This is a genomic window from Methylobacterium mesophilicum SR1.6/6, from assembly GCF_000364445.2.
GTDB classification, from domain to species: domain Bacteria; phylum Pseudomonadota; class Alphaproteobacteria; order Rhizobiales; family Beijerinckiaceae; genus Methylobacterium; species Methylobacterium mesophilicum_A.
Genome location: NZ_CP043538.1, coordinates 3102035 through 3155964, shown reverse-complemented (window position 1 = coordinate 3155964; position 53930 = coordinate 3102035). Strand labels below are relative to the sequence as shown.

The 53930-nt window shown below is 68.7% G+C and carries 54 protein-coding genes, 1 tRNA gene, 1 other RNA gene, 1 pseudogene and 1 riboswitch (1 of these 58 cut by a window edge); of the genes and pseudogenes, 31 read left to right on the top strand and 26 right to left on the bottom strand.

The features are described 5' to 3' along the window. Positions 1-9 precede the first annotated feature (9 nt). The 3 genes and pseudogenes from ffs (at position 10) to MMSR116_RS14985 (ending at position 2409) form a co-directional block, all read left to right on the top strand. Positions 10-108, top strand: an RNA gene (gene ffs, locus MMSR116_RS14995) — signal recognition particle sRNA small type. A gap of 35 nt (positions 109-143) precedes the next feature. Further along, a pseudogene (locus MMSR116_RS14990) lies at positions 144-2004 on the top strand (DNA polymerase III subunit gamma/tau). 81 nt (positions 2005-2085) lie between these two features. Then, complete coding sequence (locus tag MMSR116_RS14985; protein ID WP_010682305.1) at positions 2086-2409, top strand: YbaB/EbfC family nucleoid-associated protein; 324 nt, start codon at positions 2086-2088, stop codon at positions 2407-2409. Between the two features lie 157 nt (positions 2410-2566). Here the strand turns inward: MMSR116_RS14985 and MMSR116_RS14980 are convergent, their stop codons facing one another. Further along, positions 2567-4186, bottom strand: coding sequence for a phosphoenolpyruvate carboxykinase (locus MMSR116_RS14980; protein ID WP_010682306.1), 1620 nt, complete (start codon positions 4184-4186; stop codon positions 2567-2569). Between the two features lie 414 nt (positions 4187-4600). Here MMSR116_RS14980 and recR point away from each other — a divergent pair, with 414 nt between their 5' ends. From recR to MMSR116_RS14955, 5 genes are all read left to right on the top strand, one after another. Beyond that, entirely contained in the window at positions 4601-5206 is a 606-nt protein-coding gene (gene recR, locus MMSR116_RS14975) for a recombination mediator RecR (RefSeq protein ID WP_039892250.1), read from the top strand. A 106-nt stretch (positions 5207-5312) separates the two neighbouring features. Further along, positions 5313-5828 (top strand): peptide deformylase, encoded by a 516-nt coding sequence (locus tag MMSR116_RS14970; protein WP_039892252.1) that lies wholly within the window; start codon positions 5313-5315, stop codon positions 5826-5828. Positions 5829-5835: 7 nt separating this feature from the next. Next, on the top strand, positions 5836-6765 hold the full coding sequence (fmt, locus tag MMSR116_RS14965) for a methionyl-tRNA formyltransferase (protein ID WP_039892254.1): 930 nt from the start codon (positions 5836-5838) through the stop codon (positions 6763-6765). Further along, a complete protein-coding gene (gene truA, locus MMSR116_RS14960) occupies positions 6765-7523 on the top strand; it encodes a tRNA pseudouridine(38-40) synthase TruA (protein WP_010682310.1) in 759 nt (252 codons plus the stop codon). The genes fmt and truA overlap by 1 nt, the downstream gene beginning before the upstream one ends. A gap of 95 nt (positions 7524-7618) precedes the next feature. Then, positions 7619-8998: a hypothetical protein gene (locus MMSR116_RS14955; protein WP_010682311.1), complete on the top strand. Its 1380-nt coding sequence runs from the start codon at positions 7619-7621 to the stop codon at positions 8996-8998. Here the strand turns inward: MMSR116_RS14955 and dapE are convergent. The 3 genes from dapE to MMSR116_RS14940 all read right to left on the bottom strand — a co-directional run bounded on the left by dapE (position 8976) and on the right by MMSR116_RS14940 (position 13871). Continuing rightward, positions 8976-10163, bottom strand: coding sequence for a succinyl-diaminopimelate desuccinylase (gene dapE / locus MMSR116_RS14950; RefSeq protein ID WP_010682312.1), 1188 nt, complete (start codon positions 10161-10163; stop codon positions 8976-8978). The genes MMSR116_RS14955 and dapE overlap by 23 nt on opposite strands. Before the next feature lie 85 nt (positions 10164-10248). Beyond that, a complete protein-coding gene (locus MMSR116_RS14945) occupies positions 10249-12594 on the bottom strand; it encodes an amylo-alpha-1,6-glucosidase (RefSeq protein WP_010682313.1) in 2346 nt (781 codons plus the stop codon). Between the two features lie 146 nt (positions 12595-12740). Beyond that, on the bottom strand, positions 12741-13871 hold the full coding sequence (locus MMSR116_RS14940) for a glycosyltransferase family 4 protein (protein ID WP_010682314.1): 1131 nt from the start codon (positions 13869-13871) through the stop codon (positions 12741-12743). A 427-nt stretch (positions 13872-14298) separates the two neighbouring features. Here MMSR116_RS14940 and rpmI point away from each other — a divergent pair, with 427 nt between their 5' ends. The 5 genes from rpmI (at position 14299) to MMSR116_RS14915 (ending at position 19581) form a co-directional block, all read left to right on the top strand. Then, the gene (rpmI, locus tag MMSR116_RS14935; RefSeq protein ID WP_007561407.1) at positions 14299-14502 is read left to right on the top strand and encodes a 50S ribosomal protein L35; all 204 of its coding nucleotides are present in this window, start codon (positions 14299-14301) and stop codon (positions 14500-14502) included. Positions 14503-14552: 50 nt separating this feature from the next. Continuing rightward, complete coding sequence (gene rplT, locus MMSR116_RS14930) at positions 14553-14930, top strand: 50S ribosomal protein L20 (protein WP_010682315.1); 378 nt, start codon at positions 14553-14555, stop codon at positions 14928-14930. 156 nt (positions 14931-15086) lie between these two features. Beyond that, complete coding sequence (pheS, locus tag MMSR116_RS14925) at positions 15087-16169, top strand: phenylalanine--tRNA ligase subunit alpha (RefSeq protein WP_010682316.1); 1083 nt, start codon at positions 15087-15089, stop codon at positions 16167-16169. A 99-nt stretch (positions 16170-16268) separates the two neighbouring features. Beyond that, positions 16269-18689, top strand: coding sequence for a phenylalanine--tRNA ligase subunit beta (gene pheT, locus MMSR116_RS14920; RefSeq protein WP_010682317.1), 2421 nt, complete (start codon positions 16269-16271; stop codon positions 18687-18689). A gap of 10 nt (positions 18690-18699) precedes the next feature. Further along, positions 18700-19581, top strand: coding sequence for a DUF1186 domain-containing protein (locus tag MMSR116_RS14915; protein ID WP_010682318.1), 882 nt, complete (start codon positions 18700-18702; stop codon positions 19579-19581). On the opposite strand, the gene MMSR116_RS14910 is transcribed toward MMSR116_RS14915, so the two are convergent. Both MMSR116_RS14910 and infC read right to left on the bottom strand, forming a co-directional pair. After that, positions 19570-20355, bottom strand: coding sequence for a HesA/MoeB/ThiF family protein (locus MMSR116_RS14910; RefSeq protein WP_010682319.1), 786 nt, complete (start codon positions 20353-20355; stop codon positions 19570-19572). The two genes, MMSR116_RS14915 and MMSR116_RS14910, sit on opposite strands and share 12 nt — an antisense overlap. 98 nt (positions 20356-20453) lie before the next feature. Further along, entirely contained in the window at positions 20454-20975 is a 522-nt protein-coding gene (infC, locus tag MMSR116_RS14905) for a translation initiation factor IF-3 (RefSeq protein WP_010682320.1), read from the bottom strand. A 291-nt stretch (positions 20976-21266) separates the two neighbouring features. On the opposite strand from infC, the gene MMSR116_RS32395 reads away from it, so the two are divergent. Next, positions 21267-21350, top strand: coding sequence for a MerR family DNA-binding transcriptional regulator (locus tag MMSR116_RS32395; RefSeq protein ID WP_348529366.1), 84 nt, complete (start codon positions 21267-21269; stop codon positions 21348-21350). Between the two features lie 84 nt (positions 21351-21434). Beyond that, positions 21435-22034, top strand: coding sequence for a carboxymuconolactone decarboxylase family protein (locus tag MMSR116_RS32390; RefSeq protein ID WP_348529362.1), 600 nt, complete (start codon positions 21435-21437; stop codon positions 22032-22034). A gap of 11 nt (positions 22035-22045) precedes the next feature. Here MMSR116_RS32390 and MMSR116_RS14895 read toward each other — a convergent pair whose 3' ends face one another. Then, positions 22046-23344: a glycosyltransferase gene (locus MMSR116_RS14895; RefSeq protein WP_244625669.1), complete on the bottom strand. Its 1299-nt coding sequence runs from the start codon at positions 23342-23344 to the stop codon at positions 22046-22048. A 107-nt stretch (positions 23345-23451) separates the two neighbouring features. Here MMSR116_RS14895 and MMSR116_RS14890 point away from each other — a divergent pair, with 107 nt between their 5' ends. Then, the gene (locus MMSR116_RS14890; RefSeq protein ID WP_010682323.1) at positions 23452-24219 is read left to right on the top strand and encodes an alpha/beta hydrolase; all 768 of its coding nucleotides are present in this window, start codon (positions 23452-23454) and stop codon (positions 24217-24219) included. Positions 24220-24240: 21 nt separating this feature from the next. On the opposite strand, the gene MMSR116_RS14885 is transcribed toward MMSR116_RS14890, so the two are convergent. Next, entirely contained in the window at positions 24241-24525 is a 285-nt protein-coding gene (locus MMSR116_RS14885; RefSeq protein WP_010682324.1) for a DUF1150 family protein, read from the bottom strand. A 99-nt stretch (positions 24526-24624) separates the two neighbouring features. Continuing rightward, positions 24625-25053 (bottom strand): Hsp20 family protein, encoded by a 429-nt coding sequence (locus MMSR116_RS14880; protein WP_039892541.1) that lies wholly within the window; start codon positions 25051-25053, stop codon positions 24625-24627. Positions 25054-25455: 402 nt separating this feature from the next. Between MMSR116_RS14880 and MMSR116_RS14875 the strand changes: the two genes are divergently transcribed. From MMSR116_RS14875 to MMSR116_RS14845, 7 genes are all read left to right on the top strand, one after another. Continuing rightward, complete coding sequence (locus tag MMSR116_RS14875) at positions 25456-25947, top strand: hypothetical protein (protein WP_010682326.1); 492 nt, start codon at positions 25456-25458, stop codon at positions 25945-25947. A 76-nt stretch (positions 25948-26023) separates the two neighbouring features. Continuing rightward, on the top strand, positions 26024-26497 hold the full coding sequence (locus MMSR116_RS14870) for a hypothetical protein (protein ID WP_010682327.1): 474 nt from the start codon (positions 26024-26026) through the stop codon (positions 26495-26497). 126 nt (positions 26498-26623) lie between these two features. Beyond that, positions 26624-27316, top strand: a complete 693-nt coding sequence (locus tag MMSR116_RS14865; RefSeq protein WP_010682328.1) for a MotA/TolQ/ExbB proton channel family protein — start codon at positions 26624-26626, stop codon at positions 27314-27316. 39 nt (positions 27317-27355) lie between these two features. Beyond that, the gene (locus MMSR116_RS14860) at positions 27356-27847 is read left to right on the top strand and encodes an ExbD/TolR family protein (protein ID WP_010682329.1); all 492 of its coding nucleotides are present in this window, start codon (positions 27356-27358) and stop codon (positions 27845-27847) included. A gap of 4 nt (positions 27848-27851) precedes the next feature. Next, a complete protein-coding gene (gene tolA, locus MMSR116_RS14855; RefSeq protein WP_010682330.1) occupies positions 27852-28859 on the top strand; it encodes a cell envelope integrity protein TolA in 1008 nt (335 codons plus the stop codon). A 294-nt stretch (positions 28860-29153) separates the two neighbouring features. Continuing rightward, complete coding sequence (locus tag MMSR116_RS14850; RefSeq protein WP_010682331.1) at positions 29154-29492, top strand: hypothetical protein; 339 nt, start codon at positions 29154-29156, stop codon at positions 29490-29492. A gap of 6 nt (positions 29493-29498) precedes the next feature. After that, complete coding sequence (locus MMSR116_RS14845; RefSeq protein ID WP_010682332.1) at positions 29499-29762, top strand: BrnA antitoxin family protein; 264 nt, start codon at positions 29499-29501, stop codon at positions 29760-29762. Between the two features lie 12 nt (positions 29763-29774). Here the strand turns inward: MMSR116_RS14845 and MMSR116_RS14840 are convergent, their stop codons facing one another. Genes MMSR116_RS14840 through MMSR116_RS14830 form a run of 3 tightly spaced genes read right to left on the bottom strand, consistent with a single transcriptional unit; the run spans position 29775 to position 31530 of the window. Next, positions 29775-30257, bottom strand: a complete 483-nt coding sequence (locus MMSR116_RS14840) for a YaiI/YqxD family protein (RefSeq protein WP_010682333.1) — start codon at positions 30255-30257, stop codon at positions 29775-29777. Further along, on the bottom strand, positions 30254-30457 hold the full coding sequence (locus MMSR116_RS14835; protein ID WP_010682334.1) for a hypothetical protein: 204 nt from the start codon (positions 30455-30457) through the stop codon (positions 30254-30256). The genes MMSR116_RS14840 and MMSR116_RS14835 overlap by 4 nt, the downstream gene beginning before the upstream one ends. After that, complete coding sequence (locus tag MMSR116_RS14830) at positions 30457-31530, bottom strand: adenylate/guanylate cyclase domain-containing protein (RefSeq protein WP_010682335.1); 1074 nt, start codon at positions 31528-31530, stop codon at positions 30457-30459. Before MMSR116_RS14830 ends, MMSR116_RS14835 begins: the two co-directional genes overlap by 1 nt. A 300-nt stretch (positions 31531-31830) precedes the next feature. Between MMSR116_RS14830 and MMSR116_RS14825 the strand changes: the two genes are divergently transcribed. Next, positions 31831-32670, top strand: a complete 840-nt coding sequence (locus MMSR116_RS14825; protein WP_010682337.1) for an aldo/keto reductase — start codon at positions 31831-31833, stop codon at positions 32668-32670. Between the two features lie 12 nt (positions 32671-32682). Here MMSR116_RS14825 and MMSR116_RS14820 read toward each other — a convergent pair whose 3' ends face one another. The 3 genes from MMSR116_RS14820 to MMSR116_RS14810 form a co-directional block, all read right to left on the bottom strand. Continuing rightward, positions 32683-34137: a sensor domain-containing diguanylate cyclase gene (locus MMSR116_RS14820; RefSeq protein ID WP_010682338.1), complete on the bottom strand. Its 1455-nt coding sequence runs from the start codon at positions 34135-34137 to the stop codon at positions 32683-32685. Positions 34138-34646: 509 nt separating this feature from the next. Beyond that, positions 34647-36833, bottom strand: coding sequence for a transglycosylase domain-containing protein (locus tag MMSR116_RS14815; protein WP_010682339.1), 2187 nt, complete (start codon positions 36831-36833; stop codon positions 34647-34649). Between the two features lie 168 nt (positions 36834-37001). Next, positions 37002-37361, bottom strand: a complete 360-nt coding sequence (locus MMSR116_RS14810) for a hypothetical protein (RefSeq protein WP_010682340.1) — start codon at positions 37359-37361, stop codon at positions 37002-37004. Between the two features lie 182 nt (positions 37362-37543). Between MMSR116_RS14810 and MMSR116_RS14805 the strand changes: the two genes are divergently transcribed. Both MMSR116_RS14805 and MMSR116_RS14800 read left to right on the top strand, forming a co-directional pair. After that, positions 37544-38044, top strand: a complete 501-nt coding sequence (locus MMSR116_RS14805; RefSeq protein ID WP_010682341.1) for a hypothetical protein — start codon at positions 37544-37546, stop codon at positions 38042-38044. 119 nt (positions 38045-38163) lie between these two features. Next, positions 38164-38409: a hypothetical protein gene (locus tag MMSR116_RS14800; protein ID WP_010682342.1), complete on the top strand. Its 246-nt coding sequence runs from the start codon at positions 38164-38166 to the stop codon at positions 38407-38409. Positions 38410-38418: 9 nt separating this feature from the next. Here the strand turns inward: MMSR116_RS14800 and MMSR116_RS14795 are convergent, their stop codons facing one another. From MMSR116_RS14795 to MMSR116_RS14780, 4 genes are all read right to left on the bottom strand, one after another. After that, positions 38419-39489, bottom strand: a complete 1071-nt coding sequence (locus MMSR116_RS14795; RefSeq protein ID WP_010682343.1) for an acyltransferase family protein — start codon at positions 39487-39489, stop codon at positions 38419-38421. Between the two features lie 107 nt (positions 39490-39596). Next, positions 39597-40556, bottom strand: a complete 960-nt coding sequence (locus tag MMSR116_RS14790; protein ID WP_010682344.1) for a helix-turn-helix domain-containing protein — start codon at positions 40554-40556, stop codon at positions 39597-39599. Between the two features lie 124 nt (positions 40557-40680). Further along, positions 40681-41055: a hypothetical protein gene (locus MMSR116_RS14785; RefSeq protein WP_010682345.1), complete on the bottom strand. Its 375-nt coding sequence runs from the start codon at positions 41053-41055 to the stop codon at positions 40681-40683. Between the two features lie 22 nt (positions 41056-41077). Further along, complete coding sequence (locus MMSR116_RS14780) at positions 41078-41908, bottom strand: alpha/beta hydrolase (RefSeq protein ID WP_010682346.1); 831 nt, start codon at positions 41906-41908, stop codon at positions 41078-41080. Positions 41909-42006: 98 nt separating this feature from the next. After that, a riboswitch (TPP riboswitch) is annotated at positions 42007-42112 on the top strand. Between the two features lie 70 nt (positions 42113-42182). On the opposite strand from MMSR116_RS14780, the gene thiC reads away from it, so the two are divergent. Both thiC and MMSR116_RS14770 read left to right on the top strand, forming a co-directional pair. Then, complete coding sequence (thiC, locus tag MMSR116_RS14775) at positions 42183-44069, top strand: phosphomethylpyrimidine synthase ThiC (RefSeq protein WP_010682347.1); 1887 nt, start codon at positions 42183-42185, stop codon at positions 44067-44069. 417 nt (positions 44070-44486) lie between these two features. Further along, on the top strand, positions 44487-44819 hold the full coding sequence (locus MMSR116_RS14770) for a hypothetical protein (RefSeq protein WP_010682348.1): 333 nt from the start codon (positions 44487-44489) through the stop codon (positions 44817-44819). A gap of 7 nt (positions 44820-44826) precedes the next feature. Here MMSR116_RS14770 and MMSR116_RS14765 read toward each other — a convergent pair whose 3' ends face one another. Beyond that, positions 44827-45651 carry a class II glutamine amidotransferase gene (locus tag MMSR116_RS14765; RefSeq protein WP_010682349.1) on the bottom strand — a complete coding sequence of 275 codons (825 nt, stop codon included), beginning with the start codon at positions 45649-45651 and terminating at the stop codon, positions 44827-44829. A gap of 120 nt (positions 45652-45771) precedes the next feature. Further along, positions 45772-47541 (bottom strand): N-acetylglutaminylglutamine amidotransferase, encoded by a 1770-nt coding sequence (locus MMSR116_RS14760; protein ID WP_010682350.1) that lies wholly within the window; start codon positions 47539-47541, stop codon positions 45772-45774. A gap of 316 nt (positions 47542-47857) precedes the next feature. Here MMSR116_RS14760 and MMSR116_RS14755 point away from each other — a divergent pair, with 316 nt between their 5' ends. Continuing rightward, positions 47858-48478 carry a glutathione S-transferase N-terminal domain-containing protein gene (locus tag MMSR116_RS14755; protein WP_010682351.1) on the top strand — a complete coding sequence of 207 codons (621 nt, stop codon included), beginning with the start codon at positions 47858-47860 and terminating at the stop codon, positions 48476-48478. Between the two features lie 154 nt (positions 48479-48632). Further along, a tRNA-Gly gene (locus MMSR116_RS14750) sits at positions 48633-48707 on the top strand. Positions 48708-49006: 299 nt separating this feature from the next. Here the strand turns inward: MMSR116_RS14750 and MMSR116_RS14745 are convergent. The 5 genes from MMSR116_RS14745 to MMSR116_RS14725 are packed head-to-tail and all read right to left on the bottom strand — an operon-like array spanning position 49007 to position 53555. Continuing rightward, positions 49007-49717, bottom strand: a complete 711-nt coding sequence (locus MMSR116_RS14745) for a glycosyltransferase family 2 protein (protein WP_039892260.1) — start codon at positions 49715-49717, stop codon at positions 49007-49009. Positions 49718-49733: 16 nt separating this feature from the next. After that, the gene (locus tag MMSR116_RS14740) at positions 49734-50786 is read right to left on the bottom strand and encodes a radical SAM protein (protein WP_010682353.1); all 1053 of its coding nucleotides are present in this window, start codon (positions 50784-50786) and stop codon (positions 49734-49736) included. Further along, positions 50783-52138: a glycosyltransferase 87 family protein gene (locus MMSR116_RS14735; RefSeq protein ID WP_010682354.1), complete on the bottom strand. Its 1356-nt coding sequence runs from the start codon at positions 52136-52138 to the stop codon at positions 50783-50785. Before MMSR116_RS14735 ends, MMSR116_RS14740 begins: the two co-directional genes overlap by 4 nt. Further along, entirely contained in the window at positions 52135-52875 is a 741-nt protein-coding gene (locus MMSR116_RS14730; protein ID WP_010682355.1) for a TIGR04282 family arsenosugar biosynthesis glycosyltransferase, read from the bottom strand. The genes MMSR116_RS14735 and MMSR116_RS14730 overlap by 4 nt, the downstream gene beginning before the upstream one ends. A 20-nt stretch (positions 52876-52895) precedes the next feature. Continuing rightward, entirely contained in the window at positions 52896-53555 is a 660-nt protein-coding gene (locus MMSR116_RS14725; protein WP_010682356.1) for a hypothetical protein, read from the bottom strand. 246 nt (positions 53556-53801) lie between these two features. Here MMSR116_RS14725 and MMSR116_RS14720 point away from each other — a divergent pair, with 246 nt between their 5' ends. Continuing rightward, on the top strand, positions 53802-53930 hold the beginning of the coding sequence (locus tag MMSR116_RS14720) for a radical SAM/SPASM domain-containing protein (protein ID WP_010682357.1). Its footprint extends 918 nt past the window's final position; 129 of the gene's 1047 nt are visible here — the first part of the coding sequence; it begins with the start codon at positions 53802-53804; the stop codon falls past the right edge of the window.

Genomic DNA, 53930 nt, shown 5'->3' with positions numbered 1-53930 from the left:
TATAGCCGGCGGGGGGTTGGCGAGGGACGTTTCACTCGCCAACCGGGTCAGGTCCGGAAGGAAGCAGCCCTAACGAGACCGAGCGGGTCTTCGTCCAGCCTCCCACCTCTATTTCCCGCGCGGCAGCCCGATCCCGACACGGCATGGACGCTTCGACCGGCACGCCTGACGACGAGCCGGGCCTGCCCGGGTTTCCGGCGCCCCCCGAAGCGGCGACGCCCTACCGGGTGCTGGCGCGCAAATACCGCCCGACAAACTTCGGCGACCTGATCGGCCAGGACGCGATGGTGCGCACCCTCGCCAATGGCTTCGCGGCCAACCGCATTCCCCAGGCCTGGATGCTGACCGGCGTCCGCGGGGTCGGCAAGACCACGACGGCGCGCATCCTCGCCCGCGGCCTCAATTACGCCCGAGCTGGTATAGCCGACGGTGGCCCGACCGTGTCGATGCCGGAACTCGGCCTCCACTGCGCGGCGATCATGGAATCCCGGCACATGGACGTGCTGGAGATGGACGCCGCCTCGCATACCGGCATCGACGACGTCCGGGCGATCATCGACGGCATCCGCTATGGGCCGGTCTCGGCGCGCTACAAGGTCTACATCGTGGACGAGGTCCACATGCTCTCCGAGAAGGCCTTCAACGCCTTCCTGAAGACGCTGGAGGAGCCGCCCCCCACGCCAAGTTCGTGTTTGCTACCACGGAGATCCGCAAGGTCCCGGTGACGATCCTGTCCCGCTGCCAGCGCTTCGACTTGCGGCGGGTCGAGGCGCCGACCCTGCATGCCCATCTGGCGAAGGTCTGCACGGCTGAGGGTGTCGAGGCCGAGGAGGAGGCGCTGGGTGCCATCGTGCGCGCGGCCGAAGGCTCCGTGCGCGACGCGCTCTCGCTCCTCGACCAGGCGATCGCGCACGGCGCCGGGTCGGTGACCGCGCAGGGCGTGCGCGACATGCTGGGCCTCGCTGACCGGGCCCGTATCCTCGACCTGTTCGAGGCCGTGATGCGCGGCTCCGTCCCGGCGGCGTTCTCGGAGCTGCGCGATCAGTACGATGCTGGAGCCGATCCGTCGGTGGTGCTCTCGGATCTCGCGGCGTTCACCCATCTCGTGACCCGGCTCAAGGTGGTCCCGGAGACCGCTGCCGATCCGACGCTCAGCGAGACCGAGCGCGTCCGCGGCCTTCTGTTCGCGGAGAAGCTCTCGGTCCGGGCCCTGTCGCGCGCGTGGCAGATCCTGCTCAAAGCGATCCCCGAGGTGCAAGCTGCCCCCGCCCGCTTGCGGCGGCCGAGATGGCGATCGTGCGGCTCGCCTACGCGGCCGACCTGCCGACCCCAGACGAGGCCCTCCGCCAACTCCAGGCCGAGGCCGCCGCCACGCCCGCGGACGAGTCCCCGCCCCCGTCGGCGCGGCCGCCGCTGCCGCCGATCCCGGATCTCCGGGGCGGTTCGGCAGCCCTGGCCGCGGCGCCCCGCACCATCGCGGCAGAGCCGATCCCGGTGTCGGCCCCGACTGCGTTGGCGGCCCCCACGCCGCGGCCGGCGTCCGTCGCGCCGCCGACCCCGCGCCTCGGCCGGTTCGAAGATCTGATTGCCCTGGCCGACGCCAACCGGGACATTCTGCTGCGGACAGCTTTGGAGCGCGACGTCCATCTCGTACGGTTCGAGGAGGGACGGATCGAGATCCGGCTCGCGCCGGGCGGGCGCCCGACCCTGGCCACCGACATCGCCACGGCGATCGAGCGCTGGACAGGGCGGCGCTGGGCCGTCGTGCTGTCGAAGGAAGAGGGCGCGCCGACCCTCGACGCCGCCGCCCGGGCCGCCACCGAGACCCGGCGGGAGAACGCCGCCGCGGACCCATTCGTGCGCGAGGTGCTGACGCGCTTCCCCGGTGCGGAGATCGTCGACGTGCGCGAGACCGCGTCCGAGGCCCTGCCGACCGCCGAGGCGGAGATCCTGGGCGAAGGTGATGCGGCGCGGGCCGATGAGGTCGCGGACGACGACTTTTAGCGCTGTTCGCCCGGCACCGCGTGGCGGAGCGCCAGCTCCGTCCCCAGATCAGACCACGACACGGAAACGGAAGGCAGCCGCATGCGCGACCTGATGGGCATCATGAAGCAGGCTCAGGCCATGCAGGAGAAGATGGCCAACCTGCAGTCCGAGATGGACGCGATCGAGGTCACCGGCGCGTCGGGCGGCGGTTCCGTGCGGGTCACCATGTCGGCCAAGGGGCAGATGAAGGGCGTCACTATCGACCCGTCCCTGATGGTGGCGGACGAGCGCGAAATCCTTGAGGACCTGATCGTGGCGGCCTGCAACGACGCCCGAACGAAGGCGGAAGCGACTATGCAGGAGCGCATGGCCGAGCTCACGAAGGGTCTGCCCCTGCCGCCCGGGATGAAGTTGCCTTTCTAGGAACTGGTTCGGACGACAAGTCGGAAGGCGTCCTGGCCAGCGCAGCGAGGCAATCCAGTTGGGCCACGCTTGCGGGTGTCGCGCTGCCCAGGGTTGCGCCGCTGCGCTCGCGAGGACGCGGAGGAACGGGCGGCCCGTCGAGCCGCCCGTCTGATTTTCAGGCCGCGATCGCTTGAGCGGTCGGTCCGGCGGCTCGCACGTCGGCATCGACATGGGTCTCGAACCGCTTGAAGTTGTCGTCGAACATCTTGACCAGCCGCGCGGCTGTCTCGACGAACGCGCCCTTGTTGGCCCAGGTCTTCACCGGGGTCAGGATGTGCGGCTCGACGCCCGGCACCGAGACCGGGACCGCGAAGCCGAAATACGGGTCGCGGCGGAACTCGGCCTGCGCCAGCGAGCCGTCGAGCGCCGCGGTCAGCAGGCGCCGCGTCACGCGGATCGGCATCCGCCGGCCGGTGCCGACGCCGCCGCCGGTCCAGCCGGTGTTGACGAGCCAGCAATCGACGCTGTGCTTGGCGATCAGGTCGCGGAGCAGGTTGCCGTAGGTGCTCGGATGCCGTGGCATGAACGGCGCGCCGAAGCAGGTCGAGAAGGTCGCCTCCGGTCCGGTCAGGCCGCGTTCGGTGCCGGCCACCTTGGCGGTGTAGCCCGAGAGGAAGTGGTACATCGCCTCGGCGCCCGTGAGCTTGGCAATCGGCGGCATCACCCCGAAGGCGTCACAGGTGAGCATCACGATGTTCTTCGGGTGCCCGGCCCGGCCGGTGGCGCTCGCATTGGCGATGAAGTCCAGCGGGTAGGCGCAGCGGGTGTTCTCGGTGAGCGAGGCGTCGTCGAAGTTCGGCGCACGGGTGACGGGATCGATGATCACGTTCTCCATCACCGTGCCGAAGCGCTCGGTGGTGGCGTAGATCTCCGGTTCGGCGTTGCGCGATAGGCGAATGGTCTTGGCGTAGCAGCCGCCCTCGAAGTTGAAGATGCCCTCGTTCGACCAGCCGTGCTCGTCGTCGCCGAGGAGCTGGCGGGAGGAATCGTTCGACAGCGTCGTCTTGCCGGTGCCGGACAGGCCGAAGAAGATCGCCGAGCCACCCTCGGCGTCCAGCGCCGCGTTGGCCGAGCAGTGCATCGGCATCACGCCCTTACCGGGCAGGATGTAGTTGAGGTAGGTGAAGACCGACTTTTTCATCTCGCCCGCGTAGGCCGAGCCGCCGATCAGCACGAGCTTCTTGGCGAAGTCGATGGCGATCACCGTCTTGGACCGGCAACCGTGCCGGGCGGGGTCCGCCTGGAAGCTCGGCAGGTCGATGATCGTCATGTCCGGCACGTAGGACGCGATCTCGGAGCGGTCCGGGCGGATCAGCAGGTTGCGGATGAACAGCGAGTGCCAGGCGAACTCGGTGAACACACGAGCCTTCACCCGGTAGGCCGGGTCGGCGCCACCGTAGAGATCCTGGGCGAACAGCTCCTTGCCCTCGGCGTGCTTCAGGAAGTCCTGGCGCAGGGTCTCGAACTGCTCGGGCGTGATCGCGCCGTTGTTGTCCCACCATACCTCGGACTCGGTGGCGGCGTCGCGGACCACGAACTTGTCCTTGGGCGAGCGGCCGGTGTGGCTGCCGGTGGTGGCGACGATCGCACCGCCGCGGGCGAGCTGCGCCTCCCTGCGGGACAGCGCCTCCTCGTAGAGCCGGGGGGCCTCGAAATTCCAGTGGACGGCCTTGAGGTCGCGGAAGCCAGCCGCCTCGGCACCATGGGCCGCGTTGTGATCACCGATGTTGGTCAAGACCGTATCCTCCGGGCCCCTGTTCGACCGTCGACGCGACTGCACCGGGCGACACCGTCGACCGGTAAGAACCAGGGGACGTCCGTGCGGTCGTACAGGTCCGCCGCACGCAGGATCACCGTTCCCCGGCAGCTTCCCATCTCTCGGCATGAGTAGGCGGCGAAGCTTCGCTGTCATTATGGGCTCCGCCTGGAGCCCGCAACGTGTACCAACAGGCTAGATCACAGTTGTCGACGCAGGAACCCCCGTCTGTAAGCAGTCGGACGCGCCCGCTCGATCACCGGGGCGCGCAGAACGGCTCTTGAATACCCACATCCCCCGTCAGCGCCCATGCGCCCTTGCATGCCAGGCGCCGACGGCTATGCCGATACCGAGCGCCCGCTCGTCTTCCGCCCAGAGGCACCACGAGGCACGATGCCCCAAGCCGTCGCCGGCCCCGAAATCGAACGCCTGATTCAGCTCCTCGCCCGCATGCCGGGGCTTGGACCGCGCTCGGCCCGCCGGGCCGCCCTTCAGCTTATCAAGAAGCGCGACACGCTGCTCGGACCGCTCGCCGACGCCATGCGGGTCGCGGCGGACCGGATCATCGTATGCACGAGCTGCGGCAACGTCGACACCTCGGATCCCTGCACGATCTGCCGCGATGCGGAGCGCGACCCGACGACGCTCGTGGTGGTCGAGGACGTGTCGGACCTCTGGGCACTGGAGCGTTCCGGCGCCGTGAAGGCGCGCTACCACGTGCTCGGCGGTGTGCTCTCGGCGCTGGACGGGGTGCGGCCGGAGCACCTGAACCTCGCGACCCTGGTGGAGCGCGTGGCGCAGCCGGAGGTGAAGGAGGTAATCCTCGCCCTGAATGCCACCGTCGATGGCCAGACCACGGCCCACTACGTCACGGAGTCGATCCGGCACTGCGACGTGAAGGTGACGCGCCTCGCCCACGGCGTGCCTGTGGGCGGCGAGCTCGACTATCTCGACGAGGGGACGCTGACCGCCGCCATCCGCAGCCGCACCGCCTTCTGAGCCGCCGGGGAAATGGGGGTCGGCGGTCATTTGACCGGTTCCCGGCCGCATCCTATTCGACGCGTTGCCCGGACTCGTCCCGGCGCTGTCCCTGCCGGTTCCTGTCATGACCATCCGCCCCCTCGTCATCCTCCCCGATCCTGTCCTGCGCCGCGCTTCCGATCCGGTCGGGCTGATCACCGCCGAGATCCGCACCCTCGTCGCCGACATGTTCGAGACGATGTACGATGCACCCGGCGTCGGGCTGGCGGCGATCCAGATCGGCGTGCCCAAGCGCGTTGTGACGATCGACACGTCGAAGGAAGAGGGCGTCCGGGAAGCGCGGGTGTTCATCGATCCCGAGATCGTCTGGTCCTCGGAGGAAAAGCGCGTCTACGACGAGGGATGCCTGTCGATCCCCGAATATTACGGCGAGGTCGAGCGGCCGGACCGGGTCCGCGTGAAGTTTCGCGACCTCGACGGCAAGGAGCAGGAGATCGAGGCCGATGGGCTGCTCGCGACCTGCATCCAGCACGAGATCGATCATCTCAACGGCGTGCTGTTTATCGACCACCTGTCCAAGCTGAAGCGTGACCGCGTGATCAAGAAGTTCGCCAAGGCGGCCAAGCGCGACGCGGCCTGATCCGACGATGCGCGTCGTTTTCATGGGCACACCCGACTTCGCGGTGCCGACGCTTGCGCGGCTCGTGCAGGACGGCCACGAGATCGCGGCCGTCTACACCCGCGCGCCCGCGAAGGCGGGGCGGGGCATGAGCCTGCGCCCCTCCCCAGTCCATGCCCTGGCCGAGACGCTCGGGCTGCCGGTCCTGACGCCCGCCACCCTACGCACCGAGGAAGCCGCCGAGACCTTCACGGGGCATCGCGCGGACGTCGCCGTGGTGGTCGCGTACGGGATGCTTCTGCCACAGGCCATCCTCGACGCGCCGAAGCACGGGTGCCTCAACCTGCACGGATCGCTCCTGCCGCGCTGGCGCGGGGCGGCGCCGATTCAGCGTGCGGTCATGGCGGGCGACGCCGAGAGTGGTGTCGGCGTGATGCGCATGGAGGCCGGGCTCGATACCGGTCCCGTGGCGATGGAAGCGCGGATTGCGATCAATCCGGGCATGACCGCGGGCGCGTTGCACGACGCTCTGATGCCGCTCGGCGCCGACCTCATGGCGCAGGCCGTCGGCCTCCTTGACCGGGGCACGCTCACCTTCACGCCGCAGCCGGACGAGGGAGTCGTCTACGCGCACAAGATCACCAACGATGAGGCGCGGATCGACTGGACACACCCGGCCGCACATGTCGCGAACCACATCAACGGGCTCTCGCCCTTCCCGGGCGCCTTCTTCGAGGTAGATCTCGGGAAGGGTCCCGAGCGGGTGAAGGTCCTTCGCGCGGTCCAGACGGACGGGGCCGGCGGAGCCGGAACGCTCGTCGATGCCGAGGGCATCGTAGCCTGCGGCGAAGGCGCAGTGCGGCTGACGGAGCTCCGTCGCGCCGGCAAGGGCGGCAGTGCGAGCGGGGCCGAATTCGTCCGCGGTGCCCGCCTGACGCTCGGCGCCCGTCTCGGCTGATGCCCCGCTACAAGCTCGTCATCGAATATGACGGCGGTCCGTTCTGCGGCTGGCAGCGGCAGGCCGAAGATCCCACGGTCCAGGGGGCGATCGAGGCGGCGGTGACGCGCTTCTCCGGTGAGGAGGCCCGGCTGACCTGCGCCGGCAGGACCGATGCCGGCGTGCACGCCATCCATCAGGTGGCCCATGTCGACCTCGCCAAGGCATGGCGGACCGACACGGTGCGGGACGCGCTGAACGCGCATCTCCGGCCGCAGCCGGTGGCAATCCTGTCGGCCGAGATCGTCCCCGAGAGCTTCGACGCGCGCCACTCCGCGATCCGGCGCCACTACCGGTACCGGATCCTCAACCGGCGCAGTCCCGCGGCGCTGACCCGGGCACACGTCTGGCACGTACCTTGGCCCCTCGACCCAGACCTCATGCATGCGGCGGCCCGACGCCTGATCGGCCGACACGACTTCTCGGCCTTCCGCGCGGCCGAGTGCCAGGCGAACAGTCCGGTCCGCACGCTTGAGCAACTTGAGGTCGTTCGCGGCCCGATGGCGCTGCACGACGAGATCGTGGTGACGACCTCGGCGCGCTCCTTTCTGCATCACCAAGTGCGGGCAATGGTCGGAACGCTGATGCTCGCCGGCTGCGGACGCCTATCTGCAGATGACGTGGCCGACATCCTGGCCTCCGGCGACAAGCGCCGGTGCGGCCCTCTGGCGCCTGCCGCCGGACTGACCTTCGTCGGTGTGGACTACGCAGAAGCGTGATACTGACGGAGGCTTGGCAACCTTAGGTTTGAAAATTCCGGACGATCTGAGACACTCGCCTCGTTGAGACTTGCGAGCGATTCGAGGGGGCCCGAATGGATCTACCGTTTGCAACAGCAGTCCATGCCTGCACTGCACTTTCGATTCTGTACCCCGGCTTTTTTATATCGATCCGGGAAGCTGTTAAGATTCAGCGACAAGAAATTATAACTGACCTCGCCACCGTATTCGACTCCGGAGACGACGGCTGCATTCATCTGATACCGTCGTTTGAATTTGTGAAGTACAAATACTTTGTCGGCCACAAACGAGGGCGCGACCCCGAAATCATTCGTGGCGACGCGCATCGCAGGACCGTTGATTGGATCGATCACAATCGCAAACGCAAAGATTTCTCGATCATCTCTTGGCTGATCGCGTGCAGCCCCTTCAGTGCTTTGGCCGGATTTGCGACATTTTATTCTTTGTCTCTGCTATTATATGTTTTATCGTCCTACACCACCGCGCCCAGCCAACTGATCTGGTCGGACGTAGCCTACCCAAAGTCAGGGAGCCTCTCCGAACTCTGGCTCCTTGGAATGTGTGCCGCGTTCGCCAGCAGCTACATAACCGCCTTACGGAATTTGCTACGTGCAATCAGAAATTTCGATTTGAGCCCCGCAGCAATCGGTTCTGAAACGATCAAAATCCTTTTGAGCGTAGCTCTGGCTCCGATAATCACGATCGTCCTGACGAATGTAGGTGGCGAGATCGCGAAGCCGGTTTTCGCGCTCATGGGTCATCAACCGCCTGCAATCGCCCTCGGGGTTGTGATCACAGCGTGCTTCGTGGTCGGAATCATGCCCGATGTCGCCCTGCGATGGGTCATCCAGCGCGACCAGCTCAAAAACTTCAAGCATGAAGAAGGAGAGGTCTTCCAAGCCTTCAAGATAACGCCAATCGAGATCATTGACGGAGTCGATAGCGATATTCGCTCACGACTTGAAGATCATCACATTCATTCGACGCAGAATCTAGCGGCCGCCAATCCGCTGATGCTATTCGTGGAAACGCCCTTTGGCGTGTACCAGATTATGGACTGGGTCGCCCAGGCTCAGCTCTGCTGTTCAGTAGGACGCGATAAAATCGTCAAGCTGTGGCCGCTGGGCGTGCGCACCTTGTTCGATCTTGAACGTCTCGCGACGGACGACGAAGTCGAGAACGATGCCTTACTTTTGGAAGTTGGTCGGGTCATTCTCGGTTCTGGATTGATCCCGACTGAAGGCCTTGACAAGACAAGCGCTGCTGCCGTCGTACGGCGAAGCATAGAGTTAAGACTTGACGATCCACATGTTCAACGACTTCGTCAAATCTATATTGCGGTCGGCGATCGCCTCGGTCGGAAAAGCAGACGGTTCCCGGGCGCGAGCAGGCCGCCACTGAACAGCGTAGCCGACGCTTATTTCGGGTGGCTCAACAGGGGCTGGGCGCGCTGAAATATGCTTCCAGCACCCGGCCGTAAATGGCCGTCAAGCGCTCGAGGTCGGCGACCGCCACGCACTCGTCGACCTGATGCATCGTCTCGCCCACGAGACCGAATTCGATCACCGGACAGGCATCCTTGATGAAGCGCGCATCGGACGTGCCCCCCGAGGTCGAGAGAACCGGCGTCAGGCCAGTCTCCGCCCGGATCGCCTCCGAGACGAGATTCACAAAGGGATCCGGGCGCGTCAGGAAGGCGGGCGCATTCGACGGCTGGAGGTCGAGGGTGAACGAGACGGAATTTCCGGCTGCCCGCTCCAGGCGCTGCCGGATCTCGGCACCCAGGCTTTCCGCTGTCCAGTCGTCGTTGAAGCGGACGTTGAACGTCGCCCGGGCGGTAGCCGGGATCACGTTGGTTGCCGGATTGCCCACATCGATCGTGGTGAGTTCCAGGTTCGAGGCATCGAAATGTGCCGTCCCACCGTCGAGGGGCTCGGCGACCAGCGCAGAGGCGAGCCGCAGCAGCCCTGGGATCGGGTTCTCCGCCTTGTGGGGATAGGCCACGTGGCCCTGGCGGCCCAGTACGGTGAGCTTTCCGGTCAGCGAGCCGCGCCGGCCGATCTTGATCATCTCGCCGAGCCGCCCAGGGTTGGTCGGCTCGCCGAGCACGCAGTGGTCGAAGCGCTCGCCCCGGGCCCGTGCCCAGTCCAGCAACTTCACGGTCCCGTTGACCGCCGGCCCCTCCTCGTCGCCGGTGATCAGGAACGTGATGGAGCCGTCGAATCTGGAACCGCGCTTCTCCAGGAATGCCAGCGTCGCGGCGAGCATGCAGGCGATGCCGCCCTTCATGTCGGCGGCACCCCGCCCGTACAGCATCCCGTCGGCCACCGCGCCGTCGAACGGACCGTGGCGCCACGCGCCGTCGCCCTCCGGAACGACGTCGGTGTGACCGGCGAAGACCAGGCAGGGGCCACCCTGGCCGAGGCGCGCGTAGAGGTTCGGCGTGTCGGGGAACCCGGGTTCCGAGAAGGCCGGCCGCTCGATGGCGAAGCCGGCGGGCCGGAGCGCATCGGCGACCACATCGAGGGCGCCTCGATCCTCGGGCGTCACGGACGGGCAGCGGATCAGGTCCTGCGCGAGGCGCAGGGCGGCGTGCGGAGCATCGTGATCAGCCGGCATGAACCCGTCCTCGGCGCGGCGTGACATGCCGCGCGGCCCGCTTACCCCGAAGCGGGCTGCGCGTGGGAGCCCCTATGGGATGCCCTTACTTGGTGACGATGAGTTGCACGTCTCCCTGGCGGCGCGGAACCGAGACCGTGACGTCGTCGTCGTAACGCTGGAACCGAATGTCCAGGCGCGAGCCGCCGAGTTTCACGTTGTAGAGCGTCACTCCGTCGAGGAATCCCGGCAGGATCGGATTCTTGAGGCGGACGCTGTTGCGCTCGTGGTCGAGTTCGAGGCCCAGGCAGGCGGCCAGGAACGCGAAGGGCGCGGCGGCCGCCCAGGCTTGCGGGCTGCAGGCGACGGGATACGACACCGGTCCGCGCTGCTTGCGGCGCATGAAGCCGCAGAACAGCTCCGGCAGGCGCTTCTGGTCCTGGTAGAGGGAGGTGTCGAACATTCCTTGAAAGATGCGCGCGGCCTCGTGCTTGCGATCGTAGCGGGCCAGCCCCATCGCGATCAGCGCGTTGTCGTGCGGCCAGATCGAGCCGTTGTGGTAGGACATCGGGTTGTAGCGCGCCTCGCCCTTGGCGATGGTGCGCACGCCCCAGCCGTTGAACCCATCCTTGCACAACAGCGTCTCGGCGACCCGCGCCGCCCGCTCCGGCTTGGCGATGCCGGTGAAGAGGGCGTGGCCGGCATTCGACGAGCGCACAGCGCACTGCTTCTTCGCCCCATCGAGGGCGAGCGCGTAGGTGCCGATCTCCTCGTTCCAGAAGGCCGTGTCGAACCGCTCGCGCAGGGTCGTCGCTTCCTCGGTGAGGCGTTCTGCCATGGCGTCGTGCCCGAGCAGCGCCGCGAGTTTCGCCATGCCGTGCTTGGCGGCGTAGACGTAGCCCTGCACCTCGCAAAGCGCGATCGGGCCTTTGGCCAGATGTCCATCCGCGTGAAAGATCGAATCGTGGCTGTCCTTCCAGCCCTGGTTCTCAAGGCCTTTGTCGGTGTCGCGGGCGTACTCGACGAAGCCGTCGCCGTCCCGGTCGCCGTAGCGATCCATCCATTCGAGGGCGAGTTCCAGGGCCGGCCAGATCGCCCGGACCGTCTCCAGATCGCCGGTGACCGCGTAATACTCCCAGGCGAGCATCACGAAGAGCGGAGTACCGTCGATCGTGCCGTAATAGTGCCGGAACGGAACCTCGCCGAGCATCGCCATCTCGCCGCGGCGGGTCTCGTGCAGGACTTTGCCGGGCTGGGCATCGGCCGCCGGATCGACCGCCTTGGCCTGCGTCGAGGCGAGATAGCGCAGGACACCGCGAGCGAATTTCGGGTCGATCCAGAGCGCCATCATCGCCGTGATGATGCCGTCGCGGCCGAAGACAGTGGAGTACCAGGGGATGCCGGCGAAGGGGTAGATCCCCTCGGGGGTGCGGCTTGCCAGCATGTAGAGGTCGGCCGTGGCGCGGCAGAGCCCCTCGTTAAACTGGTCGTTCGACGAGATGATCGTCGTGATCCCGGCCGTCAAAGCCCGCAGGTCGCGGCGCGCGTCGCGATAGGCGCGTGCGAACACCGTGCCTTCGCCGGTGTCGCGCAATTCGCGCCGGGCGCCGCCGGCATTCGCCGCCAGCGTCAACTTGGCGGCCGCATCCTCACCCACCAGCGTCTCGGTCGGCGGCTTGGTGAAGGCACGGTGCGCCTCGAAGGCGACGCGGATGAAGAGCGAGGTGCGGCCGCCCGGCGGTAGCGACACATCGAAGAGGACGCGGCCCGGCTCGATCAGATCCGGCTTCGGCCCGAAATGCAGGGCCGTCGTCCGCACGATCTCGTCGAGGCCGACATAGCGGAACTGGACTTCCCGATCGCTCGCCACCTGGACGCCGCGCTTGCCGCGCTGCCCGCGATCCGTGCCGCGCACCTCGAACAGGTCGCGGAAATCCGCATCGAAGGTGACGGCGATGCGCAGGCGGCGATGCTTCGAATCGAACGACCGCAGGCCGATCCGATCGTAGCAGGTGCCCCGAAAGAGGAATTTGGTGCGCTCGATCGCGATCGTCTCGCGGGGTATCGAAGTTTCGTCGTGGGCGTCGAGGCGGATGTCGGGCGTGGTCATGTCGACGCTGAGGGCGCCGTTGTCGTCCTGCATCACCGAGGAGAGCATCAGCGGGCGCTGACCTTCGACCGTCAGTTCCAGCCGCGACAGGTAGCGCGTGTCCTGGAAATACAGACCCTCCGGACCCGGCTGGACGCCGATATCGCCGTAGGAATCGAGGACGCCGAAGGCCTCGCCGAACTTCAGCGAGCGCAGTGGCCGCTCGACCAGGGAGGTCTGCGCCTCGATGTGGTAGGGCGGCAGCACGTCGTCCGCGTCCTGAAATCCGAGCGCCGCGCTTCCGACACCCGCCGTGGCGCGGGCCGTCGCTGCGTGGGCCGCTGCCGAGTTCTCTGCCGCCATGCAGGGCATCTCCGGGTCTGTGAGGGTGCGAATCGAGAGGGCCGCCGCATCATCTCGGATGCGGCGGCCCCTGTTCACGCTACGGATGAGTCGCCTTTAAGACGCTAGGCCGAGCCGGGCCTGCCTCGCAAGCCCGGTGGCGGTTTTCAGGCCGGCATCGCCGCGACGGGGATCGCCGGGCGGGCCGAACCGTTCACCTCGCCGTATTGCGGCTTGAAGCCTGACTTCGGCAGTTTGATCACGTCAGCGCCGCGCGACAACAGTTCCTCGTAGGAGGCCACGTACTTCTTAACCATGCACTCGGCAGTGAACTGGCTCTCGAAGTGACGGCGAACGCCGGCGCGGCTCATGGCCTTCACCTGCGCCACGGCGGCCACGGCGTCGTCCATGGTGTTGCACAGAACGCCGCCGACGCCGTCCTTGATGACCTCCGGCACGGAACCATTACGGAAGGCGATCACCGGCGTGCCGGCCGACATCGCCTCGATCATCACGAGGCCGAAGGGCTCCGGCCAGTCGATCGGGAAGGCGAGTGCCAGGGCGTTGCCGAGGAATTCCTTCTTCTGCTCCTCGTTGATCTCGCCGATATACTCGATCAGCGGGTGGTGGATCATCGGCTCGATGACCTCGTCCCAGTAATCCTGGTCGGCCTTGTCGACCTTCGCGGCGATCTTGAGGGGCGTGCCGGACCGAATCGCCATCTCGATGGCGCGATCGGGCCGCTTCTCGGGCGAGATCCGGCCGAGGAAAGCGAGATAGCCACCCTTCGCCTCTGGATAGTACGGGCAGTTCTCGGTCGGAAGGCCGTGATGGATCGTCGCCAGCCAGTTCGAGGTCGGCGGCATCGGCAGGCGCTGGTTGTCGGAGATCGAGACCAGCGGCATTCCGGTGAAGGTGCGGTAGACCGGCATGAAGTCGGGCACGTCCAGGCGACCGTGCATCGTCGTGATGCACTTGTGGTTCAGATCCTCAAACATCGGGTACTGAAGCAGGTCGATGTGGAAGTGCAGGATATCGAACTCGTGCGCGCGGCGATGGACCTGATGGAGCATCGCCAGGTGGCTCGCTGTGTGGTCGCGATAGCCGAGCAGCCGCAGACCTTCCGGTGTGCAGGCCGCGAGCTTGGCAGTCGTCTGTGAGTCACCGCTGGCGAACAGCGTGACTTCGTGGCCCTGGCGAACCAGTTCCTCTGTAATCCAGCTGACGACGCGCTCGGTGCCGCCGTAGAACTTCGGAGGGACGGCCTCCGACAACGGAGCGATCTGGGCAATGCGCACGAAGTGTCTCCTGGTTGGCCGAATTTGACGGGGGGTCTAACCCTGCCGGCCTGAGCGGGACATGAATGAAACTGACGGCTAAGGTTATGGTTCCTGACGACCCCCTTGTCGCGCACCGTTTTGTGCAGTGCGCTCGCTGTCCCCGAATTCCTCCGAATCACCATTGCGGGCGGTCTGGACCAGAACAGCCACCGCCCGGCTCCGTTCCGCCCTCGCTGGACACAGATCGGCGATCTCCGACGGAGCGCACCGCAGCGGGGACGTTGCCGCCGCGTCGGCTTTCTGTCATAAGCCGCCCCGCGTCGAACCGCCCGGCCGATTAGGGCTGCCGTGGCGGCTCGTGCTGCTCCACCAGAAGCATCAGCGCGCGAACCGCATCCGACCCACCTGGGCCGGTCTGAGGGGTTTTCGCGCAACGGAGAGCCAAATGCCCAAGCTGAAGACGAAATCGGGCGCGAAGAAGCGCTTCAAGATCACCGGCACCGGCAAGGTGATGTACGCCCAGGCCGGCAAGCGCCACGGGATGATCAAGCGGACGACCAAGCAGATCCGCAACCTGCGCGGCACCACGACCCTGTTCGAGGGCGATGCCGCCAACGTGAAGAAGTACTTCCTGCCGAACGCGCGGTAAGCCTTCGACACCCGTTGCCACTGTCTTTCGTCGAATCCAGGAGATAACCGATGGCCCGCGTCAAGCGCGGCGTGACCAGTCACGCGAAGCATAAGAAAGTCCTGAAGGCCGCCAAGGGCTATTACGGCCGGCGCAAGAACACGATCCGCATCGCCAAGCAGGCGGTGGAGAAGGGTCTGCAGTACGCCTACCGCGACCGCAAGAACAAGAAGCGCACGTTCCGCGCGCTCTGGATCCAGCGCCTGAACGCCGCTGTCCGCGAGCATGGCCTGACCTATTCGCGCTTCATCGACGGCTTGGCCAAGTCGGGCATCGTCGTCGACCGCAAGGCCCTGTCGGAACTCGCGATCCACGAGCCGGCGAGCTTCGCCGCCGTCGTCGAGAAGGCGAAGGCCGCGCTGCCGCAGAACACCGCCAAGGCTGCCTGATCCAGGCCTAGGGCGAGACGGACGGAAGGCGCGGTTCCCCGGGGAATCGCGCCTTCGTCGTTTACGAGGTCCCGCGCCCCGCGCTTGCACCGGGCCGCACAACGCGCGAGAGCACGGCCCGACGGCCGACTCCGCCAACCCTGCTCAAAGACAGCGATGACCGATCTCGACACCCTCGAACGCGATCTCCTGGCCCAAGTGGGCGCGGCGTCGGACGAGGCGGCCCTCGACGCGGTCCGCGTCGCCGCGCTCGGCAAGAAGGGCAGCGTCTCGGATCTGCTGAAGACCCTCGGCGCGATGACGCCCGACGAGCGCAAGGAGCGCGGCCCGCTGATCAACGGCCTGCGCGACCGGGTTCAAGGCGCCGTCACCGCGCGCAAGACCGAACTCGCCGAGGCCGCGCTGGAGGCGCGCCTCGCCTCCGAGCGGGTCGATGTGACCCTGCCGGTCCGCGAGGCCCCCGAGGTCCGCGGCCGGATTCACCCGATCTCGCAGGTCATCGACGAGATCACCGCGATCTTCGCCGATATGGGCTTCGCGGTCGCCGAGGGTCCGGACATCGAGACGGACGAGCTGAATTTCACCGCCCTCAATTTCCCGCCCGGCCACCCGGCCCGCGAGATGCACGACACTTTCTTCCTGGCGCCGGACCGCGACGGGAAGCGCAAGGTGCTGCGGACCCACACCTCGCCCGTGCAGGTGCGGACCATGCGGTCGCAGGAGCCGCCGATCCGCGTGATCATCCCTGGCCGGACCTACCGGCACGATTCCGACCAGACCCACACGCCGATGTTCCATCAGGTCGAGGGACTGGTGATCGACAAGACTGCCAACATCGCCAACCTGAAATGGGTGCTGGAGGAGTTCTGCAAAGCTTTCTTCGAGGTGGACGGCGTGAAGATGCGCTTCCGCCCCTCCTTCTTCCCCTTCACCGAGCCCTCGGCGGAGGTCGACATCCAGTGCTCGCGGAAAGGCGGCGAGATCCGCTTCGGCGAGGGCGACGACTGGCTCGAGATCCTGGGCTGCGGGATGGTCCACCCGAACGTGCTGCGTAACTGCGGCCTCGATCCGGATGTCGTGCAGGGTTTCGCTTTCGGCGTCGGAATCGACCGGATCGCCATGCTGAAATACGGCATGCCGGACCTGCGTCCGTTCTTCGAGGCGGATGTCCGCTGGCTCGACCATTACGGCTTCCGCCCGCTCGACGTGCCGAGCCTTGTGGGCGGCCTCACCGGCTGAGCCGTCCCGGCCCCGCCGCGGCCCTCCGGCCCCGGCGACGACCCCGCGATCCTGTTCCTCCGACGGTCGAGCCGATACCAGGGCTCTCGAAGGTCCATCATGAAATTCACCCTCTCCTGGCTCAAGGACCACCTCGACACCGAGGCCTCCCTCGACACCGTCGCCGAGACTCTCACGCGGATCGGGCTGGAGGTGGAGGGCGTCGAGGACAAGGCCGCCGCGCTGAAGCCCTACGTGATCGCCCGGATCCTGACGGCCGAGCAGCACCCGAACGCGGACCGGCTCCGGGTCTGCACCGTCGACACCGGCGCGGGCGCGCCCGTGCAGGTGGTCTGCGGCGCCCCGAACGCCAGGGCCGACCTCGTCTCGGTCTTCGCGCCGCCCGGCACTTACGTCCCAGGCAAGAACATCACCCTGTCGGTGGGCGCGATTCGCGGCGTGGAGAGCCGCGGCATGCTGTGCTCGGGCGCCGAGCTCGGCCTGGGCGACGACCACGACGGCATCATGGAGCTTCCGACCGACGCGCCCATCGGCCAGCCTTACGCGCTCTACGCCGGGCTCGACGATCCGGTCATCGAGATCAACCTGACGGCGAATCGGCCGGACTGCACCTCGGTGCACGGGATCGCCCGCGACCTCGCCGCCGCCGGGATCGGTACCCTCAAGCGCGAGACCCTGTCGGGGGTAAGCGGCGAAGGCCCCTGCCCTGTCGAGGTCGAACTGGCCTTCGCGGCATCCGACCGGCACCTCGCCCCGATGTTTGCCCTGCGGCTGGTGCGCGGCGTGAAGAACGGCCCGTCGCCAGCCTGGATGCAGGCCCGGCTGCGGGCGATTGGCCTGCGCCCGATCAATGCGCTCGTTGACATCACCAACTACGTCACCTTCGACCGGGGACGGCCGCTGCACGTGTTCGACGCTGCGAAGGTCTCGGGCGCGCTGGTAGTGCGGCGCGCGCGGGACGGCGAGAGCCTGATGGCTCTCGACGGCCGGACCTACACGCTCAATGGCGATACGGTGGTGATCGCCGACGCGCGCGGCGTCGAGTCGATCGCCGGGATTATGGGCGGCCAGCAGTCCGGCTGCGATGCCGGTACCACGGATGTGCTGATCGAGTCGGCGCTCTGGGATCCGGCCAACATCGCCCAGTCCGGCCGCCGCCTCGGCATCATCACCGATGCGCGCTACCGGTTCGAGCGCGGTGTCGATCCGGCTTTCACGCTGCCGGGCCTCGACCTCGCGACGCGCCTGGTCGTTGATCTCTGCGGCGGCACGCCGACCCAGGCGCGGGTCGCCGGCACGCCGCCCGAAGCCGAGCGCATTATCGATTTCCCCTGGACCGAGGTTCGCCGCCTCGCCGGCATCGATGTGCCCCATACCGAGATGAAGGCGATCCTCGAGACGCTGGGCTTCAACGTCTCGGGCACCGGCGACCGGGCGAAGGTTCTCACGCCGTCCTGGCGCCCCGATGTCGAGGGCAAGGCCGACCTCGTCGAGGAAGTCGTGCGCATCGCCGGCCTGGATCGGATCGAGGCCAAGCCTCTGCCCCGCCTCGCCGGGATCGGCCGGCCGCTGCTCACCGCTATGCAGAAGCGTACCCGCAGCGCCAAGCGCGCGCTTGCGAGTCGCGGGCTTATGGAAGCCGTCACGTGGTCCTTCGTCCCGCACGCGGACGCCGAATTGTTCGGCGGCGGCGATGCTGCCCTCATTCTGGCGAATCCGATCGCGTCGGAGCTGTCGGACATGCGACCCAGCCTCTTGCCAGGGCTTCTGCGAGCGGCACAGCGCAACGCCGACCGCGGCTATCCCGATGCGGCCCTGTTCGAGGTCGGCCAGTGCTTCGCCTCTGACGAACCCGAGGGCCAGACCATCCGCGCGGCGGGGGTCCGCCGCGGCTGCGGCACACTGGCCGGAGCGGGGCGACACTGGGACGGATCAGCAAAGTCCGTCGACGCCTTCGACGCTAAGGCCGACGCCCTGGCCCTTCTCGGCAGCCTCGGGGTACCGACAGGCGGCCTCCAGATCACGGCCGGCGGCCCGTCCTGGCTACATCCCGGCCGCTCGGGCACGCTGCGTTTCGGACCCAAGACTGAGCTCGGCTGGTTCGGCGAGGTGCATCCGCGGATCCTGCAGGCGCTCGATCTCAAGGGGAGCCTCGTGGCCTTCGAGATCGTGCTCGACGCCCTGCCGCTGCCCAAGCACAAGCCGACCAAGGCTAAGCCGGCCCTGTCGCTCCCTGAGTTTCAGCCGCTGTCGCGCGATTTCGCATTCGTGGTTGGCCGCGACGTGCCGGCCGGCGACCTCGTGAAGGCCGCACAAGGCGCGGATCGCAAGCTGGTGACCGGAATCGACGTTTTCGATCTCTACGAGGGGCCGGGCGTGCCAGCGGGCGCGAAGTCCGTCGCAATCGCGGTGCGGCTGCAGCCGGTGGAGCGCACCCTGACCGATGCCGAGATCGAGGCGGTGAGCGCCAGGATCGTCGCCGAAGTGTCGCGGAAGACGGGCGCGACACTCCGGAGTTGAGGAAGACCGCATGGACCGGATCGCCCTGCTCATCGACGATCTCGCGGCGGCCGAGCACAGGCCGACCGCGGCGTTGCGCGAGGCGTTGAAGCATCCGGCCGCCGTCGCCGAGGCGACCCTGCCGCTGCTCGAGGCGGCGGCCGACCGGCAGGAGCTGAGTCCGGAGAAGACCAACCTTCTGTTCTGGGGCCTTCACGTCATGGCCCATGCCCGGGACGCGCGCGCCCTGGCGCCGCTCCTGCGCCTGATGCGGCAGGACGAGGAAGACCTCGACGCCGTGCTCGGCGACGCCGTCACGGCGACCTTGGCGAAGGTCCTGGCGAGCCTGTTCGACGGCGACCGCGCGCCGTTCTTCCGGCTGATCCTGGACAGCACGGCTGACGATTACGTCCGGATGGCGCTCCTCTCCGCCTGCACCTTCCTGACCCTGGAAGGCCGGATCGACCGCGCCGCCATGCACGACCTGCTGGTGCGGTTCGACGACGCCCAGGCCGCCGTCGAGGAAGCGCCGGTCTGGGCTGGCTGGGAGGAGACGATCGCCCATCTCGGCTTCCGCGATCTCGCCCCACGGGCCGCGGCGGCCCGGGCGGACGGGCGTCTCACGGACGAGATCAGCGACGCCGCTTGGTTCAAAGAAGCCCTCCGCAAGGCGGAGACCAAACCGGAGGATCGGGACCGCCTCGGTCCGTACCAGTACGGCTACCTGGATGATCCGGTGGATGCGCTCGACTGGACTGTCGAGGGCGCCGGCGAGCCCCAGCGCAACCCGCTCAAGGATGTCGGGCGCAATGATCCCTGCCCCTGCGGCTCGGGCAAGAAGTTCAAGAAATGCTGCCTCGGCAAAGTCGACGCGGAGGGTCCGTGGATGCCGCCGGGGCCACTATTCGGCTGAGACCGCCGTCCCGCTGAGCGGGTTCTCGGGATCCCAGCCGTAAGTGAGCGTCTCGAACCGCATCGCGCGGGCATCGACCATGAGAAGGCGCCCGACCAGAGGCGCGCCGAAATCCGCCACCGCGCGGATCACCTCCATGGCCATCAGCGAGCCCATCACGCCGGCTAGCGCCCCAAGAACGCCGGCCTCCGCGCAAGCCGGAACGTTCCCGGGCGGCGGCGGGTTCGGGAACAGGCATCGATAGGACGGGTTCGGCGTCCCGTCCGGAGCGGCCTCGTGCGCGCGGATCGTGGTGAGCGTACCGTCGAACCGGCCGAGCGCCGCCGTCACCAGCGGACGGCGCGCCCGGAAGCAGGCGTCGGAGACGGCGTAGCGCGTGGCGAAGTTGTCGGACCCGTCGGCGACCAGGTCGTAGGCGCTGATCAGGTCGACGGCATTGTCGGGATCGATCCGCAGAACGTGCGGGACGATCTGCACGTGTGGATTGAGGCGTGCCACAGCGTCAGCGGCGCTCTCGACCTTGAGCCGGCCGAGATCCGGCGTCCCGTGGATCACCTGCCGTTGGAGGTTCGAGAGCGACACGGTGTCGTCGTCGACAATGCCGATCGTGCCGATCCCGGCGGCGGCCAGATACTGGATCAGCGGCGCGCCCAACCCCCCGGCCCCGACCACAAGGATCCGAGCCGCCCGAAGACGGGCTTGGCCGGGACCGCCGATCTCGGGGAGCACGAGGTGGCGGGCGTAGCGTTCGATCTCGTCCGAGGTGAGGGCCATGGGCAGCCCATAAGCCTCCGCGGCTCGACGCGGAAGCGGCCGCACACAGAAACGCCGCCTCGATCAGGAGGCGGCGCGAACTCTCGAGGTCGGGTCGATCAGCGCGGCGCGAGGATCATGATCATCTGCCGGCCTTCGAGCATGGGCTCGCTCTCGACCTTGGCGATCTCGGCGGTCTCGCTCTTCACGCGCTCCAACAGGCGCAGGCCGATATCTTGGTGAGCCATCTCACGACCGCGGAAACGAAGGGTCACCTTGACCTTGTCGCCCTCCTCGAAGAAGCGGTGCACCGACTTCATCTTGGTGTCGTAGTCGTGCTTGTCGATGCCGGGGCGGAGCTTGATCTCCTTCACCTCGACGGTCTTCTGGCGCTTGCGGGCCTCGTTCTGCTTCTTCTGCTCGTTGAAGCGGAAGCGCCCGTAATCGAGCAGCTTGCAGACAGGCGGCACGGAGTTCGGCGCGATCTCCACGAGATCGAGACCGGCTTCCTCGGCAAGGTTCAGCGCGTCGAAGAAGGCAACGACACCGCGGTTCTGCCCGGTATCGTCGATCAGCTGCACTTCCCGCACCCCGCGAATATCGCGGTTGGCGCGCGGCCCGTCCTTCTGCGGGGCCGGCATGGCTCTCATCGGTCTACGAATGGCTTCGATCTCCTGCTGCAACGACGAAACGGCGGACCGGACAACCCCCGGGAGGATCTCCTGACCGCCAGCCGCTCCGGTCTCATCCGGACATACAACGTTGGGAGAAGCGCGGCCAGAGTCAACGGTCTCGGCAGACGCAGGACGAAATAATCGGTCCAGCGGGAGCAAAATCTCGTGCGTCCTCGGCTGCGGGACGCCTTCGGGCACTTTGACCTGAGGCGCGCTCGAAGCGGTACCTGTGTCGCGTCGTGACGAGAACAGGCGTTCATGAAGATCGGCGACCTCGCGAAGCGGTCCGGTCTGTCGGCCCACACCCTCCGCCACTACGAGCGGCTCGGGCCGCTTCCTTAAGCCGATCAGGACGGATCCGGACGGCGGGACTACGACGCATCGATCCTGACGTCGATCGCTCCCGGCCGGCTCATGGCCACCGGGATGCCGATCAGCGAGATTCTCCGCTACGCCGATCCGCGAGTGCAGGAAGCGGCAACAAGTCCGGAACAACAGCGGCGGCTCGAGCACCATCGGGAACAGGTGCGGCGGCGCGTGGCCAACTTTCTGGACCGCCTCATCGTCCTCGACTCGATGATTACCGGCCACGCCGGTCCTGACGAGAGGATCATCCATAACGCAGGCACCAGTTCCGCACTTGAGCCGCTGCGAACGCGGAGCACAGGCGCTTTCAAAGATCGACGGGCACGCCGGCGAGGCGCTCATCGTTGCCCGGTGGAGATTGCGCCGGACCTAGCCCGCTACCTGATCCAATTTCCGTTCGGCGACACCTGCTCCTGGCCCGGGCTCGACCTGTGCAGCCGGGAAATTGCCACCGTCACCGTGCCGGCCGCCGTCGGGAACGCGGCGCCCAAGCTCAAGGTGCACATCGTGGCCAGCCTCAACGTTGGCCTGTCGCGCGCCGAGATCGTCGAGATCCTGATGCAGATGGCCGTCTGCGCGGGCTTCCCGGCCGCCCTCAACGGGTCGTTTGCCGCCAAAGGGGTCCTCGCACAGCAGGACGCGGCCGAGCGGCGAAGCTGATCGCGCTCCGCTCAGGGCGCGCGGCCGAGAAGCTCGGCGTACACCGCGAGGGTGTCGCCGACCATCCGCTCCAGCGAGAAGTGCGCCTCGACATGCGCCCGCCCCCTGCGGGCGAGCGCATCTCGGGCGCTCGCACCCAGCGACAGCGCCTCGGTGAGCGCCGTCGCGAGCGCGGCAGCATCCCCGGGCGGCACGCGCCAGCCAGTCCGCTGGCCGCTCGGCACATCCGGCGACGCCAAGACCGTCTCGGGCACGGCGCCGAGGTCGGAGACCACCACGGGCGTGCCGAGCGCCTGCGCCTCCACAGCCGAGCGTCCAAAGGCTTCCGGCTCCACCGAAGGCACCGCCACCGCGGAGGCGGCCCGGAAGGCCGCCGGCATGTCCGTGCAATGGCCGACGCGACGCACGATGCCGCCGAGCCCGCGCGCCGCGATCAGCCCGTCAAGTTCGCGCTCGTAGGAGGTGCGGCCTTGAGGATCGCCCGCCAGCACCACTGCGAGGTCGGGGACGCCTCGGTCGCGCATCTGGGCGGCCGCCTCGATGAGGACGCGATGGCCCTTCCAGGCAGTCAGGCGAGCCGCCAGGAGAATCACGCGCTCGTGCGGCGCCACGTTCCAGGCCCGACGCAGCGCCTCGACCCGAACCGCCCCGACGGCGACCGGATTGAAGATCGCGAGGTCAGTGCCGCGATGGATGACCCGCACCCGTTCGCCGGCCTGCTCGGCGTGGAGCTGATGGATCAGGTCCGCCGTGTAGCGCGAGTTCGCGATGACCACGTCGCCGCGGGCCATGACGGAGTTGTACAGGACCTTCACGCCGGTCCGGCCGGAATAGCTGCCGTGATAGGTCGTCACGAAGGGAAGACCGAGGCGGCGCGCGGCGCCCAGGGCCACCCAGGCGGGCGCGCGCGAGCGGGCGTGGATGACCTGCACGCCCTCGCGCCGGCAGAGGGCCATGAGCCGCAGGACGTTGACCGCCATGCGCGCCGGATTCTTTGAGGCCGCGGGAAACCGGAGCCAGTGACCGCCCTTCGCCTGCAGCTCACCGACCAGCCGGCCGCCCTCAGTGGCCACCAACGCGCGCGCGCCCGCCGCCGCGAGGGCGCCGGCCACATCCACCGTCGTCCGCTCGGCGCCGCCCGCTTCCAGCTCAGGGATGATCTGAAGGATCCGGGCGCCCGCCAGCGCCCCGATCTCGGTCGGAAAGACCGACAGCCCAGGGGTTACGTCACGGGTCACGTCACTCACCCGCGGTTCGCCGATGCGGAGGCGCATGCCTCCCGCCGGTGTCTGCCAAAAGCTCGCTGCCATTGCTCCAGCATCGCCGCCGGGCTTTACGGTCCGGTAAACGGAAGTTGAAGCCTGCCCGGTCACGACAGGACTTCTTCCGCGCGCGGATGGGGATATCGGAGAGGACGATGACCGAAACAGGGCCCGAGTTCCTAAACGTCGGCACGGGCAGCGCCGCTCGCCGCATCGCGGTGCGGGTGCGCGATGGAGCCGGGCCGCCGGTCGTCTGGCTCGGCGGCTTCCGCTCGGACATGACCGCCACCAAGGCCACGGCCCTGGATGCCTGGGCGGCCACGACGGGACGCAAGCTCATCCGGTTCGACTATGCCGCCCACGGCGAGTCGAGCGGCCGCTTCACGGACTGCACGATCTCCTCATGGCTGGAGGATACGCAGGCGGTGCTGAGCGCCCATGTCGACGCGCCTCCGATCCTGGTCGGCTCGTCGATGGGCGGTTGGATCGCCTGCCTCGCGGCGCGCGCCCACGCGGCCCAGGGGGGTACGCTCGCGGGCCTCGTGCTCATCGCGCCGGCCCTGGACTTCACCGAGGAGTTGATCTGGAAGCGTCTGAGCGAGGCGGCCCGCGAGATGCTGGTGCGCGACCGGGTTCTCAGGCGGCCAAGCGACTACGCGCCGGAGCCGGACCCGATCACCCTCAACCTGATCGAGGACGGCCGCCGGAACTGCCTGCTCGACGGCGCGCTCGATCCGGGCTGCCCGATCCATATCCTTCAGGGCATGCGCGACACCGACGTGCCGTACACGCACGCCCTGAGGATCCTCAGCCAATTGCCCGCCGAGGGGACCGTGCTCACGCTGATCGCGGACGGAGACCACCGCCTGTCGCGGATGCAGGACATCGCGCGCCTGCAGGCGGCTGTCGCGGAGATTGCCTGACCGGTCGGGCCCGTCCAGGCCTCAGTGCAGGCTGACAGGCTGCAGGTCGTGCGCGACGGCATTGGCCAGCACGACGTCTCGGGAATCGGCGAGCATGATCGGCGCGCCGCTCGCGGAGAGCAACGCGAACAGGTCGAGGCCCGGGGTCAGCTCGGGGGCCTGCGGGAAGAAGCGGCGCACGTCGTCGGACCGGATCGGCCGGACGTAAGCGATGTGGCCCTCTCCCAGGGCCGCGAGATCGGCAGCCTCGAAATCGGCGGGATCGAGGTCGGCGGGCGTCAGGGGCGACGGATTCAGAGCGGTCATCATAGCCCTCCTGGGGTGGCAGAGCGTCCACCGCCGGTCCTTCAAGGCACCAGCGGCCTGAACGCTATGTGGGGATCCCCGCGGCTGGATCAATCGGGCTCAGCCGCGGGCGCCGATATCGATCTTGCGCACGATCCGGTCCGGTTCCGGCCGGACGAGGTCGATGGACAGAAGACCGTTTGCGAGATCGGCCCCGAGGACTTCCATGCCGTCCGCGAGAAGAAAGGTCCGCTGGAACTGGCGTGCTGCGATGCCGCGGTGGAGGAAATGCCGCTCGCGCTCGTCAACCTGTAGGCCGCGAACCACGAGTTGGCTTTCCTCCAGCATCACGTCGAGTTGATCGCGGGTGAAACCGGCAACGGCCAGCGTGATCCGGAAACGCTCGGGCTCGCTCTCGGTCCGCGGCAGGCGCTCGATGTTATAGGGCGGGTAGCCGTCGTTGGCGGCCTTGGAGACGCGGTCGAGGGCCTGCTCGATCTCGTCGAAGCCGAGCAGAAAAGGGTGCCCGAAGGGCGAAGTTCGTGTCATCGCGGCCGTCATCCAGAAGGCGAGGCCTCCGATCTCAGGGACTTGCCGCATCCCGAGAACCTACGAGCACCTCAGCGATAGGGAGCCCGCACGGGACAGCGCTCCACCGGGCCGGGGGCCGCGGCGACTCGGAGATATGGCCAAGGGCCCTCGGAGCATCAAGGGACCCGGAGCTATTGGCCGGATCAGTGACGGCCGCGATTATTGGGATGAAATGGCAATTATTAGCAGGACTTTTGCGCAACGCCGCAAACGGCAGAGCTTTCGCGTAACAATTTGGAACTGCTCTGATTTTCACGCCGGGCCTTGATCACGGCGGCGCCGATGGATACTGCCGCGGCTGACACGCGTCCGGTCCATACGGATTCCCGACATCCTTCGCACGGTGAGGCATTCGAGCTCATGAGCGCGCCTTCGACCCCGGCGGAGCATGCGGCGTTGCGGCGCGTCGCCGACGTATGCGGTGACGAGGCCGACATCCTGGCGTTGTCGGTCGCCCGGTTCGTCGCGGCGGGGTACATGACCAGCGACGTGGCGTGCTGGAACGCCGCCTTCGACGGCGCGGAACAGCTGCTCGGCGCCGCCGAGGGCTGTCGCTTCGTCGGCTGCGTGGTGGCGATCATTCGTGCGCTCCGGGTCGAGCGCGACGACGACTGGTCGTTCATGCCGGCGAGCTGCTGCCGCGTGACGGGTCACGAATGCGCGCTGGTGAACCTGATCAATCAGGGCCGGCGTCGGCTCTGGACCGATCTGGAGGAGGCCGCGGCCGAACTCACCGGGCGCGAGGCCGCGCCCCGCCTCGTCGCGGCCGTCCGGGCCGCGGTGGGTCCGCTCGACGCGGCGGCCGAGCGCCTGGCGCCGGCGGCTTGTCCCGGCGGCGCCGTGCTGCACTGAGCCTCCGAGGCTCGAACTGAACCGGCAGCGACTCGAACAGCGCTTCCGGAGTGGAAACGAAGAGGATTATCGGCCCGTGCCAGTGCTGCATCTTCCACAGGACCTTCGACGCGCCGGGCGCTCTGCCTGCGCCGCGGCGGCCTGCACCGCCCTCGGTGCGGCACTCGCGCTGCCCGCGCTGGCTCAGGACGCCACCGAGAAGGCGCCGCTGAAGCTGCAGCTGAACAAGGTCGAGACCGCCGGCGAAGCCTGCCGGATCACGATGGTGATCGACAACTCGAAGGGCACCGGCCTTAAATCCTACAAGGCCGATCTCTTCGCCTTCGACACGGAGGGTGTGGCGCAGAAGCGCGTCGCGGTGGAACTCGGCCCGCTCCCGGCCCGCAAGACGACCGTGAAGATCTTCGATTTTCCGGGCATCACCTGCAACAAGGTCGGCCGAGTGCTGCTCAACGACATTCTGGCCTGCGATGGCGGCGACGCCGCCCGGGAAGCCTGCCTCGAGCGGACGGAGACCGAGACGAAGGCCGGTCTGCCCTTCGACCGCTGACGCGGGCGACGAGGATCGCTGACTTTCAGGCCGCCCGGCGGGACCGCCGGGCGGTCGGCGGCCTTCGCCGCACCCCGACACGCCGGCGGCGCAGAGCCGCCCGAGACAGGACGCCAGGAGCCCGCGATGGACCCGACACAAGCCGCCCCGATCGAGGCCGCCCCCGACTTCTCCTTCCTCGGCCTGTTCCTCCAGGCCGACCCGATCGTGAAGGGCGTCATGATTCTGCTGGTGATCGCCTCGATCGCCTGCTGGACCGTAGTCTTCGAGAAGGTCATCCGCCTCACCGCGGCGCGGCGGCAGGCGAAGGCGTTCGCCACGCTGGTGCGGTCCGGCGGCAGCCTCGATGGCGACCATGGTGGAATTGCCGGTCACGTGGTGAAGGCCGCCATCGACGCCTGGCGCGATCAGGACCCGTCCGAGACGCGGGCGGAGCGCCGCGAGCGCATCGAGCGCGCGATGAAGGGAGCCCTCACGCTCGAGATGAAGCGCCTTCGGACAGGCCTGTCGCTCCTCGCCACTTCCGGCTCGACCGCGCCGTTCGTTGGGCTTTTCGGCACCGTCTGGGGCATCATGAATTCGTTCTCATCCATCGCGCGGAGCCAGGACACGTCGCTCGCCGTGGTCGCACCGGGCATCGCGGAGGCGCTGTTCGCCACCGCCATCGGCCTCGTCGTCGCGATCCCGGCCGTCATGGCCTACAACAAGCTGTCGAGCGACGTGAGCGGCATCCAGAGTACCTTCGCTTCCTACATCTCGGTGCTTGGCAACCGTCTCGCGCGCGATCGCGCCGCCGCGCGCCGCGCCGCCGCCGAGTAGCCTGCCCGCGCTGAACGCCAACGAGACCGGAGACGCCCCATGGCGATGGGATCCCTTCGCGCGAGCGACGAGGACGACCTCGACGACATGCCCATGTCCGACATCAACGTGACCCCGATGGTCGACGTGATGCTCGTCCTGCTGATCATCTTCATGGTCGCGGCCCCGCTGATGACGACCGGTGTTCCGGTGCAGTTGCCGAAGACCGCGGCCCCCAAGGTGGCGCAATCCAAGAAGCCCCAGGAAGTGACCGTCGACAAGGACGGCAAACCCTCCATCGCCAAGGAGGTCTTCACGATGGAGAGCATCGTGCCACGCCTGCGCGAGATGGCCGCCGCCGACAAGGATCAGGTGATCCTCGTCCGCGGCGACCGCGATGTCCCCTACGGCAAGGTGATGGAAGTCATGGGTCTGGTCGGTCAGGCCGGCTTCACCAAAGTCTCGTTGGTCGCGCAGGCGCCCGGCGCCGCCGCGGCTTCGCCCGCCGCTCCCGCCGCCGCACCCGCTCCCTCCGCAGGGACCGCGCGCTGAACCGATGAGCACTTTCACGTCGACGGATCTGTCGGAGGATTTCGGCGAAGGCCGCCCGTCCGGACTGGTGCCGGCCTTCCTGGTCGCGCTGGTCCTGCACGGGCTCGTGCTGGCGACGGTGATGTTCCTGCGGCTCGCGCCGCCGGCTCCACCCGGTGAGCAGCAGATCACGGTCGACCTCGCACCGGTCATGACCGACGCGGCGACCGAGGCGCCCGCGGAGCAGCAGATGAGCCAGGCTGCGCCGCCGGAGACCAAGCCTGTGGACCTGCCGCCCGACGACGCCGTGCAGCCGCCGCCGCCCGAGATGACCGAAGTGAAACCGGAGGAGAGCCAGCCGGTCGAGGCGCCGCCGGAAGCTCAGCCGGTGGAGACGCAGAACCAGGTCATCACTTCGACGGCGGAGACCGCGGAGCCGTTGACGCCGCCGCCCGCCGAAGTCGCCAAGACCGAGGATCCGCCGAAGACGGAGCCCGATCCCGCGAAGCTCAAGGCCGAACGCGAGGCGAAGCTCAAGAAGATCCGCGAGGAGAAGCTCCGCGAGCAGAAGCGCGAGGAGGCTCGCGAGGAGGCCCGGCAGGAGCGTCTTGAGGAGATCCGCGAAGCCAAGGCGAAAGCGGCCCGCGAGGCCAAGGCCCGTCAGGCCAAGGCTCAGGAGGGGGCGGAGTCGCGCAACTCGGCGTCCGCGTCCCGTCAGAACGCCGCCGGACGCGCCGCAGCCGGCAGCGATCCGAGCGCCATGCGCCAATGGACCGGCGCCATCAGCGCGGCGATCCACGGGCGCATGAACGCCGGTGCCGCAAATGGGACCAGCGGCGGGACCGCGACGGTGCGCTTCACGGTCCTCCGGTCGGGGCAGGTCACGAGCGCGGGGCTCGCGCGGTCGAGCGGCGTGGGTCAGATCGACAGCGCCGCGCTTTCCGCCGTGCGGGGAAGCCTTCCTCCGGCTCCGCCCGGCGTCACCCAGTCGAGCCTGTCGGTCTCAATTCCGCTCAACTTCCGCGTGCGGTGAGTTCATCTGCACAACGTGCGGCTCGACAGAGCGGACTTGGGATTGTCAAGTTCTGCTGGGCCGGCCACGAATAGTGTGCGTTAGCGGACCGAGTTGGCTGCCCGGATTCGCCATGAGACCGGGGAGCATGCTAAGGCCGTACCGAATTCGCACCTTCGCGTTCGACGACGATGCGGAGGGGCGGATGATCCGGCCTTTCCTCCCCTCCCCCTCCAAACAGGCCGGACCCGCCCAGTCACCGTCCCGCGCATCGGCGGAGGGACGAACCCGCTGCGCTGGGGCGAAAGGGACAGGATGAGCGACGATACTGAGTTCGACCTCGACGAGGAGAATGCCGCGCGCGACGCGGAAGCGGAAGCGAAGACGCGCGCCGAGAACCGTGCCGAGCGCGCCGAGCGTGCCGAACGGATGGCCCGCGAGGGCGCCCAGGCCATGGCGGAGCATCACGCGGCCATCAAGGCGGTCGACGAGCGGACCGTCCGGCTGCGCTCACTCCGCCTCGCCAAGGAGGCCGCTGAAGCGCAGGCGAAGGCCGCCGAGAAGGAGGCCAAGTCCGCCGCCAAAGGTGCGAAGGGCGCGACGAAGAGCGCCGCCAAGAAGGCCGCGCCAAAGAAGACCGCCGCGAAGGATTAGGGGCCGATGGCCGACGATCGCAATCGCCGCCGCTTCAGTGATCCGCGCGCGGCGGCCGAGGCGGCCTTCCGCGCCGCCACGACCCCGAAGCCGGCCGCACCGCTGCCGCAAGAGCCGGTGCCACGCGCCCCCTCTGTGCCCGGTGCGCGAGAGATGGTTTCCCTGCGCCTCGACAGCACCGTGCTCGCGCATTTTCAGAAGGACGGTCCGGGTTGGCAGGACCGCATCAACGAGGCGCTGAAAGCGCTCATCCCGAACGCGCAGGGATAAGGTCCCAACGCCTCAAGCGGATCTCGAACGATCCCGCAAGATCCGGTTCACGGCTCGATCGAGGGCGGACAGGAAGGCCGAGCGGTCGGCGCGCGAGAACGGCTTCGGGCCTCCCGTGATCGTGCCCGCCTCGCGCAGCGACTGCATCAGGTCTCGGGTCGCGAGCGCCATGCCGATCGAGGCCTCGCTGAATGGCTTCCCGGTGAAGGCCAGCACGGTGGCGCCAGCTTTCACGCAGCGCGCGGCCAGCGGCACATCCGCCGTGAGCACGATGCTGCCGGGTCCCGCCCGCTCGGCGATCCAATCGTCGGCGGCATCAAGGGCGGATCCGACCACAACCCGCACGATCCACGGTTCGCGCGGCAGATTCAGGACGCTGTTGGCCACGACGTGGACCGTCAGGCCGTAGCGTGCGGCCACCCGGTAGGTCTCATCCTTCACCGGGCAGGCGTCAGCATCGAGATAGATTGGGGGCGTGTCTGGCTTCGCGCTCACGGGCGCGGCACCAATTTCGAGGTGAAGCCCGCGAGGATGAACAGCACCCCGAGGCCGAACAGCCAGTGCTCGATATCCCCGCCGACGGATCGGACGATCGCCTCCCCGAAGATGATCAATCCGATCAGCGGTAGGCCGAAGCGGAGCGCCATCTTGGCGGTTGTCAGGATCAGCGTGCGCACCGCGCCGGTTGCCGCCATCAGCGGGCGACGGCGGCGCGGCGCGGCGCCAGATCCTCGACGGCCGCCGTCGCGGCGGATCCCCGCTCCAGGGTCGCCACAGCCAGCGGAGCCCCGCGACCGCGCAGGGCGTGGGCGCCGAGCGAGCGCGCACGGATGCCTGGCGGCAGACGCGGGAGCCGGCCGAGCAGGTCCTGAGAGATCAGGATGCCGACACCGAGGGGCCGGCACAGGGCCTCGATCCGCGAGGTGACGTTCACGGCATCGCCGAAATACGCGATCTTGTGCCGGTCGACGCCCACTTCGGCCGTGACCACCGAGCCGCCGTGCAGCGCCGCCCGCAGCCGCGGAACCGTGCCGAACCGGGTCGTCCAGGCCGCCGCGTCCGCCTCGATCCGGTCGAGCACCTCGAACAGGCAGGTGACGCAGCGTGCGTCCTTCAGGCCCCGGTTCATCGGCCACGTGACCATGGCGAGATCGCCGACATAGTCATCGACCGATCCGCCGTTGCGCCGCACCGGTTCGGCCAGGGTTGCGAAGACGGCGCCGAGATATTCCTGAGCGCGCAGGTCGCCGTGCGCTTCCGCGAAGGCGGTCGAGCCCACCACGTCGAGGAACAGGAAGATACGCTCCTCGGCCACCGGCTTGTGGTAGCGCCCGATCATGAAGTTCACGAAGACTTCGCCGCCGATGAGGTCGCGCATCCGGATGACGAAAACGAGGAGGCCCGAGACAGCCAGCGCGTAGGCGAGGACGCGCGCCGTCATGCGGGTCGCCGTGGCCAGATCGTCCGGCGTAAGCGCGAAGGCCCACACGATGAAGCCGCCCATGGCGTTGCCCGCCATGATCATCAGCACGTAGGCGAGCTCGGCCGCAGGAACGTAGAGCCAGGCCGGGAAACGCCGGATGCGCGCCTGGAGCCCGGCCAGAATCAGCCCGCGATCGAACGCCAGTACCGTCGCGCCCATGCAGAGCCCGTAGGTGAAACCGGCAAGCGGCGAGGCGCCCGCCGCGAAGATGATGTTGTAGAGAAGCCCGGCACCGGCTGCGGCCAGCAGGATCAGAGCCCAGAACATCCGGTGGGCCGGCAGCATCGGCGCATCTCCAGCATCGCCAACGGACTGACCGCGCCCCGGTCCGGGGTTCCGCGCGGCCAGCGCGCGGCGGCGCGGCACGTGGAGGCGCAGGCTCGGCGAGCCCGCGATGCCGGCCTTCAGACAATGGCCTAAAGTTCAGCGCCGCGGATGATCGCCCCCCATTGCTCATCCCCCCAAGATGGCGCGAGTAAGGCGTGCCGGACGATGGCGCCGCGTAGGCGCAGCATCGGCGGGAGCCCGCGACCCACCGGTCCGCGCCCCCCAAGAAAACGATGCGACAGGGAAGGGTGCGCTGCCATGTACGCAAGGAGCTTCGGCGCGACGCGCGTCTCGGTGCCGGTGATCGGCCAGGGCACGTGGCACATCGACAGCGCCGACCGCAAAGACGCGATCCGCGCGTTGCGGGCCGGCCTCGACGCCGGCATGTCCCATATCGACACCGCGGAGATGTACGGCGATGCCGAGGCGATCGTCGCCGAGGCGATCGCGGATTGCCGCGAGGAGGTCTTCCTGGTCTCGAAGGTTGTGCCGGGCAACGCCACACGCCGCGGCGTCGCGCGGTCCTGCGAGGCGTCCCTGACCCGCCTGGGAACGGACCGGCTCGACTGTTACCTGCTCCACTGGCCGGGCCAGCATGCCCTTGAAGAGACGATTGCGGGCTTCGAGGATCTGCGCCGGGCCGGGAAGATCCTGTCCTGGGGCCTCAGCAACTTCGATGTTGGCGACCTCGACCGGGCGCTCGCCATTGCGGGCCCGGACCGCATCGCCTGTAATCAGGTCCTCTATCACCTGAATGAGCGCGCGATCGAGCATGCGGTCCTGCCCTGGTGCGAGCGGCAGGGCGTGGCGATGGTCGGCTACTCGCCCTTCGGCAGCGGCGATTTTCCCGATCCGGCGAGTCCCGGCGGACGCGTTCTGGATGGGATCGCCGCCGCGCACGGGACCACGCCTTACGCGGTCGCCCTCGCCTTCCTCACCCGCCTGTCAGGAACGTTTACGATTCCAAAATCGAGCCGCTCGGGCCGCGCCGTCGAGAATGCCGGTGCCGCTGACCTGCATCTCGGCGCGGCCGAAGTCGCCATGATCGACGCGCATTTTCCCCGCGGGCCGCGTCCCAGGATGCTGCCGATGCTGTGAGGTCGAATAACCTTACGCGCATTGTTCGATCGGTAGCGGCACGGACCGCGGTGCCGCCCGCACGCGGTTGCGTCCGGCCTTCTTGGCGGCATAGAGGGCCGCGTCCGCCGCCATGAACAGGGTGTCTGGCGTCTCGCCCGCGTCGGGTTCGGCGCTAGCGACCCCGATGCTGACTGTGGCGACGTCCCCGACCTCCGGTGCGTGTCCGATCTGCAAGTTGACGATCGCCCGGCGGAGGCGTTCGGCCGCCGCGCTTGCCGCCTCGGCGTCCAGCCCAGGCAGGAGCACCACGAACTCCTCGCCGCCGATCCGGAAGCCGAGGCCGCCGGAGGGCTGCGTCCGGCGAAGACAACCCGCCATTGCCCGCAGGACATCATCGCCACGCTGATGCCCGAAACGGTCGTTGAACTGCTTGAAGTGATCGGCATCGACGATCATCAGAGCCAGCGGCGTCCGATGCAGAGTGGCCCGCTTCCACTCCGCCGCGACGCACTCGTCGTAGCAGCGCCGGTTTGGCAGTCCGGTCAGGCCATCTGTCCTGGCGAGGATCGCGAGCGCGGCATTTGTCTGGCGGGTGTCCGCCTCGGCCGCGGCGCGGCGCCCGACCTCCCGGTGGAGCAGAATCGTCAGGCTGAAGGTCAGGATATTGAGGCACAGGATCAGGATGCCGATGATCGCCGCCTTGTAGATCCAGGCCTCCCGGATGCTGTCGAGACTTGTGCCGACCGACACGGTCATTGGCAGCCCGTCGAGATTGGAGAAGAGGTAGAGCCGCGCGGCGCCGTCCACGGGCGAGCGCCCGAGGAATTCGCCTCGCTTGGCCATGCGGTTGTGCTGGTCCCGCGCATCCGGTGCGATTGTTCTGCCGAGCGCCGCCGCTGGAGCCGGCGAGCGTAGCAGGAGCGTCCCGTCCCGGTGAAACACGGTGATGGCGAGGCTGTCGTCGAAACGCAGACGATCGAGCAGGGCCTGGAAATGATCGAGGAGGATCGAACCGGTCGCGATCCCCTTGAAGGTGCCGTCCGATGTCGCGATCCGGTGAGTCATACGGATGATCGGCTGACCCGTCATGCGGGACCGGGTCGGTCCTGTCAGGATCAAGCCTGTGAGCGGATTGCCGCGCAACGTCTCGAACTCGGGGAGATCGCTCAGGTCGGGGCGGTTCCCCTGGCCCGGATCGCTCGTCATGACGACGCGACCCGCAAAATCCGTGACGGCGAGCAGCCCGAGCCCGGACCCGGTCGCCGCGACGTCGAACAGGGCCAAGCGCTGAAGCCCCGGTTCGAGGGCGGCGATGTCCGGGCGGCTCGCGAGGTGCGCCGCCTCGCGCAATGACAGGTCGTAGTTCCGGATGCTGTGCCCGACGCCTTCCTCCATCACCGACAGCAGGTTCGCGGCATTGCGGCGGGCGTCCTGCCAGGCGTTGGTGCGCAGGTCGGCGCAGAGGTAGGCACCGAGCGCGGTCATGCAGAGGAGCAGGCTCGCGCCGGCGCACGCGATTAGACGCGTGGCGCGATCGGCGAGGTGCGCGCGGATCGTTGTGACAGCCGGTCGCAGGACCATGGATCTCGGGTCGAGGCGGCGGTCGAGCGCGATTTTGCGTTCGCCGGATCAATGATCACCCGCCATATTAGTCCGTGAATATTGAAAAATGGTGTGATGCAGTGCTGTTGAACAAACAACGCGCTTCTTGAACGAACGGGTCTCGGCCGAAGCCGCAGGCGCTCCCGGGCTGCGGGACAATCTGGTCGGCGAGAGTGATGCTATCGCGCATCGCGACAGCAGAGAGCGCAAATCTCCCTGCAACCGACGGTATCCAGTCCGGCGGGCTCGGCAGGTCGGCTCCGCGCCGCCCCAAGGCGCCGCCGCGCTCGCGCAACCTGGGCGGGTCCGTTACCAGCGCGGCGAGAAGGCCGGGGCGTGGCCCCGTCAGGATCATTCGCGACCCCGACCCGCCTGCAAGGTCGGCTTACGCCTCACTCACCGATGCCAAACAACTTCTCGATGAAGTTGCGGTCATCCTTCTGCGCGCGGCGGGCTGGCGCGGCCGGACGCGGCGCCGGCGCCTCGGGCTCGCCGAAGATCTGGCCGAGGATGCCGGGCGGAGCGCCCGGGCCTGCGCTGGCCACGGAGGCGGTCGTCTCGGGCGCCCTGCGCCAGCGGTTGAGGCCGGGAAGCGGGACCGGATTCTGTCCCTTCAGCGCCTGCGTCATGTAGGTCTTCCAGATCTCGGCGGGCAGGTTGCCGCCGGAGACCTTCTTGGTCAGCTCACCGTCGTCGTTGCCGAGCCAGACGCCGGTCACGAGGCTGCCCGAGAAGCCGATGAACCACGCGTCACGGTAATCCTGGGTGGTGCCGCTCTTGCCCGCGAGGTCCCAGCCCGGGATATCGGCCTTCTTGCCGGTGCCGCTGACGAAGGTCTCGTGCATCATGGCATTCATCATGCCGTCGGCATCGGCGCTCATGACCCGGCCGAGACCGCTGTCGGCGCGCTTGTAGAGCACCTTTCCGTCCGCGCCCTTCACGGCCGTGACCACGTAGGGGATCACCCCGGTGCCGCCGTTGGCGAAGGCGCCGTAGGCGCCGACCATCTCGAGCAGGGTCACCTCGGAGGTCCCGAGCGCGATCGAGCCGTTGGCTTGCAGCGGGGACGTGATGCCGAGCCGTTGCGCGGTCTGCACCACGGCCTTCGGGCCGACCTCCTGGCCGAGGCGAACCGCCACGGTGTTGAGCGACTGCGCCAGCGCCGTGCGCAGCGTGACCGCCCCCTCGTAGCGGTGGGAGTAGTTCTCCGGCGCCCAGTTTCCGATCCGGATCGGGGCATCCTCCCGGACGGTGTCTGGCGTGGCCCCGTGCTCCACCGCGGCGAGGTACACGAAGGGCTTGAACGAGGAGCCGGGCTGGCGCTTGGCCGTGGTCGCGCGGTTGAACTGGCTCTGCGCGTAGTCGCGTCCACCGATCAGCGCGCGGATCGCCCCGTCGGGCCGCATCGACACCACGGCGCCCTGGGCGACGTTGAAGCGGGCGCCCTTGGCGTTGAGTTCCTCGGTCAGCGCCCGCTCGGCGGCGGCCTGAAGGCCCGTATCGACCGTGGTCTGCACGGTGATGTCGGTGTCGAACTTGCCGACATAGTCGTCGAGCACGTCCATCACGAGGTCGGCGACGTAGTTGGCCGAGCCGCCGCCCCGGGCGTTGGCGGGTTTCGCCGGCTGGGCGAGCGCCACCTTCACGTCCTGAGCCGGGACGAAGCCGAGGTCCTGCATGGCGGCGAGCACCTGCGCGGCCCGAGCCTGGGCGGCGGGCAGGTTGCGGTTCGGCGCGAGGCGCGAGGGCGCCTGGACGAGTCCGCCCAGCATCGCCGCCTGGGCGAGACTGACCTCCTTGGCGGGCTTGCCGAAATAGCGCTGCGCCGCCGCTTCGACGCCGTACGCGCCGGCGCCGAAGTAGACGCGATTCAGATAGAGTTCGAGAATCTCGTCCTTCGTGTACTTGTGTTCCAGCCAGAGGGCCAGGATCGCCTCTTGGATCTTCCGCGAGGCGGAGCGCTCGGGCGTCAGGAACAGGTTCTTGGCGAGCTGCTGCGTCAGGGTCGAGCCGCCCTGCGCGACGCCGCGACGGGTCAGGTTCTGGCCGATGGCCCGCAGGATGCCGACCGGGTCGACGCCGAAATGCTGGTAGAAGCGGCGGTCCTCGATCGCCACGAAGGCGCGGGGCAGATAGGGGGGCAGCTCCCTGATGGAGACGACCCGGCCGCCCGTCTCGCCGCGGTTGGCCAGGAGCGAGCCGTCGCTCGCCAGGATGGCGATATTGGGCGGCCGCTTGGGCACGGCGAGCTGGTCGATCGGCGGCAGCTGCGAGGCGTGGTAGGCGATCAGCCCGGCCAGCCCGATGACGCCCCACAGGCCGAGCACGACGGTCGCGTAGACGAGGCGCCCGAGCCAGGATCGCCGGCGCCGGCCGCGGCCCGCCGATTTCGACCGGCCCGCATTCCGTGCCGGCGCCTTGGCCGGCCGCTGCGCCGCCCCGCCCGATCTCTTCGCCACGCGGTCTCCTGACCCGGGACGGTCCTCCCGGCTCAGGCGCAGATCGAGTTCGCCGCGATCCCGCGTGCGCCCTTCGGGCACGTCGAAGTTCGGCTCAATCCTGCCCCGACCCTTGGCCATGCATCCCGTCTTCGAATGATCCGGACCCGCGCGCGTATCCCTGCGGCGCGGAACGGTTTCCGCACGCTAAATGCGGCGGTTTAAGGGGCCGTTATCGCGGCGCAGCGGCCGATCTCGGGCCGCCCGGACGGGTCAGCGCCGTCACGGCCCTGTCACCGGATCAGTCCGTCATCCTGTCCCGAGCACATGCCGGGCCTCGTCGAGGAGAACCTGATGCCGGGCGGATTGCGGCCCGGAATCCGGTGTCTCGCGACCCAGGCGCGCGATCCGCGACAGGAACAGGCGGCGGCGCAGCCCGAACCGCCCGATGCTGGCCGCGAAGGCCCGCAGGACGAGCCGGACCGCCTCCGTTCGTTCCCGCTCCCGCACGAGTTCGTCCTTCAGCGCCGCCTCGCGCCGCAGCGCCGCCTCCAGCTCGTCGCGGATGGCCGTGCGGCCCGCTTCGTCGCCGCGCGCCGCGTCAAGCCGGATCCGGCATTCCTGCAGCGCACTGAGCAGGAGCAGTTCCTGCGCGGACGCGTCCCTCATCTCGGCCTCCCTGCGCACCCGCCCGGAGCGAGCGCGGCGCGACGTCCGATCATCCTGCCGGCGATAGCCCACATCGGTCAGGACGACCGCCGATCGCGACGCCATAGCGAGCGCGGCCGCTGGCCGGAAGCCGTCATCCGGATTATCCGGCACGGTGAAGGCGGACACGGGGGAATCGGGGCGTGCGCAAACGGATTATTCTGGCCGTGGGGGCCGTATCGCTCGGATTCGGCCCCATGGCGATTGCCCCGGCCCAAGCCTACCAACTCGATACGGTGAACCTCGTCGGGTGCGCGCAGGAAGGCGGCATCTGCCGAATGCCCTATCCGACCAACGTGTATTACGGCGTTCCCGGCCGGACCAACGGGCGGCCGTTCCCTCAGGGCGGGGCCGTGCCGTGCAACAGCCAGGCCTTCGGTGATCCCGCACCCGGCCAGGCGAAGAGCTGCTGGTACGCGCCGCGCATCACCGCGGGCGGCGCTAACGACCGCGTCGGGAATGACCGCGGCGGCTACGAGCGCGACGGCGTCCGCGACCGCGACCGCCGGGACTATGACGATGAGCCGCGCCGCGACACCTATCGCTACGGCCGCGACTACGATCGGCCGCCGGCACGGCGTCCTGACGACGAGGATTACGGGCCGTCCCGGCGCCGCTACCGCGCCGATCCGGACGATGAGTGAACTGGGAACATAGCGAGGCAGTCCGCGTCGGTATCCAGCCTGTTAACCGCCCGTCGGCATCGTCCTGGCCGACCGGGTCGAGCCCTGCGGGCTCGCCCGCTCGTTGAATGGGGAGGCTGATGACGGAGAATCGCCGCGGCGCTTTCCGCAAGAACGCCTTCACGTTCGGCACGCTCCTGCTCGCCGAGGGCGAGGTCGGCTGCCTGGTCTGGGACGCCACCGAGACGGGCGCCCAGATCGAGGTGGGAGACGCCGAGATTGTGCCGGAGCGTTTCTCGCTGCGCCTCACCGAGGATGGCGCCGCGCGGCAGGCCGCCGTGGCGTGGCGGCGCGACCGCCGGATCGGCATCGCCTTCGAGAGCTGACGCGCCGCCTCAGGTCGCGTGGAGCGCCGAGCGCGATCGCGCGCCGGTCTGCGCGAGCCGGAACCGTCCCGGCCGCACGAACAGGAAGCCGAAGCGCGTGCCGCGCACCAGACGCTCGAGGGCGAGCGGCAGCAGCACGGCCGCCGCCATCACGGTCAGGCTCGCGACGCCGATATCGGCGATCGCGCCGGTGCGGACGAGGATCTCCCGAACCGCGGCCATCGGAATCGAGAACGCGAGGTAGATCACGATCGAGCGCTGTCCGCAGGTCCGCAACGCCTCGGTGAACGGGCCTCCGGCCCGGGTGATCAGCGCGGCCGCCACCACGATCGCCAGTGCACCGGCCGCACCGAGGGCGAGGCTCACGAGCGGCAGGCTGGCAAGGGTCGGATGCACCGGATCGCTCGACGGCGTCAGGGCGAGCCAGCCTTCGACGGCCGCCCAGGCGGCGAGTCCGGCGAGGGCGAGCCCGAGCCGCTCCCGCGCGGCATCGGCCAGGGCGAAGATCCGGTCGGCGAACAGGTAGCCGGCGACGAAGTAGACGTAGCGGGCGCAGAACTCCTCGATCAGGGTCGAGTCGCTGCGGATGTCGGCGTTTTGAAGCAGGGCGGCTCCCGCCAGCAGCGCCAGCCCGGGGGCACGGCGGAGCGCCTTGGTCACCACCGAGAACACGGCCAGCAGGTAGATGAACCAGAGGCTGGAATAGGGCTCGATGAGACCGTCCGCGAGATGCGCCGCGAAGGCCGCCGGCCCGCCGTCACCGACGATCTTCCCGTAGCGGGCCGCCGACTGGATCACGAGCCAGAGCAGGTAGAAGTAGGCGAAGTGGACCACCCGCCGGTCGGAGAAGAGGCGCCAGTCCCGGCCGATGACGCGGCCCATGAATAGGCCGGACAGCAGGAAGAAGTCGGGGATCCGGAACGGCTTCGCGAAGGCGACGACCGGATGCAGGAAGCCCTCCCCGCCCATGGCCTCGCCGGTGCCGGTGACGGAGTGCATCATCACGACCAGCAGGATGCATATGCCCTTCGCGACGTCGACCCAGGCCAGCCGTCCCGACGTCTCTCCTGCCTGATCCATCGGTCCCGTCCCCCCGGCCGGACCATCCTGCCTCGACAAGGTTGACGGGATCGCGCCGGGCGTCGGACGACCTGCCGACGTGCCCAATGCCAGGTAAACGCCGGCCGTCAGCCGGCTGCCCGTGCCGCCTGCCGATACTCGCTCGGCGTCATGCCGAAGCGGGCCCTGAACCGGCGGGAAAAGTGGGCTTGGCTAACGAAACCGCAGCCGTAGGCGATCGTACCGACGGCCATGTGGGCCCGCCCCGGATCCGTCAGACGCAGGGCGGCGGTTTCAAGACGCCGCTGCCAGATCCAGTCGGCCACGTGCTGGCCGCGCTCCTGGAACAGCTCCTGCAGCCACCGGAGCGAGATGCCCAGCGCGGCCGCGAGCTGCGGTGGGTCCAGCGCCGGATCGAAGAGGTTGGCCTCGACATAGGCCTTGGCCCGCTGGACAATGACGGTGCCGTGCAGCGATTTCGGAACGTCGCGGGCCAGACCGTCTGCGATGCTTGCCACGATGAGATCGACGCCGATCGAGGCCATGCGCGCCGCCGTAGCCGGCAGGAGTCCCTCGTGCGTGCGGACCAGTTCGGTGAAGAAGGTGCTGACCAGGGCCGTGCTCGGGCGATCGGCACCGAAGGCGAGGACCGTGTAGTTGCGCGCCGAGCCGAGCGCGCCTTCCAGCCGGGCGCGCGGAACCTCAATCAGAAGGGACTGGGTCGGCACGGGGTATTCCAGGACGGCCGGCTGCGCGCGGTCGACCACCACCATGTCGCCGACCTTCTGGATCAGGGCGCGGTCGTGCTGCGCAGTGGCGGCGCTGCCCGAGAGTCGCAGCGTGACCGACAGGGTATGCTGTTTGCTGTGCCGGCGAATGCTTCCCGGCGTGAATTCGGTCCGGAGGGTCCCGAACGTCGATCGCGTGATTAAAAGATCGCCGATATCGGCCGCCTCGAGCGACCCCTCGAACACCGAATCCCCGATTTTTCTCGCCTCGCTCGGGACGAGCCGCTCGTACGAGACATCGCGCCAGACGTCGAACTTCTTGCGCGATGCAATGCCGGAGGTCGAGATCAGAGAGCGCATCGACGCGTCGACTGGCGAAAACTGGCGTCGACTCTAGGCGCCACACCGGACCGGCTCAAGATCGGTCGCGCAATCGTCAGGGCAGGCGCATCTGAGGGGCGTGCCGCCCATCCCGGGTCTTCGATCAGGTCCGGCGCTTGGCCCCGCGCCGCTCGCGGGTCATGCGCGTGGCGGTGTGAAAATCGTTGGGTTTCCCGCGGACCCAGGCGAGGAAGCGGGCGATCTCCGGATCCGACCGCAAGGCCTCCACGTCGGCGAGCCGCTTGGCGATCTCGGTCTCGCTGTAGCGGGCATGGATCGCCGAATGGCAGATCTGGTGAAGCCGGACCGTCCCGCGATGCGTGCCGCCCTTCAGCTTCGGCGTCAGGTGATGGAGGCTGGAGCGCGCACGGGGCGGGATCGGCCGCTCGCAGAGCGGACAGACCGGATCGACCCGCGCCGCGGCGCCGTGCGTCTCGGGGTCATCGGCGCTCCAGCGCCGGGCGCGCCGGCCAACCATCCGACTCCTCCTCGTTCCATCGTCACCGCACCGCCGCCTCCGCCCCGGTGCAGGCCGCGTCCAAGCCGCCGCGGAACAGCGCCTCGGCGTCGTGATCCCGGACGCCCAGGATGGAGACGTGGTCGCCCGGGATGACTTCGAACCGCGCCCGAGGTCCCGCGGCCCGGGACAGCGCCAGGGCGAGCTTGGCCGGGACAATCCCATCATCGCGGCCCTGGATGATCAGGACGGGGGCGGCTCCGGCGCGGATGCGCCGGTCCGAGCGGTAGGTGTCGCGCAGGAACCAGGACGGGACCAGCGGGACATGCAGCCGCACCACGTGGGTCATCGAGTCGAACGGCGCCTCCAGGTAGAGGCCGATGGCGGGCACGCGCTCGGCCACCGCGATCGCGACGGCAGCGCCCAGGGAATGGCCGTGCAACAGGATCGGCGAGCCCGGCGCGCGCTCCGCGGCGGCGGCGACGGCGGCCAGGCCGTCGCGGATCAGGCCGTCCTCGCTGGGCATTCCGGTCGACCCGGGGTAGCCGCGATAGGCCGGCGCCAGCACGCCCCAGCCGCCCGCGCGCCAGGGGCCCGCGGCGAAGCGGTCCGCATGCGGCTCGGGGTAAGAGCCGTTGCCGTGGAAGCTGACGACGACCGCGCAGCCCGGGGCCGGCGGTCGCCACAGGGCGTGCAGCCGCTCCCGATCCTCTGTGACGACGGTGATTGCCGCAACCCCCTCAGGCGTGGCCAGATTCACAGGCGTTCGAAAAGCGCCCGGGTAGAGGAATCGGTGTTGGTTGAGCGCCAGTACGGCCAGGGCCGCGCCGTAGACCAGTCCGATCGCGAGGCCGAGGCCGATCAGGAGACGCATATCGGGCAGGCGGCGGCGACCGGGCGACGGATGGATCGGATCTTTCCTCTACGATCCGGGCCCCGCATTGACAAAGGCTTCTCCGGGCCCGAGTCTTGAACCGTTCCGAGGGGGGCCCCGCAGGGGGCTGAGATTGGGCACGCTGCCCTGACCCTTGAACCTGATCCGGCTCATACCGGCGGAGGGACGGGAACCTGCGGTCGCACGCGTGCAGCCGGATCTCATCTCACCCATCGCGTGGACCGGACCGCTCCAGAACGAGGAGAGGCCCACGATGAACGCACCCGTTCTCCCCAAGGACGTGAAAGGCAGCCCCGAGGCCGTGACCACCGGTCCGGTCACAGGATCGCGCAAGGTCTACGCGAGCCCGGCCGGCCGGCCGGATATCCGCGTACCCTACCGCGAGATCGCCCTCTCCGATCCCAAGGAGGCGCCGGTGCGGGTCTACGATCCGTCGGGCCCCTATACCGAGACCGACGCGCGCATCGACCTCAATGCCGGCCTGCCGGGCGTGCGTGAGCCCTGGCTCGCGGGCCGTGGCTACGCGTCCGTCGAGCCCAGGGCGGTGAAGCCCGAGGACAACGGCTTCGCCGGCGACAAGCTCGTGGCCCCCTGCCCCGCCGAGCGGACCATCCGCAAGGCGGCCCCCGGCCAGATGGTGACGCAGTACGAGTTCGCCCGCGCCGGGATCATCACCGAGGAGATGATCTACGTCGCCCACCGGGAGAACGCCTGCCGCGAGCAGATGCTGGAGGGCGCGGAGGCGGCGCTCGCCGACGGCCAGAGCTTCGGGGCGTCGGTGCCGCCGTTCATCACACCCGACTTCGTCCGCGAGGAGATCGCCCGCGGCCGCGCGATCATTCCGGCCAACATCAACCACACCGAGCTGGAGCCGATGGCGATCGGCCGGAACTTCCTGGTCAAGATCAACGCCAACATCGGCAACTCCGCGGTGACGTCGTCCGCGGCCGAAGAGGTGGAAAAGCTGGTCTGGTCGATCCGCTGGGGCGCCGACACGGTCATGGACCTGTCCACCGGCCGCAACATCCACAACATCCGCTCGTGGATCATCCGCAACAGCCCGGTCCCGATCGGCACGGTGCCAATCTACCAGGCCCTGGAGAAGGTCGGCGGCGACCCGCTCAAGCTCGACTGGGAAGTGTTCAAGGACACCCTCATCGAGCAGGCCGAGCAGGGCATCGACTACTTCACCATCCATGCCGGCGTGCGGCTCGCGCACGTTCCGCTGACCGCGCGGCGCGTCACCGGCATCGTCTCGCGCGGCGGCTCGATCATGGCCCGCTGGTGCCTCGCCGGGCACCGGGAATCATTCCTCTACGAGCGGTTCGACGAGATCTGCGACATCATGCGGGCCTACGACGTGTCGTTCTCGCTCGGCGACGGCCTGCGCCCCGGCTCGATCGCCGATGCCAACGACGCCGCGCAATTCGGCGAGCTGGAGACGCTGGGCGAACTGACCAAGATCGCCTGGGACAAGGGCTGCCAGGTGATGATCGAGGGCCCCGGCCACGTGCCGATGCACAAGATCAAGGTCAACATGGAGAAGCAGCTGAAGGAGTGCGGCGAGGCGCCGTTCTACACCCTCGGCCCGCTGACCACCGACATCGCTCCGGGCTACGACCACATCACCTCGGGCATCGGCGCCGCGATGATCGGCTGGTTCGGCACCGCGATGCTCTGCTACGTCACGCCGAAGGAGCATCTCGGCCTGCCCGACCGGGACGACGTGAAGACCGGCGTCATCACCTACAAGATCGCCGCCCACGCCGCCGATCTCGCCAAGGGGCACCCGGCCGCGCAGCTCCGCGACGACGCGCTGAGCCGCGCCCGGTTCGATTTCCGCTGGGAGGACCAGTTCAACCTCGGCCTCGATCCGGACACGGCCCGGCGCTTCCACGACGAGACGCTGCCGAAGGACGCCCACAAGGTCGCGCATTTCTGCTCGATGTGCGGGCCGAAGTTCTGCTCCATGAAGATCACCCAGGATCTCCGTGCCGAGGTGCTGGCGATGGAGGAGGCCGGCGAGGTCGTGGGCGCATCGCCCGCCATGTCGAAGGCGGAGGCCGAGGCCGGGATGCGGGCGAAGTCGCAGGAATTCCTCGCCGAGGGCGGAAAGCTCTACGTCGACGCCGCGGAATGAACGACGGCCGCGCCCGGGTCTCTCACGACCCGGGCGCGTCTGCCTCGCCGCATTGGCTTCTTATCGAGCAGCCCCACGATCCGGCGGCGCGATCCCATCCTCACGGGTGCGGCGAAGGCATTTTCGGACCTGCGGCCTTCGCGCACGCGGCGCCGCCCGATCGCTCCGCTGGGATCACAACGACGGCAGCCCGCGCAGTTCACCCGCAGCCGCAGCGGTTTTCCGCTGCCGGGCGGCCTGCCTGTCGTGCCTGAACGGACAGCAAAAGCGCCGCGCATTTGTGGCCGCGCGCTAACGCAATCTTCATCGCAGGCGCGAACGGCGCTGCGCAAGCGGTGGATGAGCGGCCACCGTTAAGGGACGCTTAGGCGGCATCCCGGCTGAATCCTTCGATCACAGGATCGCAGGAGATCAGCCATGGAGATCCGCCCGCTCAGCACCCCGACGCCCGGCCCGCAGGGTCTCGACGCGCTCGGAGCGACCGCCGCCTCCGCGGCGACGCAGGAGGCACCCGAGCCCACGTCGGCCGCGCTCGAACCGGCCGTGAAGCTCGACATCGGCGCGCCCCAGAGCAAGGCGCGCTTCATCCAGGATCCCGACACGAGCGCGATCGTCTTCCAGGTCGTGGATTCGTGCTCCGGCACCGTGCTGGAGCAGCTGCCGAGCGAGACGGCCATGCGCAACCGCGCCTACGATGCCGCGCGCGAGACACGCGGGTCGCAGGCCGGCAGCCTGTCCCGGGTGGCCTGAGCCGCCTTCAGGCCCGCAGGCGGCGGGGGGCCGCGTCCGGTGCTGGTTGCCCGAGGCCGAACGGCGCGAGCGGCAGGATCGTCACGGGCTCGTTCCGCCGCGCGACCACGACGCTGTTCTCCGCCACCGCGGTCCATGTGCCGTGGTCGCGATCGAGTGGCTCGGACGCGATGACCACACCGCCCTCCGAAGCGCGATAATAGAGCGAGTTGGCCTTGTCGTTGGCCGCATAGCGGAATGCGTAGAGGTCCCGCCCGTCGGCGAGGGCGGCGGTAAACCGGAACGGATGCTCCCCCGCGAGCTCGGTGAGCCGCTTGAGCGCCCGCGTCGTCGCCTCCACGGGATCGCGCCGCGGACCGTCGCCCATCAGGCCGCAGCCGAGAAGCCCGAGGAAGATCGCCTCGGAATCTGTCGTTCCGGCCCGCGACGGGTAGAGCGCGTCGGGGATCATCGCTTCGACGGGCCGGCGCAGGCGGCTCCAGTCGCCGATATAGCCGTTGTGCATGAACAGCCAGGGACCGCACGCGAAGGGGTGGCAGTTCGGCCGGGTGATCGGCGTGCCCGTCGCGGCCCGCACATGCGCGAAGAACAGATGCGAGTGCAGGTGCCGGCACAGGTAGCGCAGGTTATCGTCGGACCACGCGGGCTGCACCTCGCGATAGCGGCCGGGCTCGGGGTGGTCGCCGTACCAGCCGAGCCCGAAGCCGTCGCCATTGGTGGCCGCGGTCGATTCGAGGGCGTGGATACTCTGCGACACGAGGCTGTGAGACGGCTCGGTGACGTAGTGCTCCAGCGGGATGGTGCGTCCCGCGTAGGCGATCCAGCGGCACATCGACAGGCTTCTCCGGGTGTCGGTCGCGGGTCTGATCCGGGACGATCGTGGACAAAGCGCGGCACCTTGAGCGCCGCGTCGATCACGATCCCTCGCGAGAGCCGTGCCGCTGCTGGGGCGTCAGACGCTGTGCGTCTGCAGCCAACTCTCCAGCAGGGCAACCTGCCAGAGCTTGGAATTGCCCTTTGGCGTGAGGGTCCCGTCCGGATCCGCGAGCAGGTGGTCGACGTAGCGGCGGTTGAAGATGCCGCGGGCACGCGCCTCCGGCCGTTCGAGCACGTCCCGAACGAAATCGAGGAAGGGCCCGCGGATGTGCTTCAGGGCCGGGACCGGGAAGTAACCCTTCTTCCGGTCGATGACCTCGGCCGGGACGACCGCCCGCGCCGCCTCTTTCAGGATGTACTTGCCGCCGTCTCGGACCTTCAGCTCCGCCGGAATACGGGCCGCGAGTTCCACGAGGTCGTGGTCCAGGAACGGCACCCGCGCTTCGAGACCGCAGGCCATCGTCATGTTGTCGACGCGCTTCACCGGGTCATCGACCATCATGATCTGCTGATCGAGCTGAAGCGTCTTGTCGATGGCGCCCGCGCTCATGGAGGTGGAGAAGAAATCGACGAGATAGTCGGTGCTGTAGTCGCCGCTCACCATGTCGGGCGCCAGCGCCTCGCGCATCTCGGCGTGGTCCCGGTCGAAATAGGCCTTGGCGTAATCCGCGACCGGATCGGTCGAGCCCATCAGCTTCGGATACCAGTGGTAGCCGCCGAACACCTCGTCGGCCCCCTGCCCGCTCTGGATCACCGTGACGTGCTTGGCGACCTCCTGCGACAGGAGCAGGAACGCCACCGCGTCGTGGCTCATCTGCGGCTCGGACATGGCGGCGATCGCCGCGGGCAGCGCCTCCAGGGTGCGGGATCCGTCAACGGCCAGCTTGGTGTGGTCGGTCTCAAACGTGCGCGCGATGATGTCCGAATACTTGAATTCATCGCCCTCGACGCCGTTGACCGCGTCGAATCCGACCGAGAAGGTTTTCAGGCCCGCCTGGCCCTTGCGGGCGAGCAGTGCCACCAGGATCGAGCTGTCGAGCCCGCCCGACAGCAGGACCCCGGTCGGCACGTCGGCGACCTGCCGGCGCTCCACCGCGGTGCCGAGGGTCTCCAGCACGGCCTCGCGCCAATCCGCCTCGGTCATCCCCCGATCGTCCGCGCGCGGTCCGATCGTCACCGTCCAGTAGATCTCCTCGCGGCGCGTCCCATCCGCCTCCAGGGTGAGGATGGTCGCCGGTGCGAGTTTCCGCACGCCCTTGAGAATGGTCAGCGGCGCGGGCACGCCCGCGTGCCAGCTCATGTAGTGGTGCAGCGCGGCCGGATCGATCGCCGTGTCGACGCCGCCGGCCGCCAGCAGGGCCGGCAGCGAGGACGCGAAGCGGAAGCGGCCCGGCGTCGCGCTGTAATAGAGCGGCTTCACCCCGAGCCGGTCGCGGGCCAGCACGACGCGGCCCGAATCGCGCTCGAGGATCGCGAAGGCGAACATCCCGTAGAAGCGCTCGACGCAGGCCTTTCCCCAGGCGTGATAGGCCTTCAGAACGACTTCCGTGTCGCTGGTCGAGAAGAAGGCGTAGCCCTTCGCCTCCAACTCCGAGCGGAGCGTGCGGAAATTGTAGATGCAGCCGTTGAAGACGATGGCGAGGCCGAGCGCCGGATCGACCATCGGCTGCTGACCGGCCTCGGACAGATCGATGATCTTCAGCCGACGGTGCCCGAAGACGACGCGGCCCGCGCCGAACAGACCCTCGCCGTCCGGTCCGCGCGGGCGAAGGCTTCCCATCATGGCCGCCACGGCAGCGGGGTCGGCTGGTCCGTCGAAGCTGATGTCGCCGCATATCCCGCACATCGTCGATGCAATTCTCCGTCCAGGTCGCGACGCTCCCAGGGAGCGCAACGGTCCGGCGACCCTGGCGTTCCGCGGCGGCCGTAGTCCTCGATCGGCTGCGCGGAGGGGCACCTTTCGCCACTCGGTGCCTGCCTCGCATCGTTCGGGCCATACGCACATCAGAGCGCGCCGCCGTCGCACCGATCGGAACACCGTCCTGGCGACGGATTGCAAGGTCTGGAACCTGCGGGCCGTCCTGCGCGGTTGACCCGTCTCGTTCGTCGGGTCTGCACTGGCGAACGCGCCACCTCGGCGTGCAAGCAGGATCCCACGCGCCATGATCGACCTGTATGCCTGGAACACGCCCAACGGACGCAAGATCAGCGTGGCGTTGGAGGAGATGTCCCTGGCCTACCGGGTCAAGCCGGTGGACATAACCCAGGGGCGGCAGCACGAACCCGACTTCCTCGCCATCAGTCCGAACAACCGCATCCCGGCAATCGTGGACCCCGAGGGGCCGGATGGCGCGCCCATCTCGGTCTTCGAATCCGGGGCCATCCTTCTGTATCTCGCGGAGAAGACGGGCCACTTCCTTCCGGAGGATCGGCGGCTTCGCGTCGCGGTGCTCGAATGGCTGATGTGGCAGATGGGCGGCTTCGGGCCGATGCCCGGTCAGGTCCACCATTTCCTCAACGTGGCCGAGAAGGACCGTGCCTACGGGCTCGCGCGCTATCTGGCCGAGACGCGGCGACTCTACGGTGTGCTTGATCGCCGTCTCGCTCAGGTCGAGTATGTGGCGGGTCCGCTGTCCGTCGCGGACTTTGCGATTCTCGGCTGGGCGTGGCGGCACGAACGCCATCAGGTGGATCTGGCCGATTACCCGCACGTCGCGCGCTGGTATCGCACGCTGATGGATCGACCGGCTGTTCAGCGAGGCTTTGCCGTGGCCCTGGACTGAGCGAGGATCCGGTGGTCGGCGGGACGATCATCAACGAACCGCCGGCGCGGGCCGCCGACGCGGGGCCGGAGCTTCAAATCTGCCGTCAAACAGCGCGGGCCGCGCTGACGGGCGTTGACTCGGACGCCGCAAGCCGTTCAAAACCCTTTCCGACGCGGGCGTAGTTCAGTGGTAGAACGTCAGCTTCCCAAGCTGAATGTCGTCGGTTCGATCCCGATCGCCCGCTCCATACAACCGTCTGCAGACACTGTTTTTTGTCGTTGCACCAACGGCCGAGGTGATCACCAGGGTGGTCCCGGCCGTGCTGAGATCATAGCGTTTCATCCGCGTCATGACCTCGGATCCTCCGCAGCCGAGCAAGGTGGGCTGCGATTGTAGGCGGATAAGGTCAGAGGCCGCTTCGAGCGAGCTATCTCCTGCCGAGAGTGGATGAGTCCGATGATCGGGCCGTCCATGCAGCAAGTGGACAGGCCGCTTCGCGCCAATGTCGTAAAACATTCGCGGTTGGCCTGGATCGAGGGAACGGCTTCAGCGGCCGGCCGGCCGCGCAGCGACGCGCAGATAGGTGGAGATGATCTTGCCGCCCGCGCGAACCGTGCCACCGAGGGACCCGGCCACCTTCGAGGTGCCGCCCAGGCGGCGGCGATAGGGCACCGGAACCTCGAGGATACGCAGGCCTGCCCGGGCAGCCTGCATCTGCATCTCGATGTTCCAGCCATAGGTCGGCTCGCGCAGGCGGAGGCGGTCGAGAGCCGATCGGTCAATCGCGCGGAAGGCGCACATGTCGGTATAGCGGACGCCGTAGCGCAGACCGATGCCGAGCCCGGCGAGCCGACCCGCCAGCACCTGATGCCACAGCATCGAACCGGGCTCCCGCGTCCCGCGGGTGCGCGAGGCAAGGACGAAGTCGTACGATCCCGCGAGCACCGGGCCTGCGATGTCCCCAATCAGGTCTCCGCGGTCGGCACCGTCGCCGTCGAGGTAGACGATGACGCGGCTGTCCGCTTTGGCGGCGGCGGCACCCGCCGCACAGGCTCGCCCGTAACCGCGCCCGGCATCGATGACACGGGCGCCGGCGCATCGTGCCGCGTCCTGCGTCCCGTCGGCAGAGCCGCCGTCGGATACGATGACGTCGCCCGCATAGGCCGCGGGCAGCTCCCGGATCGCCGCGGCGATCGTCGCCACCTCGTTCAGCGTCGGGATCACGACGCTGACCGGGTATATCGTGGCCGCCGGCATCGATCCCGTTGCCACCCTAGAGGCTCCACCGCAGGCCGCAGTTCTGGCACGGGGCCGGCGGCGCGTCGGAGAGGAGCGCGGTGCGGAAGTCGCGGTAGGCGGTCCCGTTCCAGATCCCCCGGAGCGTCGCCTGCGTCGCGTCGCCCAGCGTATAGTTGGAATAGCCGCGCACCGAGAACGGCGCGATGCAGCAGGGCAGCGCCCGTCCGTGGGCGGTGAAGTACATCAGCGACCAGGGCCGGCGACACGTCGCCCAGGCGCGATCCTCCTGCCGCTTGAGGCTGAGCCCCGGCTCGGTCGCGCCCGAGGCGTCCAGCGTCACGCCGAGCGCCCGCCCGATCGCCTCGGCCTCGGTGATCGCCGCGGCCTCGGCGGCCTGCGTGCTCTCGAAGAGCGACAGGTCGGCTCGGGCCATGCCGTACCCGGCCTCGTCGAAGACGAGGCGCTGCAAATGCACCTCGGTCACGCCCATCTCGGCCGCCAGTCGCACGAAGGCCGGGAGCTGGTCCACGGTCTCCTTGAGACCCGTGAGCCAGAGCGAGACGCGGGGCGTCGTGGCACCGATCGCGTTCTGGAACGCGACGAACTTGCCGACGTCGCGCACGATCCGGTCGAAGAAGTCCTTGCCGCGCACCCTGCGGTACGAGGCCCGGTCGGCGGCGTCGAGGGAGACGCGCAGCTCGTCGAGCCCGGTGTCGATCAGCTCCCGGAAGCGCCTCGGCTGCATCAGGGTGCCGTTGGTGTTGAACAGGACGTAGGTGCCGCGGTCCTTCAGATAGCGGACCATCCGCGGCAGGTCCCTGACGAGCATCGGCTCACCGACTCCGTGGAGCACGACCCGGGCGACGTTCGGCACTTGGTCGACGATCCGGGTGAACAGCGCCCAGCTCATGTCGGCCGGCGGCTCCAGGGTCTCGAAGGTGCGCGGGCAGGTCTCGCACAGCAGGTTGCAGCGGTTCGTGACCTCCAGATAGAGGCAAACGGGGAGCGCCTCGGCGGTCTCGGTGCGGCGGGCGTCGACCGCCTCGAAGTAGCGGCGCGGGTCCGTCGGGGCGGCCGAAGCGGTCATCGGGCAGCTCCGTGCACGGGGATCGGGACGGTGCGGCGGCTCCGCCAGGATGCGCCGGCCGCCAGAAGGAGCGCCGGGACGAATACCAGCGCCGGCCAGAGGAAGCGGTCGTTGAACGGGTCGATCAGGAACAGGATCGGCGCCGAGCCCATCCAGATGATCGCCGGGATCGGCGCCACCACCGCGGGGAGGCTGATCCACGGGTAATACCACGCATAGTGCGGGCTCGCCGCGCAGGTGGTGAGGGCGGCGAGCACGGCCGTGTCCCGGCAGAGCGTGACGGCGTCGGGGGCGGCCTGCCGATCCCTTCGGAACGCGATGCCGAGCGCGAGCGTGGCGAGGCCCACGGCCGCGAACGCGAGATAAGGCAGCCGCAGCGATGCGGGTGAGACACCGAGATGTCCGAGGCCGGCGAGCAGCCAGTAGCCGATGCCGGTGTCGTAGCCCTCCTCAGCGCCGTAGCCGGCGAAGAAGCTGAACACGTCGTGGCCGGCGCCGAGATAGGGGAGATACAGGAGCGCGATCACCGCGAGGCCCGCCAGCGCCGGCCCGAGCAATGTCCCGCCGCGCACGAAGGCGGGCGCCACGGCGATCGGCAGCACCTTCACGAGCGTCGCGGCGGCCAGGGCCGCCCCCGCGAGGGTTCCGCGATGGCGAGCGCGCAGCCACAGGGCGAGGCCGAGCAGCCCGATGCCGACGGCATCGACGTGCCCGTCGCACGCGAAGGACCACAGGGCCAGCGGATTCCAGGCATAGATGAGGATCCGCTCCGGGGGCAGGCCGGCGATCCGCAGCACGCCGAGCAGGGCCAGCACGCCGAGCGCCTCGAAGGCCAGCATCGCGAGCTTCATCGCCACGACCGTGTCGGAGATCCGGCCCACCGCCGCGAACACGACCTGCGCGGCGGGGGGATAGATGGTCCGAGCATAGTCCCGCCGGTTGATCAGGGGATAGACCGCCGCGTCGCGCAGGGGCGCCAGCGCCGGATCGGCGGGAATGAAGCGGTAGGGGTTGGTCCCGGCGGCCTGCACGCGGCCATCCCAGACGTAGCGGTAGATGTCGCTCGACAGGAACGGCGGCGCCGGCAGCAGCGCGGCCCGCATCGCCGCGGCGAGGCCGAGCACGAGCCACAGGGCCCGGCCCGGCAGGCGCTCCCGCAGGATCAGCCGCACGGCCAGGAAATAGGGGATGAGCCCGGCCGCCACGACGGCGACGAACAGGTTGGCGCGCGTCGCGGAGCCGACCGTGTCAGCGCCGGGCACATGGATCGCCAGCGCGCCGATCTCGATCGTCGCGAGGGCGAAGCCCAGCCACGCGAGCCGCTGCGCAGGCGGCGCCAGCCCCCGGTTCACGCGGACGCGTCCGCAAGGGGCGCAGCGACGTCGAGCGCCGCGAGGGTGGCGCGTGTCTCGGGCGCGGGATAGCCGTCGCGCCCGGCGACGAGGCGCGCCAGGGCGGTCGCGTCGTCCACGTCGTACCAGGGATCGAGCTCGACGAGATCGAGTCCGGCCTCCCGCACCCGCGCGCGGGTCGTGGCCGCGACCGTGTCGCTGCTCCAGGCGATCTCGGCGAAGGGGCGCGCATGGGCGCGCTTCAGGCCGAGAAGGTAGTAGCCGCCATCCTCGCAGGCGCCCAGGACGGCCCTGTCGCCCGGCGCCAAGAGGATATCGGCCGCCGCCGTCAGGATCCGCGTCGGAAGAGTCGGCGTGTCCGAGGACAGGACACAGGCCGCCGCATGGCCGCGCGCGAGCAGCGCCGCGATCGCCTGGAACAGGCAGCGACCGAAGCCCTCCACGCCCGCGGGCACCGGAATGTGCCCGTCGGCCAGCAGCAGCGCGGTTCCTTGGGCGAGGTGGGGCGCGATCTGCGTCTCCGTGCCCGTCGGCGCATAGGCGGCGTATGCGGCGATCGGCGCGTTCGCGCAGGCGGCGCGCAGGCTCTCGGTCGTGTCGCGCAGGAACGCCGCGCTGAGCCGGGCCGCCTGGTCCGGCGTGAGCGGCGGGCAGAGGCGCGTCTTCGACCGGCCGCTCTGCGGGGCCTTCGCCATGACCGCGATGGCGCAGGTCGACGCCGCGTCGGTCGCGCGCATGTCTGCCCCGCCGGACCGCGTCACGTCGCCAGCCGGATGAAGGCGCCGGTCACGCCATCCGTCATGTCGGGCGGATGGCTCCGGCGGAGCGTCGCGTCGAGGCCGAGACTGCGCCCGGCCGCCAGAAGGGCGAACAACCCCATCAACAGCATGAGGAAGACGTACGCCCAGGGCCATTCCTGGGTGTTGCGGTAGAGCCCGAGCCAGAGCTGCGCCACGAACAGCACGCCCACCGTTCCCGCCAGACGCACGCCGAGCCCGAGGATCATCGAGGCCGCGAAGGCGAACTCCGTCACCAGCACCACGACGTTCAGGATCAGGAAATTCGGGGCCGGCAGAGCCAGCGCCGCGATCAGATCCGCGTGGACCGCGAAGGCCGCGTCCTTGGTCTCGAGGCCGGTCCAGTAATGCAGGCCGTTCCCGGTCGAGATGGGCAACTTCCAGAACAGGTTCTGGAACCACATCAGGCCGACGAGGAACCGGGCCACGAACAGCCCGAGGTCGCGGCCGGTGCGCTGCGCAGGGTCCGCCGCCCAGGCGTAGGCGGCGGCGAGGAGGCCGCCGAGCACGAGGGCCGCCAGCAGCGCCATCGCGACCCAGCGCCACGGCCCCAAAGCGACCTGATCACCCTGCGTCGCCGCCAGGAAAGCCAAGGTATCCGAGATGGGATCAGTGCGCATGCGTCGCCTCGGCGATCCGGGGCGGCCGGTCTCGCTGTTTCGGGAGAGACCCAAAGGCCGCCGCGACACCATTCGCGCCGCACAGGCCGTGGTTACGGGCACAAGATAGCGTAGGTTGCGTCGGTGACATCAGTCATCGCGCCAGAATCGGGGTGACCATCCTGTCACCGGGATGGCCCTTCGCGCGAACGGTCAGGTGGCGCCGGGCCGGCGACCCGCCTGCGGACGCCTTCGAGGGGTTGAGTGATGAGCGACGAGTCGAGTGCCCTCGCGGGGGCGGACCGCGGCTTTTCTCTGGGCCTCGGCCTGACGAACGAGTGCAACCTCGCCTGCGCCTTCTGCTACCGCGATGAGGGCCGGGTCGATCGCCTCGCG

Excerpts from the sequence above, each read along its gene's own strand:
- MMSR116_RS14985 (WP_010682305.1), top strand. The coding sequence starts at position 2,086 with ATGCGCGACCTGATGGGCATCATGAAGCAGGCTCAGGCCATGCAGGAG.
- recR (WP_039892250.1), top strand. The coding sequence starts at position 4,601 with ATGCCCCAAGCCGTCGCCGGCCCCGAAATCGAACGCCTGATTCAGCTC.
- MMSR116_RS14970 (WP_039892252.1), top strand. The coding sequence starts at position 5,313 with ATGACCATCCGCCCCCTCGTCATCCTCCCCGATCCTGTCCTGCGCCGC.
- fmt (WP_039892254.1), top strand. The coding sequence starts at position 5,836 with ATGCGCGTCGTTTTCATGGGCACACCCGACTTCGCGGTGCCGACGCTT.
- truA (WP_010682310.1), top strand. The coding sequence starts at position 6,765 with ATGCCCCGCTACAAGCTCGTCATCGAATATGACGGCGGTCCGTTCTGC.
- MMSR116_RS14955 (WP_010682311.1), top strand. The coding sequence starts at position 7,619 with ATGGATCTACCGTTTGCAACAGCAGTCCATGCCTGCACTGCACTTTCG.
- dapE (WP_010682312.1), bottom strand. The coding sequence starts at position 10,163 with ATGCCGGCTGATCACGATGCTCCGCACGCCGCCCTGCGCCTCGCGCAG.
- MMSR116_RS14945 (WP_010682313.1), bottom strand. The coding sequence starts at position 12,594 with ATGGCGGCAGAGAACTCGGCAGCGGCCCACGCAGCGACGGCCCGCGCC.
- rpmI (WP_007561407.1), top strand. The coding sequence starts at position 14,299 with ATGCCCAAGCTGAAGACGAAATCGGGCGCGAAGAAGCGCTTCAAGATC.
- rplT (WP_010682315.1), top strand. The coding sequence starts at position 14,553 with ATGGCCCGCGTCAAGCGCGGCGTGACCAGTCACGCGAAGCATAAGAAA.
- pheS (WP_010682316.1), top strand. The coding sequence starts at position 15,087 with ATGACCGATCTCGACACCCTCGAACGCGATCTCCTGGCCCAAGTGGGC.
- pheT (WP_010682317.1), top strand. The coding sequence starts at position 16,269 with ATGAAATTCACCCTCTCCTGGCTCAAGGACCACCTCGACACCGAGGCC.
- MMSR116_RS14915 (WP_010682318.1), top strand. The coding sequence starts at position 18,700 with ATGGACCGGATCGCCCTGCTCATCGACGATCTCGCGGCGGCCGAGCAC.
- MMSR116_RS14910 (WP_010682319.1), bottom strand. The coding sequence starts at position 20,355 with ATGGCCCTCACCTCGGACGAGATCGAACGCTACGCCCGCCACCTCGTG.
- infC (WP_010682320.1), bottom strand. The coding sequence starts at position 20,975 with ATGCCGGCCCCGCAGAAGGACGGGCCGCGCGCCAACCGCGATATTCGC.
- MMSR116_RS32395 (WP_348529366.1), top strand. The coding sequence starts at position 21,267 with ATGAAGATCGGCGACCTCGCGAAGCGGTCCGGTCTGTCGGCCCACACC.
- MMSR116_RS32390 (WP_348529362.1), top strand. The coding sequence starts at position 21,435 with ATGCCGATCAGCGAGATTCTCCGCTACGCCGATCCGCGAGTGCAGGAA.
- MMSR116_RS14895 (WP_244625669.1), bottom strand. The coding sequence starts at position 23,344 with ATGGCAGCGAGCTTTTGGCAGACACCGGCGGGAGGCATGCGCCTCCGC.
- MMSR116_RS14890 (WP_010682323.1), top strand. The coding sequence starts at position 23,452 with ATGACCGAAACAGGGCCCGAGTTCCTAAACGTCGGCACGGGCAGCGCC.
- MMSR116_RS14885 (WP_010682324.1), bottom strand. The coding sequence starts at position 24,525 with ATGACCGCTCTGAATCCGTCGCCCCTGACGCCCGCCGACCTCGATCCC.
- MMSR116_RS14880 (WP_039892541.1), bottom strand. The coding sequence starts at position 25,053 with ATGACACGAACTTCGCCCTTCGGGCACCCTTTTCTGCTCGGCTTCGAC.
- MMSR116_RS14875 (WP_010682326.1), top strand. The coding sequence starts at position 25,456 with ATGAGCGCGCCTTCGACCCCGGCGGAGCATGCGGCGTTGCGGCGCGTC.
- MMSR116_RS14865 (WP_010682328.1), top strand. The coding sequence starts at position 26,624 with ATGGACCCGACACAAGCCGCCCCGATCGAGGCCGCCCCCGACTTCTCC.
- MMSR116_RS14860 (WP_010682329.1), top strand. The coding sequence starts at position 27,356 with ATGGCGATGGGATCCCTTCGCGCGAGCGACGAGGACGACCTCGACGAC.
- tolA (WP_010682330.1), top strand. The coding sequence starts at position 27,852 with ATGAGCACTTTCACGTCGACGGATCTGTCGGAGGATTTCGGCGAAGGC.
- MMSR116_RS14850 (WP_010682331.1), top strand. The coding sequence starts at position 29,154 with ATGAGCGACGATACTGAGTTCGACCTCGACGAGGAGAATGCCGCGCGC.
- MMSR116_RS14845 (WP_010682332.1), top strand. The coding sequence starts at position 29,499 with ATGGCCGACGATCGCAATCGCCGCCGCTTCAGTGATCCGCGCGCGGCG.
- MMSR116_RS14835 (WP_010682334.1), bottom strand. The coding sequence starts at position 30,457 with ATGGCGGCAACCGGCGCGGTGCGCACGCTGATCCTGACAACCGCCAAG.
- MMSR116_RS14830 (WP_010682335.1), bottom strand. The coding sequence starts at position 31,530 with ATGCTGCCGGCCCACCGGATGTTCTGGGCTCTGATCCTGCTGGCCGCA.
- MMSR116_RS14825 (WP_010682337.1), top strand. The coding sequence starts at position 31,831 with ATGTACGCAAGGAGCTTCGGCGCGACGCGCGTCTCGGTGCCGGTGATC.
- MMSR116_RS14820 (WP_010682338.1), bottom strand. The coding sequence starts at position 34,137 with ATGACCGCGCTCGGTGCCTACCTCTGCGCCGACCTGCGCACCAACGCC.
- MMSR116_RS14815 (WP_010682339.1), bottom strand. The coding sequence starts at position 36,833 with ATGGCCAAGGGTCGGGGCAGGATTGAGCCGAACTTCGACGTGCCCGAA.
- MMSR116_RS14810 (WP_010682340.1), bottom strand. The coding sequence starts at position 37,361 with ATGAGGGACGCGTCCGCGCAGGAACTGCTCCTGCTCAGTGCGCTGCAG.
- MMSR116_RS14800 (WP_010682342.1), top strand. The coding sequence starts at position 38,164 with ATGACGGAGAATCGCCGCGGCGCTTTCCGCAAGAACGCCTTCACGTTC.
- MMSR116_RS14795 (WP_010682343.1), bottom strand. The coding sequence starts at position 39,489 with ATGGATCAGGCAGGAGAGACGTCGGGACGGCTGGCCTGGGTCGACGTC.
- MMSR116_RS14790 (WP_010682344.1), bottom strand. The coding sequence starts at position 40,556 with ATGCGCTCTCTGATCTCGACCTCCGGCATTGCATCGCGCAAGAAGTTC.
- MMSR116_RS14785 (WP_010682345.1), bottom strand. The coding sequence starts at position 41,055 with ATGGTTGGCCGGCGCGCCCGGCGCTGGAGCGCCGATGACCCCGAGACG.
- MMSR116_RS14780 (WP_010682346.1), bottom strand. The coding sequence starts at position 41,908 with ATGCGTCTCCTGATCGGCCTCGGCCTCGCGATCGGACTGGTCTACGGC.
- thiC (WP_010682347.1), top strand. The coding sequence starts at position 42,183 with ATGAACGCACCCGTTCTCCCCAAGGACGTGAAAGGCAGCCCCGAGGCC.
- MMSR116_RS14770 (WP_010682348.1), top strand. The coding sequence starts at position 44,487 with ATGGAGATCCGCCCGCTCAGCACCCCGACGCCCGGCCCGCAGGGTCTC.
- MMSR116_RS14765 (WP_010682349.1), bottom strand. The coding sequence starts at position 45,651 with ATGTGCCGCTGGATCGCCTACGCGGGACGCACCATCCCGCTGGAGCAC.
- MMSR116_RS14760 (WP_010682350.1), bottom strand. The coding sequence starts at position 47,541 with ATGTGCGGGATATGCGGCGACATCAGCTTCGACGGACCAGCCGACCCC.
- MMSR116_RS14755 (WP_010682351.1), top strand. The coding sequence starts at position 47,858 with ATGATCGACCTGTATGCCTGGAACACGCCCAACGGACGCAAGATCAGC.
- MMSR116_RS14745 (WP_039892260.1), bottom strand. The coding sequence starts at position 49,717 with ATGCCGGCGGCCACGATATACCCGGTCAGCGTCGTGATCCCGACGCTG.
- MMSR116_RS14740 (WP_010682353.1), bottom strand. The coding sequence starts at position 50,786 with ATGACCGCTTCGGCCGCCCCGACGGACCCGCGCCGCTACTTCGAGGCG.
- MMSR116_RS14730 (WP_010682355.1), bottom strand. The coding sequence starts at position 52,875 with ATGCGCGCGACCGACGCGGCGTCGACCTGCGCCATCGCGGTCATGGCG.
- MMSR116_RS14725 (WP_010682356.1), bottom strand. The coding sequence starts at position 53,555 with ATGCGCACTGATCCCATCTCGGATACCTTGGCTTTCCTGGCGGCGACG.